Raw genomic sequence first — 43,321 nt, 5'->3', positions numbered from 1 at the left:
ACAAACGAACCCGTCCCCAATGTCTCGGTGAGTCAATTGAACCCGTCCCCAATGGCTCATTTGCGACGGCGGCGGAGGGACTTGGGCGAGACGGTGATGCCGCCGGAGGTCTGGCGGATCCCCTGCCGTCCGGAGCCGCGGCGGCGCGCCGCGGAAGCGCCCTCTGAGGCGGCACGGCCAGCCGTCCCCTCGCCTCCCGGTGCCGTCCGCTTGCGCTCGCGGCCGCCGTGCACGAGGCGGTTCCAGCGCGCATGGATGCTCGCATGGTGCGCGGAGCGCAGACCCAGGAGCGGCGCGGCGAGGATCGTCGGGCCGAAGAAGGTGATGATGCGCCACACGAGGTAGCCCGCCGTCGCGGACGGGCCGAAGAAATGCCCCAGGAAGAGCGCGAACCCGCCCTCGGCGCCGCCCGTGCCGCCCGGCAGGGGCACAGCGCTCGAAAGCAGCTGGATGAAGGCACCGGCCGCGAGGCACGAGAGGAAGTCGACGTCGTGCTTGCCGAAGGCGAGCAGCACGAAATACGGCACCATATAGAAGAACGCGAGCTGCGCCATCGTCACGAGCATCGTGAGCCCCATGGACGAGAGGTGCGCCGCGGCGTGCTTGAAGTGATCGGAGAAGGAGTAGATCTCGCTGTTCACGTAGTCGCGCCAACCGCGCGTGCGCTCGCTCTCGCCGCTCACGCGCTCCACGAACCGGATGCCCCACATCGCCACGCGCACCACGAACCGCGGGCACAGGCACACGATGAAGAGCCCCGTGAGCAGCAGCACGTGCCCGCCGAAGCTGAACAGGCACAGCAGCGTCATATCGCCGTAGAGGCTCGTGAAGAACGGCAGGCGCACAGCGAGCAGGATCGCGCCCCACACCACGAGGCCGATCTGGAACACGATGTAGCGCGTGAACTGCGTGGCGCCCGCCTCGCCTACCGGCTGGCCGGCCTTCGTGAGGCGGTAGATCTGGGCAGGCGTGCCACCCACCATCATGGGCGTGAGGTTGCCGAAGAACACACCCGACGCCTCGACGGAGACGAGGTCGCGGATGCCCACGGGCGAATCCGGGTCGAGCCACACCGCGATGGCGTACGCGGCCACGCCGAAGATGAAGTACAGCACCATGCACAGGCAGGCGACGGCGATCCACGACATCTGAACCGACGACATCGCCTGGGCGAACTCGAGGATCTGGCCGGTCAACACCAGGTAGACGATATAGGCGACGAGCACCAGGCCGATAAAGATGGCGCCGCGGCGCGCTCCCTTGCGGTCGTCCCCGCCGGCGGGGGCGGCGTCGACGCGCTGCTTGGGCGCAGTATGCGAGGACTCAGACATGGATCTCCTAGGGTCTGGGGAATCTCCCTTGTCACCATTGTAGTGCATCGCCCCCGCGCACGCCGCCGCCCGCCCGGTCTGCATACGAGCACCAGAGACGGCCGAGATGGCCGCGAGCGGACACGGCGCGCCGTCTTTGGGTACCATGAAGTGCAGCGGCAGTAGCAAGGAGCATCCCATGACCAGCACGCCATCAGCGACCATACCCACCTTCACCGGCTCGTTCCGCGAGAACCTTGAGGCGCTCGTGGGCGTGCTCGAGCGCGGCGACAAGGATCCCGCGGGCAAGAAGATCGGCTTCGAGCTCGAGCGCATCCTCATCGACCGCACGGGTGCGACCGTCCCCTTCACGGGCGAGCGCGGCGTCGGCGCCCTCCTTAAGGAGCTCGCGCGCGACCGCTCCGAGGACGAGCGCGTGCTCATCGACGGGCACCTGCTCGGCCTCTCCTACCGCGTCGAGACCGCGACCGAGCCCGTCGAGGTGTCCGTCTCGCTCGAACCGGCTGCCCAGCTCGAGATCTCCGCCGGCCCCGCCCATTCGGTGCAGGCGCTCTACGAGGCCGTCTGCGCCTTCGACGCGGAGGTCGAGCACGCCTGCGCCGCCATCGGCCTCGACGCGCGCCTCGTCCCCGTCGGGTACAACCCGGTCGTCTCGAGCCCCCTCGACCTCGAGCTCATCCCCAAGGAGCGCTACCGCGACATGGACGCATACCTCTCGCGACGCGGCCGCTACGCGCGCGATATGATGCGCTGCACCGCGTCCACGCAGGTCTCGCTCGATTACGAGGACGAGGCGGACTGCGCGCGCATCTACCGCCTGGCGACGCTCCTGGGCCCCGTCTTCGCCTTCCTCTTCGACAACGCTCCGGTGTTCCGCGGCAAGCCCTCCGCCGGCATGGCGCGCTCGCGCATCTGGCACCACGTCGACGTCGACCGCTGCGGCATCGTCCCCGGCGCGCTCGAAGGGCTCTCGTTCGAGGACTACATCCTCTGGGTTTCCAACGTGAAGCCGATCCTCTTCACCGACGCGCACCACGTCACCGTGGCGACGGGCGACCGCTACAGCCGAGACATCATGTCGGAGCGGCCGCTCGCTGCCTCCGAGCTCATGCACCTGCTCTCCATGGTCTTCCCCAACGTGCGCCTCAAGGGCTTCGTGGAACTGCGCGAGATGGACTCGCTGCCGCCGCGCCTCGCCGCCGCGTGCACGAGCTTCACGGGCGCGCTCTTCTACGATAAGTGCCTCGAGGCGAAGCTCGCCGACCGCCTGGCCGCGCGCCTCCCCCACGGCTTCGAAGGCGTTGACGAGAACGACGCCGTCGTCGCCCGCCTGCATCTCGAGGAGCAGGGTTGGGACGCCAAGGTGTACGGCATGCCCATCGCGGAGCTCGTCGACGCGCTCGTGGCCATCGCGCACGAGAACGTCGCGCTCGGGGCGGGATGCACCGGCGTCGGCAGCGATGCCACAGTGCCCGTCCTGCAGACGACCGACACCGCGGCCGCCTTCGACCTCGAGGGCATCGAGCTCCTCGCTCAGATGTGGGGCGAGCGCCGCCTCCCGCGCGATAGCGCCCTCGAGCTCTAGGGGTCGCACCGAGGGCCGCACCGCCCCGGCGCCCTCCTGGCAGGCGCACGGGGCGCGCGGACATTTCGCGATAACGTAAAACCCCGGCTGGACGTCCAACCGGGGTTCAAATGCATGGTAGCCCGTACCAGATTCGAACTGGTGATCTCCGCCTTGAGAGGGTTATCCCACAGCGTCGACTGAGGACAACAGACCTATACAAAAGAGCGTCTGAGCAGGTCTTTTGCAGCGATGAACAGCGACTGACGGAACCTGACGAAAACGGAGTTCCGGTCGCTGTTGTGTCCCGGTTGTGTCCCATCTACGACCAAGCCACAGGCAAGTTCAGATTGAAGGAGATTGCCATGAATCACAGCGCAGCAGACATCGACGCCATGTGCGCTCTCGAGGACTACTCCCATTTTCGCGCAGAGCTCGTTGAGATCTCACCGGAAAGCTTCACGATGGAGGAGCTGAGGGAAATTCTCGATGACATGATCAGGAGCAAGGTTGCCCTGGAAAACAGCATGCGGGAGCACTTCGCAACGCTCGGAGAAGCTGAGCAGACCGAACTGCTCGACATGCTGGGAAGCAGCGGTTACAAGGACCGCAGCTGGTGGTACCGGATGCTCATGGATGGCCCGGTACACAGAGAGTTCCCCACGATCTAATCCGAGAGGGATATCAGAGCGGGCTCCGCGATCAAACAAGGTCGCGGAGCCCTGCAATGATGAGCGCAGAAATACGCCACTGAGGATATCAGCAAGCAACGGGCTTGGGGCTTTTCAACCCTTCTCGCACGCCTGCGGGCTATAGTCGGGGCCCTCCGGCGCTCGGAAAGCGTTGAAAAGCCGTGCACTGAGCACGCGGCACAAGCACCTCAGTCGATGGAGTGCGTCCCTCACTCCGCCCGAAAAACAACCTCGCCCCCGCACGTCACCAGCGAGGGCATTCGCTTGCGCGAGACCATGACGTAGTCGTAACGAGGGTCTTTGTTGGGACCCTCCTTGACCACCTCGAGCACCCTGAAGTCGAGCTCGTACCATTCCTCGTACTCGGGGGAATCCAGCTCCTCATCGTTGTCGACGTACTCGCTGTTCTCCCACACGCACCGATAGACGTCTCCCTCGGGGAACGTTATCTCGTATGTGCTTCCCCAGTCGTGGTCGCATAGATATCCCTCAATGTCTTTGACACGCTCCTCGAGCCTGTTCTGTCCGACCATGTCAGTCATCCCCTTTTCGGTCGTGCGGGAACAATGTGAGCACCGTTCTTCCCATAGTGAATGAAACCCATGGTCGTGGGAGACCGCTCCTTGCCGCGGCCGCCGATCCAGGTGCCGATCACCCTGCCGAAATCGACTCGCTCTTTATTATTACCCACCCATGTTCCAGCTCCGCCGAACTCACCGATGAGCTGTTGGGCGTCGGCAAGGCTTCCCTTGAAGATGCTTCTCCCGGCCTTGGGGTCGTAGTTGTTGTGTCCAGGGATGTGCTTGCCCTGGTTTCCCTCGTGCAGTCGGGTTGTGAAACCGTGAACGGTCCTGAACCCGTCATCCCGGCTGCCCGACGTCCCTCCACGCCCGCGCCCAATGCCGTACCCACTGCTACCGCTGCCCACACTTGCCTCCGTCCAGCGCGCCGCGCCCACAGCCCGGATACACCCACACGGGGATGCTGAGCGAGCGGGGGTAGTCCATCACGCCATAGAGGTCGCTGCCGTAGTAGACGATCGCCGTCGGACGCAGCTCGTCCACGGTGGTCCTCACGTCGCGCACAAAGCGGCGGCGCTCTGCCACATCCTTAACGAGTGCGCGCCCGCAGATGGCGATGACGCTCTCGCGCGGCAGGCCCTCTACGAGCCAGTCGCATTCCGGCTGGTGCCGCGCATTCGGGATGACCGTCAGTCCCTGTTCCTGCCACCATGCCCCGAGCGTCTGGTTGCGATAGCAGTTCCACATCTTGAGCGGACGCGGGAAATCGATGCACGTAGAGAAGTCCGGCATGATCACGCCCTCGAACTTCGAGAGCTTGGGGAGGTACTTGTGCGGGTCGTTCCACACGCGCTCGAAGCGGAAGTCATCCTCGTAGAAGTGCACGAAGCAGTCGAAGTCGCGCCATCGCTCGTGCATGGCAACCGAGAAGGGCACGAGCGCAGTGGGATGCGCCTCGACGGGCGCGAGCACGGGCATATCCCATGGCCGCGAGAAGTCCAGCCCCTCGAGCATCCATGCATGGAATACGTCTCGCTTGTGAGCCAACTTAAGGCATTCCGTGCTCGATACGTCGACATCATCGGGTTTACTGTCCACCTGTATCACCTCGTTCGTACGGGCTGAAGTAGTACAGGCAAACCCTAAGTGGGCGTCACAGGCGTTCCTCGGCCTGTTCACAGGTGGATTCACGGAAACTGACTCGCCTCATCATCAAACGCCCCGCACCATAGGGGCGTGTATTCTGGCTATCAGCACGAGGCTAACAGGAAGACTGTTCATAACTGAGGGATAATTAGCCGAAGATATCGGACGAAATAAGGAGCACCACATGGCAATGACCTTCTGTCCGGAGTGCCACGCTAAAATCTCTGACAAGGCGATGACCTGTCCATACTGCGGTTTCTCGTCGGACAAGGACGGGAATCTCATCCCAATCAGCTCGCTTCCACCTGTTAGCAAGGCAATCGAGGTGCTAGCTCCGGGTTCGGAAGTCTTTGATGACGGCACAAGCCTCATACCATATGGAACACGGGAGAAGCTGAGCGCCCTCTTCAAGAGCGCAGAGGAAGTTGCCAGACTTGCACCATCCGTCTATGACGCCATCCAACAGGCTCTGGCAAAGAGAGGCACCATTTGGGCCGCAGATTTCACTGCCGCAGCCGAGAAGATGATGGACAGTGGCGAACTCGTCCTTGGTGTTGAGAAAAAGACCGGTGCGCTTCTTCCCCAACTGCGCAGCGTTGAAACAGGGCAAACCTACGAACAGGCCCGCCTTCATGTCGAACAGCTGCCAGATAATCTCGCCTCATCAATCGCTACCGTCCAGCTTCAGCTCTCTATGGCACAGCTGCTATCCGAAATCAAGGACGTCGCATACGGAGTGGAAAGGCTCCACCTCGAAGAGAGGGCCGACAGAATCGGGAGAGCGAAGGCGGTGTGGTATCAGCTCCAGCAGGCTGCACACATACGCGACGCACGACTCAGAGAGCAGCGCATCTTGAGTGTTGCCGGATCTGCAACGGAGCAGCGGAGTGCCTTGCAGGACAACTTCGAGACCGAACTATCGCTGGCAATCGGCAAGGGTAAGGCAAAGGCTTTGGGCAGTGCGGCGAGAGAGGCAATCATCGATTTGTCGATAATCTCCCTGATGGCGAGAACAGAATATGCGGCGTACTCCCTCGTCGACGAACCGGATGCCGCGATGACGGCATTGAGTCAGTTCGGCGAGTTCATGAGCTCGAACAGGCTCGATGAGAAGGAAACCCTGATAAAGCTAAACAGCATCTCAGACAATAATCTGGATAATGCGACCACAGGCTTCTATCAGATTGCAAAGAACGTCAACCGTGCGCTGAATCAGAGCGCACAGGATGAGACAAAACGGCTTTCCCAAACAGAGGAGGAAGGATGACGAAACGCTGTGCATACCCCGGTTGCGGCAAGCCGCTGCCGGATAGCTTCAAGATGCCTCTATGCGACTACCACAGAGCCGTTATCAAAGAGACCGGCGGAAAAGTGGGCGCAACGATGGCAACCACCGGGACGGGTGTTGTCTTGTTTGTCAAGAACGGTGGAGTTGACTTCGTTAAAAAGCACGGGACCAAAATCGTGAAAGTTGTTGAAGCGATTGCAAAGAAGCGGTAGCGGACCGAACTCCCAACGTTTCCGTCCGGCCCTCCCAACGCATCGCACGTGAGGGTCGTACGTGTCTACTTCGCCGTGAGGTACCCGGCACCGCCCGCGCCGTCGATCCTCATGTACTGGTAGCCCGCGCGCGAGCTCGCGTAGGTCGTGCCCGCCCCGCCCACGAGCGACGCACACTGGTAGAACGTCTGGAAGCCAGAGACGCCGGAGGCCGGTAGCGCCCAATCGGCGTCGACCCAGATCGTCACGAGCGACCCGCACCCGCCGAAGGTGTACGTCAGGTCCTCGAGCGAGGAGGGGTCGAGCCCGGAGAGGTCGATCTCGGTGAGCCCATCGCAGCTGTTGAAGGTGTGCTGCATCTCGCGCACGCCGCGGAGGTTCCCCATGCCCGTGACCTCGGTGACACCCTGATGCCCGTAGAGCCAGTAGTTCGTGTTCACGTGGCTGTAGGTTGCCATGTCCGCAGTAACGGTCACCTTCTCCACGTCGTGCCGGTGGTCGTACCAGGGCTGGTAGCCCACCGAGTTGTACCGCGCGTTCGCACACAGGTGCCCCGACGACACGAGCCCCCGCCCGGCCTCGGGCTCCATCGCAGCCGTCAGCACGAGCTCGCCGTCATCGTAGAGGAAGCAGCGGAACCACTCGCGCTCGTCCTCGGACCCGTCCGTGTGGGTCAGCACGCCGGTCGTCTCGAAGTGCAGGTTCAGGTGGTCGTCCGTCTGCTCCGGGACGTAGCCCCTCTCCCCGACGAGGCGCCTGCATCCGCTGAACATGAGCGTCCCGCTCTCGACGTGCGCGTAGAAGTTGTCCGCGCGGATCGTCTCCAGTGACCCGCAGCTCACGAACATCTGGTTCATGTTGGTCACCGTGACGAGGTGGCCGAAGCCCGTGACCTCCACGAGGTGCTCGCACCCATGGAAGAGGTAGGCGGCACTCTCGAGGCCGCTCTCCTCCATGTCCTCGTCGATGACGGCGCGCGTGACGGAGAGCTTGTCGTCGCTCCAGGGCCTCGAGCCAGCGGACGAGTAGCCGGCAGGGTCCACCTCCCACGCCTCGAGGATGACGGCTCCCGGCACGTCGGATGAGCGCCCGTCGCGGTAGTTGAACTCGAGCGTGCCGTCCGCGAGCAGGAGCGCCCGGATCTTCACGCCCGCGTCCCACGAGAGCGCGAGGATCGCCGGCGCCATCTCCGCCGGTGTGTAGGTCTCCGCGAGCCCGTTCTGCGCGCGGATCGCGTCGGCGATGGCGTCGAAGACGGAGTCCGATACCACGCCCGTTCCGGACGTCGCGGGCGCCTGGTAGGGCGTCCCGGTCTTGGTTCCGTCGAGCGCGAGCACCGCCGCCGCCATCTCGGAGGGCAGGTAGGTCGCAGTCCCTCCGTTCTGTGTGCGGATCGCGTTGGCGATGTCGGTGAGCACGCCCTTCTGGATCGTTCCCACGGCCATCAGAACTCCACCTCGCTCAGGTCGTCCAGCGCCGCGATCTGCTGCGCCACGTACTCCTTGGTCGCGTAGGCCGAGAGGTCGGGCGTCGCCCCCGGTGCCCCGTCCTCGCCGTCCTGCCCGGGCGCGCCCTGCGGCCCCTGCTTGCCGGCCTCGCCCTTGAGGCCTGAGAAGGCGAAGGCGAACGTGCGCGCCCCGGGGGTGCCGCCGAGCGTCACGGTCACGGACGGCGTCCCCGTTGAGGCATCTACCGTGGCGGTCGCGCCCGTGATTTCGGCGTCAGCCCCGTCCTGGCCGTCGGCGCCGGGAGCGCCATCCTGCCCATCAGCCCCGGGGGCTCCGTCCTGCCCGTCGGCCCCGTCCTCGCCGCGCAGCCCCTCGAGCTGCTCGGCCGTGAAGTCATCGAACGTGAACGCGTCGCCCTTGGGGCCGCGCAGGTCGGCGGAGCTCGTTCCGCTCGCGCTCGTCACGGTGAGCACCGAACCCGCCCACGAGTGCGTGCAATCCACGCCGTCTGCGCCATCCGCTCCCGGTGTGCCATCGCTGCCGTCCGCTCCCGGTGGCCCCTGCACTCCCTGCGGGCCGCGGAGCGCCTCCAGCTGCGCGGGGGTGAAGTCTGTGTAGAGGAACGGATCTCCCTTGTCGCCCTTCTCGCCACGCAGCTCCTCGATCTCCTCCTCGGTGAGGTCATCGAGCGTCATCTTGTCACCCTTCGGCCCCTTGAGCGCCGCCAGCTGCTCTGAGGTGAAGTCAGCGTACGTAAAGGCATCGCCCTTCTCGCCGCGCTCGCCGGCATCGCCCTTGTCCCCTTTCGCGCCATGGAGGAGCGTGGCCGTGGTCGTGCCGCTGGCGTCGGTCACGGTCACCACCGCGCCCGCCTCGGTCTGCGCCACCGTGGCTGTCGGGCTCACTCCGTCGACGCCGTCCTTCCCGTCAGCACCAGGGGCGCCATCGGCACCGTCCTTGCCGTCGACGCCCGGAGCCCCGTCCTTCCCGTCGGCACCCGCAGGGCCAGGCATTCCATCCACCCCATCAAAGTCACCCCGCTGGGCAGCCGCCAGCAGCTCCTCCCTTGCCTGAGTAGCAGCAGCTGCAGCGGCATTCGCCGCGGCAACTGCACCCGAAGCCCCCGCAGCCGCCTCGACCGCCCACCCTGCCGTTGCCACCGCGCCCTCGGCCGTCGTAACCGCCTCCTGCGCCTTGGTGACAGCCTCGGCAATGAGCGCATCGGCGTTCTCGTACTTCTGGATAGCGTCAAGAAAGAGCGAGAACCCGTCCTCAGACTCAGTGCCGCCCACGAGCACCTTCTCCACGCGCACCTCGAACGCACGCGTCGAGATTGAGCTCCCTCCGGGAAGCGACACCATCACCTGGCAGTCGACCGAACCCTCGGCACACGCCATGGCGGCCGGATAGAACACGGAGAATGCACCAGTCTCCGTATCAACCTCTTCGAACGGCTCGCACCCTCGCTTGCGCGTCACGCGATGACGCCACAGCAGGTACACGCTCGCACCCGAAAGGTCGACCGCCTCACCGTCCCGCCGCACCGAAAGAGCGATGCCGCGCCCCTCCGCATCGGCAGGAGACGCCACCAAGGCGCCCGCGAAAACGTCATCGCAGGACTCCCAGACCAGCTCATGCAGGCCGAAACCATCAAGACCAGCCATCAGAACTCCACCCCCGAGAGGTCATCGAGCGCGGCTATCTGCTGCGCAACGTACTCCTTTGTTGCCAGCGCGGGCACCTCGCCGCCGGCAGCCACGCCCGCCGCCTGTTCGATGGCGGCCACGCTCGCGCCCACGGCGGCAGCGGTATCGCCCGCAGCACCCGCCACGTCCTCAACCGCCGCCACCCGAGCCTCGACGGAGCTGCGCTCCGCAAACGCCGTGCGCGGGACGGCGCCGATCGAGTAGCGCGCCTCCACCGCATCCCCGAAGAGCCGCACGCGCCGCACCACCCGCGCCCGAAGGCGCCACGCGGGATCGCGCGACGAGTCCACCACCGCAACCTCGTCACCCAATCCCACATCGACAGAACCCAAGAGCGCGGCGGCGTCCACCTCATAGCTCACCCGTGGAGCGCACGTCTCCGCGAGCGCCGCCTGCGTGCGGGCGAGAAGGACCTCAGGGTCCTCGACGTCCGCAAACGTCACATCTCCAAAGCGGTGCGCACGCCCGCCCGAGCCGTCCGGCAGGCCCCACAGCAGCCTCGCCTCATCGTCGCCGACCCAGTCGACGCCGCCATTCACCTCGCCGAACGTGAGCTTGCGCCGATATCCGCCCGTGAAGGCGCCCGTCTCGTCCACCACGGGCAACCCGGCACCGTAGCCGTAGAGCGCCGTGAAGACCTCGTCCTCTGCTACCGTGCGCGTGCAGCCCGTCATGTTCCGCCCGTACTCGAGCCGAGCCCCGCGCCATGCGCCCACCTCCGCCACTGCCCGCACGGTACGCGACGAAACGTGCCCACCGGAGACCGCAATCACAGGCTCAATCTCGCAACCCCACACCTCGCATACTCGCCTGAGCGCCGCGAGCCTGTTCACGTGATAGAGGTAGCAATCGTGGTCATCAAACCAGCCCAGTGTGGACGCCTGCCAGCGCGTCCCCTCAAGCACGACGCCCAAAGCACCGTAGAGCCCCAAGTCAGACACCCGCTCCTCCTCGACATAGCTGCCGAGAAGATCGCACAGGCTCGATTCCGCGTACACTTCGCACGCAGAACCCAGCACCTCGTCCGTGCGCACCACCACGTGCTCACGCCAGCGCCCGTCACCGGGGTCGCGCCACAGGATGCGGTCGTACTTCTCGGGCGTCTCCAGGCAGGAGAACGAGAGCACATCCTCGCCGCCAAGCTCCTCGCGATGCTCCACCGCGCCAGCCGGGTGCAGAATCCCGATGCGCCCGTCGGCACGGTCGAACCAGAAGAGCGTCGGGGTCGCGCCGCTCATCAGAGCCATCTTTCTGTGAAGTTCGCTGTGAAGTCCGCGCAACCCGTGAAGGAGAGCTCGTGCGAACCAGGCTCCAGCCAGAAGAAGTCGCTATCAAGCGTCACGTCGGCGTCGGCCGCCTCGCCGTCCACCCACGCGCGGCCTGCAGCGCAGTCGACAACTACCTCCTCGCCGCCAAGAAACGCCCGTTCCACTTCAACGCACGCGCCCGTCCCAACATCCTCGACAACCACGCCGCCGCCAGCCAACGCCTCCATCACGAACGTCGGCCACGTCCGATACGTGCCGCCAACGAGCAGCGAAAGCTCCGCGCTGCCAGCCGCAGCCGAAGCTTCCTGCTCCTGCCCCCAGGCCACGGGGTCAAACGCCGTAAACACCAGCTCGCAGGAGCCATCCTCGAAGAGACCGTCCCATGCCCCAGCGTCCGCGCACACGGCGTCGCGGTAGACAAGCCCCGGCTCACCGGGAAGCTCCAGGTCACTCCCGGCATCCGGGGCGAGCCACGACGCGGCCTCGTGGCGCACGGCAGAGAGCCCCTCCGCATCCTCGTCATCCGCAAGGTCGAGGAAGAGCCGTACGCGCAACGTCTTGGGCGGAATGCGCGCAGAGAGCAGGACCGCTCCGGCGCGGCCGGGCACCTCCGCAGCATCCACGACGATGCCATGAGCCGCGGTCAGCACCACCTCGGCGGTAGAGAAGGACGAGAAGTCGTGCCCTCCAAACTTGATGGACCGGGCCTTCAGAGCCGTCCCCTCGCGCGACCGTAGGACACCGCCCGACGCTGCTCGCGCGCCGAGAGCTCCTCGTCTTGGAACCGGTCGCTTGAGCGGCTCAGACGAACGTCGGCAAGAGGGTCGCGCCGATCGCGCCAAGCTCCCCGGCCACCGTCCGCCCCGCCTTTTGCTTCCTTCCTGACAGTCATATCTCCCTCGCAACCGTCAGCCTCGCCGTGAACGCCCATACGGAGCGTCCGCTCGAGTCGCGTTCCCTGAAGGTCGGCGCGTCCGTGTCGATGCCCAGGATGCGCACCCCGGAACCCGCCACGTTCCACTCGGAGCGCCCAGACGAGCGCACGGCAGCCTCGCACGCAAACGCAGCGTCGCGTGCTTCAGCGTCCTTCTCGCGCACGACCAGCATCTCGACCGAGGCGGTGCCGCGCTCCTCGCCGTCCTGTCGGCTCTCACGCGAGAAGCCCGCCCAGCGAACCACGACGGGCTGTTCGCTCAACAGTGCGCTTGGCGCGATACAGAACACGTCACCGACTCCCGCCGCGCGCAGCATCCCCGCCACGGCGTCAGTCACGGCCATCATCGCAGCTCCACCTCCCAGTGGTGTACGCGCCCGTTGAACCCCTCGAAGCGCGCCACCCTGGAGGCTACGTACGACCTCCCATCGACCTCCACGCGAGAGCCCGCAGGGATCTCGAACGCCCCCGCGCTCGTGACGGCATCCACGAAGAGCGTGCCCGCCCCTGCGTCCGCGCTGCGGTGCGCATCGGCAACCACCGACTGTGCCCGCTCGAACCTCACGCGCGAGATGGCGCGCGGCTCTCCAAAGCCCCCGTCAGCCGCCGGCTCGCGCACCAGGCACGAGTTCGGGAGCAATCTCACGGGTATCGGGCGCAGCCATGCCATCAGCGCGCCCCGCAGAACAGGAGCCCCGTACCAGAGAGCTCCTTCTCACAGGCGTAGGTCGCCTGCTCCTCGCCAGTGGTGCCGCGGTTGTCATAGTGCGTCACCGAGAAGGACCCGAGCTGGAATCCGCCCACCTGGCCCTCGCCAAACTCCGCGAACGCCTCGGCGGCTGCGCACACCGCGCGCCGGTACGCAAGCTTGTCCGCCTCACACGAAGGCACGCGACCGCCGCAGACCCATCGCACGTGACGCTCGGCGGCGGGAAGTGCGCCCGTGAACGCCTCCACGCCCATCCCACCGCCGTACGTGTCGCGATAGAAGCCAAAGTCAACCGACGTCACGCCCGCGCAGCCCACAACGAACCCTTACTCCAACGGGGCCACGGACGCGCGCACACCGTCAAGCTTGTTGTCGAGCAGCTCCACGATGCCGTACTTGCGGTACTTCATCATGTAGGAGTCGAGCGTCTCCAGCTCGTCGGGGCTGAACACGCGGCTCGCCACGTGCTTGTCGAACTTGACCACGGCGCTCTTCTCCACCACGAGGAAGTTGATCGGCGCGCCCGCGCCCACGAGCTCGTAGTACGTGGAGAGGCCGCTCTTCTGCGGGCTCGCCACCTTGGAGTAGGTGCCGGAGCTCTCGGTGTAGTAGGTCTTGCCGCTCACGACCTCGGTGTCGGAGGTGAGCTCGTAGGAGCCCTCGGCGGGAGCGTAGCCAAACTGGTCCTCGTCACCGGAGAGCAGGTCGATGTGCGAATAGAAGCGCACCTGCGGCACCTCGACGATGCGGGAGAACCGCTCGAGCACGCGGTTCGAGCGCGTCGGGTTCGCCAGGCTGAAGTCATCCAGCACGCCCTTGAGCGTCGGCGTGATGAAGAGGTAGCGCGAGCCCGTGGTCACCTGAGCCTCGTCCATGACGTTCGTCGCGGCGCGCAGGTCGGCTAGCACGTCCTCCGCCTCTGCGTCAGAATAGTCGTTCGTGGCGGTGGAGACGCCCTCGTGTCCCGCAATCTCGGCAAAGGTGAACGCGTCAGCCTCCGGCGCCACCTGCGTGCGCTGTAGCTCAGAACCGGCCTCGACGAAGCAGTCGAGCACACCAGCCTCCTCCACGTCCATGACGTCGGCTAGAAGGCGGATACCTCGGTCGTAGTTGAACGTCTTCGTCTCGAACTCGTAGGTGATGCTGCCGGTCTTGTAGCCCACGTTGCGCGTGTAGTCGCCGAGGCCCGAGACCTGGATCTTAGGCACCATGATCTCCTTGGCGTTGCGGCCGGCGCGCACCATGCGTCGCGGGCTGTTCAGGCACGCGGAGACCGCCGCGCGCTGATAGACCTCGTCGAGGATGGTCGTGTAGTTCTTGGTGGATGCGATGCTGTTGGCCATCCGCTACTCCTCGTCCGCGATGCCCGCGATCTCGCGCCACCGCTTCATCGTCTTGCCCTCGTCTGATGCGGCCCCCGCGTTGGGAAGGCCGGTCTTGCCGCCCTGCTTGAGAGCCGGACCCTCGAACAGCCACGGCTCCGCTTCCTTGAGCTTGGAGATGTCACCGCCGTGCTCGTCGAGAAGGACGCGGGCAGCTTTCACGCTCCTCGCGCCGGCCATCGTGAGCTCGAACTCCACGCGCTGATCCGCGCCCTGGCGCCGCAGCTCGTCCATTTCCGCACGCAACGCCTCCGCCGCCTCGGCAGACTTTGCCGCCTCCGCGATCGCTCCCTCGAGCTCTTCGATCTTGGCGTCGCGCTCGGCGAGAAGCGCCCCGTAGTCCGCACCCGCGTCGTGCGCGCCCGCGTCTCCGCCTGTCAGCGGCTCCTGCGCCGCCTGCGACTCCGGCTCATGCGCCGTCGTGCATTCCGCACGCTCTTGCCCCTGCGAGCCAACCTCATCACCAGCCATGCCGGCCTGCCTTTCTGTGACATGCCGACACAATGAAGTCGGCAACAGTGAGACAGCGTCAGGGTAAGTTGTTGTCACAGACTGGTGCCTCCACAGCTCTTGCTATAGGCGAAACGAGTAACGCACAGTCCGCACAGCCCGAGCGTATTTGTTAGCCGAATTCAGCAAGCAATGTCCGCGCTCAGGTGAGAGTTGCCTTATAATTTCTCCTTACCAGAAAGGAAGGAGGCTCAAATGGAAATGGTCGATGTCATGTTGAGCATTGTGGCTTCCGTACTTTCGATTGTCGCAACCGTTATCGCCTTCAAAAACAAAAAGGATATTGATAAGCTCCGGGATCTCTATGAAGGCAACAAGATGAACGCTACTGGCAATGAAAACATTCAAGTTGTGGGTACCGGCAATCAGGTGAATACCCATGACAAGTAATCGCCAGATTGCCCGGGGCAATGATAACATCCAGATTCTTGGAGATAATAATCTTGTCAATCCAACCGTGCTATTGCAACGGCGCACGTTGACGCACAGCTTCATCCATGATTTGCTCGACATTGTCTACTCTTTGCCCTCCTCCAAGGATGACTCCTACTCGCTGCAAAATCCAGCACAGATTCATGAGAAGCTGCGCTTCAACAATGCATATCGATACATGGCCATCATTGATAACCATGTCGATGATTATGTCCGCGTGGACGAGGTGATGAAGGATTATCCGAACAGCGAAGATATTGTCAAAAAGCTTCGCGATATGTTCATTGTCGTTGCAGACTTTGATGACGAGGGCATCCCTTGCGTGGGTGATGGCGATGCTCAGCTAGATCGCATCAAGGACAATCTTTACGACACGATTGTCAACGATGCGAAATTCGATGCTGTCAACCATCCCGCCGAAAAAATCGAGCAGTTTTGCATCGCCCTCATCGCTTACGGCGTATCGAAGTGCAAGATTCTAGAAACGCCGGTGTGACATGTTGCTTCTAGACAGAAATAACGAACCAACCAGTACGGTTTACTATCTTGCTGCGTCGACATACGACTACGTTGGAAAGCATGATGGCATCGATGCATCGAATCTGTATCAAGGTGTCATGCTTGATGTCGTGGGAAAGAATGTGAGCTACGACTTTTTCCTGATGGCTCTGGATTTTCTATACCTGCTAGATTGTATCGCCGTTGATAAGAAAGGGGGCCTGCATGTTCATCAAGTCATTGCGAATCCGCAACACCGCAACGAATATAGTCATGCGTGAGGTCTCCTTCCACAAGGGGGCTAATTTCGTAGTAGATACAGAGGACTCAAAACGCCATAACAAGGTCGGCAAGACTACGTTCTTGAAGCTTATCGATGTTCTGATGGGCGCACAAAACAGGAGTCACATCTACACAGATCAAGAGACCAACACCGAAGCGATTGAGCTGCGCGACACCATCAACAAAAAACGCATCGCCGCTGAGATGACCCTTTCGGAGAATCTTGACGCTCCATACGGCAAAACGGTCGAGCTCAAAGTTGAGCTGTTTCCAAGGGGTCGCTACTTCATCGACGGAGAAAGGATGTCCCAAACAAATTACAGATCGAAGCTTAATGAACTGCTATTCGGAATCGCAAACAACGTTCCGACGTTTCGCCAGCTCATCAACTCTTTCGTTCGAGTTTCGGTTGGCGGCGATGATAATGCTTTTCTCCGTACCCTGACAAGGGCGAGCATCGCGACGTATCGGAGTGTATACAATTTCTTGTTCGATATCTCCGATCCCGAGCTTGACAGCAAATTGAGCCAACTCAATGCTCAACTCAACCGAACAAGGGAATCGTTGCGTCAATACATGCGTGTCAACGGCGTTGAAGATGTTGAGCAACAGCGTCAGATACTTGTTGCTCTGGAGGGGGAATACGCTCAAGCAAAAGCGCAAGCAGATGACATCTTCGATGCCGATGAGTACAAAAGCAACAGGGACGCAATTGCCTCAGTCCGGGCGGAGTATGCAAGCTTGGTCGATCAGCTTAGCGAGCTAGACTATAGAATCGGACGCAACCGAGAGGCCCTTAACAACGCAAGAGCAGAAAAGCAACGTCGAGCAGACCTCGAGCTCTCAAGGAGATTCTTCGATGAGGTCTGCACTATGCTGCCTAATCTCAATAAGACCTTTGAGGACATGGTCAGTTTTAACGATAAGCTATGTGATAACAAGATTTCGTACTTTGAGGATATCGAGAGAGATTTGCTTGATGAAAGGACCTCTCTTGAGAATGAGCAGAAGGCGCTCCTTGCAAGCAATAGTCAGTTTTTATCGCTTGTGGCAAAAGACCGTATTGACGAGTACGAGCGACTGTCCGCAAACCTTATGCAGCTAAGACAAGACATTGGCAGGTGCCAGGAAACGGTCGATACGCTTGATCGCTATGACCATGAGCTGGCATCTATTCAGGAGAATATTGCCAGCTATTCAACCGGCGGCTCCGCCCGCAAAGGCAAGGGTGGCGAATATCAAGAGATGATGAGTTCCTTCAATGGATACTTTACTCATCTTGCTCAACAGATAAATGGTGAGAAGCCGATTCTTGTCTACTATCCTGACACCGATAAGTTTCCGGTCTCAATCACGGCAATATCTGGGTCCAGCACGGGTACGCGAAAGTCGCTCATAGCAGCGTTTGACCTAGCTTACCAACAATTTGCCATAGCCAATCGCATCCACACCCCCCGCTTTATCGTGCACGACGTTGTCGAAAACGTTGAAGGCGAAGATCTGCGCACTATAGTGAACGCAGCGAACGGCATTGACGCACAGTACATAGTGGCCGTGCTGAAAGAGAAGTTGGATTCCTCGAATATCCCAGAGGATGAGCAGTCGGCTTTACAGATTCTCCAATTGTCGGAGGATGACAAACTGTTTGAGGGTAAGACCGTCGACGAAGCCGAATCTTCTGACCGGATGATTGAGCAGCTTGCATCAATACCCTGATTAATCCATTCCGCCGGGAATCTTACAGAAGGTGGTTTCATGCAACCCCACCGCGTAGCTATAGCCGACCTCGAAGACCGTCCCGAGTGCGTCCACGCCGCCTACCTCGACCCCGCCGAGGAGTGGAACGGATGGGCGTGCCCCTACTTCGAGCGCGCCGAGGTCGAGCGCATGGCTGCGTGGCTGCCCGAGTTCGACGATTCGCTCGTCTACGACGAGGAGTCAGACGCCTTCAGCACCACCTACGATCCCGACCTCACCGAGACCTTCCCCGGCACAGACATCGACGGACGGCACCTGTACCCCATAGGAGCCGGCTCATGGACGTGGGTCATAGTTGACGAGAGCGGCGAGGAAACCACCGCAGACGCATCGGCAGACGCGGTCACCAAAGCCGACGAGCACGCCCTCGCCTAGCCAACCACCTCAGCAAGGCGCGCGGCGTCCAACTCCCGTCCGCCCACATAGGCGTCGAACACCGCCTCTGCCGGCAGCGCGTACAGCTCCACCTCGTTCGAGAACGGCGGCTCCTCGGCAGCGATCACGCCGGGAAAGCGCACGCGCCCCAGATGCTCAACGGCGTCACCGCACGACGGCACGAGAAACGCGTTCACCACCCTGGAGAACCCGTGCGCGAGCACAAAGTCGCGGTACGCGGCCTGATACAGGAACTGCTTGGTCACCGACTCCACGCCCGGCACGCCGCCAACACGCTCGCCCAGCAGCGGCGTGTAGTACTTGGCGTCGAGGATGGCGAACGTCCCGCCCCCGGCGGCGGCGCGCCCGCCGGCACCTCGCACCGTCACGATGTCCGGGATCAGCGTCGCAACCTCGCCGCACGCCCGCTCCTCGCCGGCGCCTAATGCAGCCCACTCCGGTCTCGGGATGACATCGATAAGCCGCTTTTCCGCCATCCCCGCGAACGGCGGAGCCAGCTCAATCCCCAGCTCCCCCAGTCGAACGGCCAGCACGTCACCGAACGCGACCTTGCACGCCGTCTCCCACACGTGATGGAAGCTTGACGTCCCCAGGCACAGAGGCGCGTCCGACGTCGCAGACATGCCCTCGTCGCGCACATAGCGCACGAGGAGGTCGATTACGTCCTGCTTCCACGTGACGAACTGCACCGCCCGCTCGCGCTCCAGCCGGTACGCCACGAAGTCGGCGTCCCCAAAGTCCGCCACGGAGGAATCGCTCAGCCACACCTCGTCGAGCGCCAGCAGCTGAGCCAGCCCGCTCTCCTGCATGAAGCGCGAGCACTCCGTAAGCACCGCGCGGTGCAGTCGCGTTACGAAGTCAGAGGCGTCGGCGTCAGTCTCCACGGTCTTGTAGTCAAAGTAGATGGGACGCCCATCCCGCACGAAGGGAAGGTTCGCCGCGATGGTGCGCTCCCAGCTGATGTTGCCCGACCCGTTGTCCGCAATGGTGCGCACGTAGTTAGAGTAGACGCCATACTCGTCATACATCTCGAGCAGCGAGAGCATGAGCGCCAGGCGGTCGTTCGCCCCCATGCCCTCCTCAGTCGCGGCGGCAATGCTGGCGTAGCTTCCACCGCTCTTGCGAAGCACCCTGAACACCTGACTCATAGCTGCGCACGTGGCGTCATCGGGGCGCTTCGGGTCAATCTCGGGCAGATACTTCGGGTACACGACAATGCAGACGCTCTCCACTAGGGCAAGGCCCACGTAGACGAACTGATAGGTCCCGCGCGGCGCGCTCTCTCCAAGCGGATCGTACTCTTTCGGCTCGTCACCCGTCCTCAACCGAAGCACGCCGTGCGCGCACAGAAGGGCGATGTAGCGGTCAGCGTCATCCAGCCCGATGCCGAGCGTCCGCGCGAGACTCACTGGCGAGTGGAACGAACGCTCGCGAATGTAGACCGTACGCATGGCGCTACTCCGCACCGTCGGCAACCGGCTCCTCCGCAGCGCCCGCAACCTCGCCAGACTCAAGCAACTCAGTATCGCTCACATTGGCCGGCGAGAAGGACGGCAACTCGCGCATACCCCTGAACGCAAGCTCTCCAAAACTCTCGAAGTCCTCGCAAACATCCGAGTACGTCGCACGGCCTTCGTGAGAGAACACCTTCGAAGCCTTGGTTTTGGCGGCATCCTCGAAGAGGTAGAGCAGCACCTTGTCCTTGAAAACCTGAGTGAAGCCGTCGGGATCAGCGAGCCTCGCGGGCGAGATGAAGAACGGCCCGAGCAGCTTGTCCTCGTTCACGCCCGCATTGAGCAGCACCTGGTTGATGCCACGCCTCAAAGCGTCCCAGCTCACCATGCGCGCGGGCGTCCCGACCGGCACGGCGTAGCCGGCGATCTTGTCCGAGCCCTTGTCTATGCCCATGTAGCGGAAGTCCCAGCGACGCTTGAAAGCGGTGTCCATCGGGAAGACGCCCTGATCCGCGCTGTTCATGGTTGCCCAGATGAACATGTTGGGCGGCAGCGACAGCCGCTCCGCCTCGTCCCTGAGACGCAGCTGTTCGGAGAGTAACCGCTCCGGGTCTTGGATATACGCAGTCGTGGCGTACTCCGGTAGGAACACGCGCAGGTACTCGCGCATCTCGCGCGGCGCAGCAATCTCGTACTCGCTGCGACCGTCGGAGTCGCGGTCAAGCAGCTGGAACACGTCACCGAACGCGGCCGCCGGGTTCGCGCGATTGATCTCCTCAACGACAAGCAAGTAGTTCGTGCCGGGGTTCTGCACCGCAGCGATGTATGTCTCCAGGAACGGCCCCGGAACGAAACCGTAGCTGATCTCGCTCTGGGTGCTCTCGGTTCCATCTTCATCGGTCACCGTGCGCATCGTCGTGACCGGCTTGTAGCAGCCCACGAACTGAGCGTAGGTGTAGTCGGGGTGGAAGGTGACGCGCCTGACGTTCCTCTTGTCGAAATACTTCTCCGCCTGCCGTGCGAGCCGGTACGACTTGCCCGTGCCAGGAGCCCCGAAGAAGATGAGGTTGCGGGGCTCGGGGACGCTTGACGGGGCGGAAACGACAGAATGATCGAGAAAAGTCGGGCGTCCAACAATATCCATCACAGCAGGCAGCGGGTCGCCGATGCCCGAATAGGTCGTAGGGCACTCGTGAGCAATCAGGCTCATGAGCTCAGCGGTTCTCTTGTAGCAATCTTCGCAATCAAACGGTACGACGCCGAGAAGGACAGCGCCAAAGTGTCGCAGGACGTCGGCCGCAGCCTTCGGAAGAGCGCTGCAGTGATCTGCTGCATAGAGGATGTCATTCACCCGTCGCTCGAAATCGAGCGTGAAGAACATGGCTTCTCCGGTTGGCTTACCGTCTTCCGTCGCGTACTTACCCTGCTTAGAGAGGCCGCCACTGAACACATAGTCCTTGGGAATGAAGCAAGCCGAACCGTCATCTTCGAGCTCGCAATCGAGCCACATAGATCTCAGCCAGTAATTTCCCCTCGTAAGCGGCGAGAGTTCAAGAGAGTCCGCCATGTTGATGGTCGTTGTCTCGGGAAGCATCATGACAGCCGGCAACAGCAGGCTCGGTCTGACCTTCCCCCCAAGACTTAGCTTCATCTGCTGGCTTCCGGCTCCGCGAGGAGAAACGGGGTAGCGATACGACTCCTGCGTCCCCAAGTCAACTTTGCACACGCTGCCGTCAGCCCTATGGAAGCGAAGCGCAAAAGTGGCAGTCAGGCCACCGAGCGTCGAGGCTGAGGCTCTTCCGCCATCTTTCCCGGCAAACGCCCCGCCAAGGAATGCCTGGCCTCCGCCGCTGTTCGCGTTGTAGTCAAGATGGAAGTCGCACTCCTCGCCCTGATAGGTCCGGTAATCCTCGGTCTGCTTGAAGTACGACAAGGCACTCACCTCTTACTGCTCAACGCCGTTCTCATATTTTAAGACACGTTCGGCAACGTATTTCGCCAATGCTGGAGGAACGGCATTCCCGATGGCAAGCTCGACGCTCGTCTTTGCGCCCTCAAGCTTGAACTCCTCGGGAAAGGACTGCAGGTAACTGCGCTCCTTCGTCGTGAGAGCACGAACGCCGTCTTCAATTGCCGCTGCATCGGCATGATGTCGCTTGTAGTTCTCCGGTATCGGCCTGTTAATTCCACGTATCGTCGCGGAGGGCTCGTCAACGGAGAAGACGGCACGCCGGTTGTAGCTGCGCGGGTGCATGTAATAGTACTGCGTGCCGAGCTTGTCACCCAGATAATCCCGCACGGTCATCTGCTTTTCCGCCATGCCCTCAACGAACGACTCGTCGAAGAACCCATCCTCGGCGCCGAGCCTGCCGACCAGAATGAAGCGCTTTCTTGCCTGGGGCACCCCACAGCGGCTCGCATCGAGCACGCGAGAGCTCAATCCATATCCGGCATCCTTGAGCATCGCCTTCATTCGCGGCAGCGTGCCGAACCTCTCGATGTTGTAGACGTTCTCGAACACGACCCATTCAGGCAATACGCCCGCGACAATCTCGGCGAACCGGATGGTAAGGTTCGCCCGCGCCCCCTCAGTGCGCTTGCCCGCAATCGAGTAGTCCTGACAGGGAGGCCCTCCCATGATCAAGTCGGGCCTCAGTTCCTTGATGGTTTCAACGGAATCCTCGTCACAGAGATCCTTCTCATAGATGGGATGCGTGAAGTTCGCGCGGTAAATCTCCACTGCAGGCTTCCAGTTGTCGAACGCGGCGACAACCTTAAATCCAGCCTGCTCGAAACCAAGAGACATGCCGCCGCAACCAGAGAAGATGTCGACGGCTCTCATTCGTTACCACCATTCTTGTTGGAGATGTAGCCCATCAGAGCTCTTGCGACGTAATTGGCCAGGTTAACCGGAACGGCATTGCCAATCATCGTGTTCACGTCTGACTTACTCCCGAAGAACTCGAACTCCTCGGGGAAGGTCTGAATGTAGCTGCGCTCCTTCGGAGTCAATATGCGCGTCTCGCTCACGGGAGCGGAGTCATTGGGGTTGCCCTTATACCCCGGCGGTATAGGACGGTCGACCGCGCGGATGGTCATAGACGGTTCGTCGATGCTGAACACGCCTCTCCGGCTGTAATTCGTCGGCACGCGAAAGTAGTGATCGATCCCAAGCGAGTCGCCGAGATAGTCTCTGATCGTGAGAGGCTTTTCGCTCAGCCCCTTGTCGAGCACATCATCAAGAAAGTTATCCTCTTCACCGATGCCCCCGATAACGAACATGCGCTTACGGATTTGCGGCACCCCACAATATGCGGCATTAAGCACCTTGCAGGTAAGACCATACCCCGCCTCTCGAAAGGTATCGCAAGCACGCTTGAACGAGCGCGTGTTTCTTATGGTCGCGACATTCTCCATCACGAACCACTGCGGCCTTACTCGGGAAACGATCTTCGCGAAAGCAACCGAGAGAATGGCTCGACCGCCGTTCTCGTCCTGATGCCCAGCCGTCGAGAAATCCTGACAAGGCGGCCCGCCGAAAACGACTGTAGGGGCAAACTCTCGGACGAGAGGGACGGAAGCATCAACATCGGAGAGATCATGCTTAAAGATGGGATGATCGAAGTTCTTTCGATACACCTCGACGGCGGGCGTCCAGTTGTCGAACGCAGCCAACACGTTGAACCCAGCGTTCTCGAAGCCGAGGGACATGCCGCCGCAGCCTGAGAAGAGGTCCACAGCAGTGATACTTTTGCTCTGTACCCGATTCGCAGACAACGCGTTGACCTGCCCTTTCTTCCCGATGCTGTTGCACCGTCCGTTATGACGCCTTTCCTTGCAAGCAGAAGATTTTACCATGCACCACACCTGGTCCGCGGCTCGTCAATCCACCAACTCGCAATCTCCCGCATCAACCTGGGCCATCAAACAATGGATTAAGCATCAACTAAGCAATCGAGACGAACGAGAAGAACGTGCGCTTGAAGCGTCAACGGATGCCCAGCCAACAACAATGCGACCACAGCCAGCACACTGCCGCCATCACAACAACCCCGCATGTCTACCGCTGGATATTCCCGCCGCCAGTCCTGGCCGCCTGCCCGGCCGCGCGCTGCGTTGACGAGGATTGCCCGCAGCCCGGCCGCCCGCGCTCCGGGTGCGCTACCGGGCCGTTCGCGCCACGCGCCAGCCATGGCGCATGCAAGTCAACCGGGACGCCCTTGGGCGCATACCGCACGCGTCTTCACCGCGGCTCCGGCAGCCCGCTACGCGGTCTGCCTCCGCATGTTCGGGTTCAGCCACGCACGGTATGCGCCCAAGGCCTAATGCAGGGGGAACTGGCGCCATGTCAGCCGCGCGTCGCGCCCGTCCAGCGGCGCGCACCCTGCGCACGGGCGGCCGGGCTGCTGCCGCAAGCGGGCTGTCCGCACGCAACCGGTCAGCCGTCCAGGGCGGGCGGCATACCCGCTCGCGCATCAGCCGGTGCGCATGCGCCACGGTGCCGAGAGCTACCCGCATACCCGTCATCCGCGCGGGGCGCGGATCGGCTTCGCGACAACCTGCAAGCGTCCCTGGGAGGCCCGTAGCGGCCCCGTTTCTCCTCAGCCGAACTCCGGCCCTCAGGCGGCGACCAAGCCGCACGCAGCCTCGTGTGAGCCCGCACAGCGCCATCCCAGGCTTGCGACGCGTCCGAAAGCCCTATGCTCCCCGAACGGCACCGGCAACGCCCGCTTCGAGCGCGCTGGAGACGTTCCCGCGCGCGCCATCGGCATCAGCGTCTACCGCGAGCCGCCTCGCGGTTGGCTCGTCCTCCCCGTACCACTTGGCGCGGTACTCCCACGCGTTCATGAGGCCCGAGGCCACCTCCGCCATGTCCTGGCGCTTCTCGGCGCTCGTGTCCGTGATGATGCTGTCGTCGAACGTGACGCGCACCTCACCCTCGCCCGGGAGCTCGACCCCGAGCGAGCGCGAAGCCGCCATGACGGCCCTGCATATCCCAGCGATAGCGCCCTCCAGCGCATGCTCGTGCCTGCGGATGTTGCGCATCAGCGCCGAGTTGTCCGCCGAGACCTCCGTCGCGGTCTTCACGTACCCCGCTCCGTCGAAGTCGAAGTACCCCAGGCCGAAGCCCGTCAGGTCGCCGAGCATCTGCAGCGCGCACCTGAAAGCCCTCACCTGAGCGTCGGTCCTCAGCGCCGGCGCAAACTCCTGAATCGTGTCCTCCGTGCTCATCACCTTCCGGAACACGGTGCAGTCCTGCCGCCCAAACGGTATCGAGACCTTGCGCCCCCTGCCGTCGGTCTCCTGGTCGAACATCACGTCACTCAGGAACACCCGCATCTTGCCGTTGTCGATCTCCGAGATCATCGCGTCGAAGGCGAGGTCCACCGCCTGGATAGCGTCCACCGCGTCCGCGAACACGCTCTGCCCGTACGGGCTCATGTCCACGCGCGTATTGTCCACGGCCGGCTTCACGATGGCGAAGGTGGGATAGGGAGAGCCCGTCTCGTACACGGGGCACACGCCCGCAGGCGCGACCTCGTTGCCGTGCTCGTCAAAGCACACCGTGACGATCCGATAACCGCCCCTCCCCACGCTCTCATTAGGCGAGAAGGACAAAGAGGCCGAGAAGTCCGCCCCAGCACCCTTGAGGTGCATCTGCAGCTGGTCGACCGCGCGCCCCCGCCAGAACGCCCGCGTGACGAACGCGCACTCCGTCACGCCCTCCTCGTCCCACGTGAGCGGTATCACCATGCGTGCGTCGTAGTGCCTAATGCGCACGCTCCCCGCATCCGCGTCCACCCAGAGCGCCCACGCGCCCGTCCCCATGCCAAATGCCTTGACCACGGTTGCCTGTGCCGCCGCCATGAAGCCGCTTTGGGCGAGAAACCCCTCGAGCCAGTCCGTGCACTCCTGCGTCCCGCACACCACCTGCGTCTTGTCGTTCAGCAGCAGCGACCCCCACTCCCGGCACACCCGCATCGCCGGATGAATCGAACGCCTGTGCACCTCGTACATGCGCCCAACGCCGTCGGTGTCCTTGTAGTCGTAGAACGACCCGCACGCCTGCATCCACTCGTGCCATGCGCGAATGTGCGGCTCCATCGCCTCCAGCGGCAGCGCGAATCCGAGCGCCCGCAGGTACTCCCGCACGTGCTCCGGCACCCAGTACTCCTCCTCGTACGCCTGCCCCATCTACATCGCCCTCCATCGCTTACGCCCAACCGGCTCCCCTGGCAACTCCTCCAGCCCCCGCTCCTTTTCATTCGCTTGGCGAGAAGAACGCGCTACTTCCGTCACACGCTTCCGCACAGCCCCTTCATGCCCCTCAGGCTTTAGCTTTTGATGCCGAGGATCCCGCCCGCCCATCAACGGCACATCGCATCGTCCGTCCTCCCTACGTTTAAGCTGGCGAGAAGAACGTCCGCTACCTCGCGTTTTCAGTTGGCAGCTGAATATGCCGAGAAGCACGTCCCTCACCCTCTCAGCACGTCATCCATCATCGCGTAGCGCACCGCGTCGATGGAGTGGTCATCACCGTCAGGAATCTCGTCGATCCAGCGCCCATCACGGTCGCGTAGGAACTCCTTGCAGGTGAACTCCTCGAACGTCCTCGGGCAACGCGCGGGGTCGATGACGATCTCCCTCAGACCAGCAAGCCAGTCATAGGAGAGCCTCCGCATCCGCGCCTTCCTCGCAGGGTGTACGCGGATGCCGAGCTCGCGCCGCCAGGTTGCCATCTGCACCTTCGAGTCGGGAGTGTCGTCGCACCACACCATCTGGTCGTGGAAGTAGGGCTCCGCGCCCGGCTCGTCGGCATAGGTGAGCGCGTCCACCACGATGCGCCCCGTGTCGGCAGGCATCATTTTGTTTGCCGAGTGTTCCTCGAAGACCGTGAGTCTGCGCGCGCCCGGCTCCCAGCCGCAGCGCACGAAGCGCCACGGGTCGGGGAACCAACCCCAGTCCACGCCGTTGCGAATGCGCTCGAAACCTCGTACACGCTCGTCGGTCAGCCTCGCCTCCACGATGTTGTCGAAGACCGCTCCGCCCGTCCCGGTCACCTCGCCGAGGTATTCCCAGCGCCACGCGCGCTCGTTCTCCTCGCGCAGGTACTCCGCCTCCTCGATGAAGGGCGCGCCGAGCCACCCCGGCCGCGCCTCCACCACGTCGAGGTACGAAGAGCGCCTAACGAGCGTGTCCGCCCGCCGCCTGCGCTCAATGCACTCCACGTTCGCCCAGCTCCACATCGTCTTGGGCGGGTTGTAGCTGTAGAAGATCCAGAAGTCCTCGCCGCCACGGCGGAGCGAGTTGAGAATGGAGCGAACCGCCTCGATGCCGTCGAACTGGTCGAGCTCCTCGAACCACGTGATGGCGCAGTATCCGCGCGTGAACTTCACGCCCTTGAGCTTGAGCGGGTCGTCGGCCCCGCGGAACACGATGCGCTGCCCCGTGGGCAGGTAGACGATCTCCATCGGAGAGAGCTTCGCCTTGAAGTACGCCGAGAGCCCCAGCGCCTCAACGGCCCAGAGCACCTGCTGGTACACCGAGTCGCGCAGCGTGTTGGAGAAGCGCCGCACCACGCACGCGTTCGCATAGGGAAAAGCCACAACGAGAAGAACGATGCACAGGCTGATGAAGCTCGACTTCGTGCTCCCTCGGCCTCCGTGCAGCCAGTAGTGCGTATGCCCGTGCGCCATGACGTCACCGAGCACGTCGTGGAAGCGCGGGATGCAGAGGTCGGCGGCGCTAATCATCGACGTCACCACCCTCATCGGCCCCCGGCTTCACCGCGTCAACCGCCACGCCGAGCACAATCTGCGGAGCCGCCTCGGCGCGCTCGCCCTTGTCACGGGTAGCCTGCGCGTACTCGTCGGGATATTTGCGCTCCAGGAGCCACGCGGCCGCCGTCCACTGCCCGTTCTTCTTGGTGGCCGCCTCACGGATGGTGGTGAGAAGCGTCCGCTTGTAGTCAGCTTCTGCCTTTTTTAGTGACTCGCCTAACGCGCGATGCAGCCTCCCGCTCGGCTTGGAGAGCCAGCGGTACAGCGTTGCCTCGTGAATGCCCACCGCCCGGCAGATATCCTTATTGGAGAGACCATCGCCCTTGAGCGAGGCCATCTGCTGGATCAGCTCCTCGGTGAGCTTTGCCCTCATGCCGGGCACCTCCCTCCGTGACAAATTCACATTCGTACAGGCTCATTGTCCGGAGGTGTCACAAAGAAAAGAGGAGAGGACCCAGGCACCGGTGCGTAAGACCCCGGTAGGAATCCCTCTCCCCGTCGCGAGGCCGTTTCCCGAGGCTTAGTCGGGGCGTGTCCCGCCTTACGGGCGATTGTACCGCCTCACTCCCGCTCGCGCTTGCCCTTGAGCCCGTACTTGCGCATGAGCCGTGAGTTCTGCTGCCGTAGCCGCGCGTACTCGCGCCTCGCAGCCTCAATCTCCGGCCCCTCCTCGCACCCTTCCGCCTCGCGGTGTAGAAGCTCGTTGAACGCCCGCTCCTCGGCCACATGCGCCTCCTCGGTGCAGCGCGGGCACATCCCGCTCTGGCGGTTCAGCCGTACGCCGATGGCTCCGCATTGCGGGCACACCGAGAGCACCCTCAAGCTCGCATGAATCCGCGACGCCTGCATCTCAATCGCTCGAACGGTTCTCTCCACACCATAGCGCCTACGAATCTCCTCGCGCACAGCAGCGGCGCCCCGGTGCCCCAGCTCGCGGATTACGTCGTTCTGTCCGGTCGTCCACGCGCTCATTGGGCCGACCCCGCAAAGCCCATCAGAACCTGTGAAAGCGAGGCGCAGGAATCAACGCCATAGAAAAGGTTGTCAAGCAACCTTTCTATAGGTGTTGATTGCCTAGCTTTCCCGCACCGACTGCCTGTCAATTGACGAGCTTGACAATCTCTGAGCTTTCCCTGACAGGCTTTCGAGTCACTCATCGGCTCCACCCAACTCCAGCAAATTGGTGCCAAGCGGCGGCTGCCAAGCCGTCCACGCTATGTGGTTGCGCTTCTGACCCTTGCCGTCCATCTGCATCTTCACAAGCTGATACTCATCAAAGTCGATGAGGTAATCCTTGATGGTGTTTGGTGAGAGCGCCGTAACATTCTGCACCGTCGAGAAGGGCACGGGTTCACCGCCGTTCTTGTCGAGAAGATCTTTGATTCTCTTGCGCGCCTTCTCCTTGCGCTTCTCCTTCTGCGCGGTCTTCTTGCTCGCCTCGGCGCGCCGAGCGGCCTCGCGCGTGGGTGCCTTGTCGAACTTGCCGTTGTCATCCCGAAGGAACATGCCGTCGATGCGCACAGCGTTGAAGTCGAGGTTCTTATTGGCCTTCGACTTTTTGAAGCTGCGCAGGTCGGTCGACACACGCACCACAACGGCGCCATCGGGCAGGTCTGCCACGTCCTCCTCGCTCGGGGCGAGCTCGGTGAGCGACCACATCGCGCTGTAGTTGCGCCCCAGGGTGCCCGCCCCACTCACGCGGTCGCGAGCCTCCTTGAGGTCCTGCGGCCCCTTGCTGAAGTGATGCATGTAGATGACGCCCGCGCCGGTCTTGCTTGCAATCATCTTGAGGTATCCGAGCGTTGTCCTCGCGTCAGCGTTGCTGTTCTCGTCACCCGCGAACAACGGGTAGATTGGGTCAATGATGACAACGTCAGGACGATAACCGCTTCCGCAGACTACCTCAGCGATGTCCTTGACCGTCATCTCCGGCCTATCGTCCGTGTGGGCAATTCGCACATGCGAAGCAACATCAGCAGCAATCCCAGAGGCGAGAGATGCCTCGACGATGCGGTTCACATACTCCGCCTGGTTCATCTCAGAGTTCACCACGAGAATCCTCTCGCACTGCGTGAACTCGAACCCGAGAAGACCCGTGCCCGTCGCAAAGGCAACGACCATTTGCGCGGCAAGGAATGTCTTACCGACCTTGGGCGCCGCGCCGACAAGCATGATGCCCTGCTTCCGAAAGGTGTTCTCGATCAGCACGGGAGGAAGCTCCTGCAACTCGGACGGAATGGGAATAAACAAGTTCTCGAAGCGCGCGGCGACGTCCTTCGACTCTTCGGCGTCCTGGTCACCAGCATGAGGACGATGCGCCTCCGCCCAGCTGTGGAAGTCCCGCGCACCCATGTCCGTGCCGAGAAGCGACTGTCGTTCCGTCCCTCGGCTCGCCCCCGCCAGCCTCGTGAGGCGGCTCGCGTCTTTGTTGGCGGCGTCAACCTTGAGCCCAGCGGCGTCGCAGAGCTCGTGCAGCAGCCGCACGCGATCCTCATAGTGGTTGGGCCCGTCCGCCTCCACGCGCACCAAGGCGTGAACGGACTTCCCGCCGCTTTTGGTCAGCGCCGTGATGGGCAGGTCGAGCTCGCTCATGATGCGAATCTGCTCGTCGACGGGAATCTCGTCGCTCTCTATGAGGGCGTGTCGCCACGCCGTTGTCCTTCCCTTGCCGCGCCCCTCCCCGTTGGTGGGGTTCTGGCAGACCCATATCCCCGCCTCAGGCTCGTATCCGTCGAGCACGCCTCCAAAGCCTTCGCTCTGCAGGCGCGCAATGAGGTCGTCCCGCTCATAGCACGTGCCGCCATCCGCGGGCTCCCACTTGCAACGCTTCTCCGACCAATTCGCCCGCACGGAGAGATTCACGTACTCGCCCGGCTCGAAGAGCGCCACGAGCTGCGCCACGGCCTGCTGCACCGGAGAGAGGTCCATGGCGGAGGGTTGGGCGGCCGAAGGAGCCTGGATAACAGAGCTGTCGGAGGCATCCTCCACCCAGCCTGCACGCTTTGCGTGCCAGAAGAGCGTCCCCGCGGTGATGCGCCCGTTCTCGCTCACATGCTCGAAGAGCCGGCGCGCCTGTGCCTCATCGTAGTTGTCTGGGTCGGAGGATGACCATCGAAGAAAGGTGTCGACGTCCCCGCCAGCCGCCTTATAGCTGATGCCAATGTTCTTCCATGTCTCGTAGTCTCGCGGTGGCACCATGGAGAGAAGCGCGCTGTCGGCACGCTCTTTGGAGACAACGCGTCCGCTCATGCCCCATCGCCGCCCGGGAGCCTGTGACGTGCCCTCACAATGGAGACGCAGCAAATGGTAAGCTGTGCCCGCAGCCCCTTAGGGGTTGCACTCCAAGCGTCCGCCGTGCGCTGTCCTCGCCAAAAGACCAGCACGGCGGGCGCATTATTCCGGAGACTCATGCGTCACCGCCCATCACATACTCAACGAATCGCGGCTTCGGCACGAACCACTGCCTGCCGCCCACCTGCACGGCGGGGATCTTGTGCTCTCGACAGAGCTTTCGCACGTACTCAACCGTGAACCCGGTCAGTTCCGAAATATGCGCGGGTGTCAGCAGGTCGGGGTATGCCGAGAAGATCTCAACAGATGCCCCTGGAGCCGCTCCATCCGAACCGGACTGGCAAACTGGATGGTTACGCCCCATGGCTACGACGCCACCTTCTGGAGATGCTCCTTCGCCTCGAGTCGCTCGAACGCAGCGAGCATCTTCTTGACCTGCCCGGGATACGGGACGAGATGCCCGTTCTCAATCTGCGAGATCGTGGAGACGTGTAGCCCCGACTCCCGCCCAAAGGCAGACTTCGACAGGCCGAGCCTCTCCCTCCGCTGGGTGATTTCGAATCGCGAGAGTTCCATGAGGTACCTCCATTCTTTGGCGTTGACGCGCCCTGTTGGTGTTGGTACCATCGTAGCCACAAGAGTTTACTGTTCTTTTTGGTTTACGGTAGATTTACGATATTTTGAGAGTGACGGTTACTATGAGATTGGTTGCCCTGAACGAGGAGCGCGCTGTCTATCTCCCGGAAGGAGAAGATCGTGAGGTCGAACCTCGAGCCGCCCTGAACAAGCTGCTCACCGTTCACTCTTGGAAGACGATGCTCGACTTCTTGAAGAACGAGGCGTGCTGCCCGCTCTTCGCCAAGCGCGAGAGCGACCCTCTAAAAAACGGACTCTGGACGCCAGAAGAGCTTCAGATCGACTTGACCGGCTCCCTCAAGTCGCGGATTGATTCGGACAATGAGATCGACTATCTCGACGAGCTAACCGAGAAGGACTTGCTTTCGGTGAGCAAAGACGAGCTTCATGAAGTTTGGATTCCCGAACTGTTGTTTTTTCGCGACAGCTATGTCCGCTACCTCACTATCGCTGCTTACGCTTTAGGAGCTACGCCTCCTGACGGATTGTTCAAGTTCCCCGAGATCACAGAGGCGCTCGACCAGGAATACGTCAGAGACTTTCTCAGCGATGTTTCGAAGTATGCCGCTGTTGCCCTTGACGATGAGTCAACTCACAAGATAGCGGGCACTTATTTTGACAGCATCGCGGAAGACACTATTTTTGAGAATTGTGGCAACTATCCCGACGGCATCAACAAAGACGGCTATTTGCTCACAACATACGAGGAGTGGCCCGAGAATCCGGTTGATTCGCTTGATAGCACCTACTACTTCCTCATCGTTTATGAACGAGAGAGGTACTCGAAAGAAGAGGCAATCCGACTGCTGTGCGGAGAGCTAATTACTGTTGATTTGGGCACGCCGATGTATCTAAACCCGATGGACTTCTACCACTACTACACCGACGAACCGGATTTCGAAATCAACTCCCTATTCTCGCTGAATCAGGGCTTTTTCCGTCCTAAAGATGACGGCGGCTTCACTCGCTGGCAAACCGCTCTCTATGACACCGTCGAGGACGCCATATACGATGGCCGAGTGTCTCTCTGCCCCGTTTGCGGCACTCCAATCATTACTCGCTCGACATCGAGCCGCGCTGAGTTCTGCTGCGAATCCCACAAGACGGCGGCTAGCAAACGCCGACGTCAGACCGCACATATCCTGTACGCCTCCGGCACCCCTCTCGAAGACGCAGTCGCACAAATCGGAGAGGACTACCGCACCTCCATCGAGCGCTGGTACGCGGAGGCCCAAAGAATTGCCCACCCCGCCCCATAGGGGCGTGATGGAATAGCAAAAGACCTGCTCACGACGCTCGCCAACCAAGGAGGTGAATGTAATGGCAAAAGGAGACGGAAGCATTACGGAGGTAAAGAAGCCCGACGGAACCAGCTACGCCCCCAAGCACTGGAAGGTCCGCATCGACCTCGGTACGAACCCTATCACCGGCAAGCGCGACGTGGTCTCAAGAAACATCAAGGGAACCAAGTCCGACGCCTGCAAGCTGCGCGACCAACTCAAGGCAGACCTCGAGAACGGTCTCTCGGCCAACGCCGACAAGATGACCTTCGCCGAGTTCGCGGAGCAGTGGCAGCAAGCTCGCGAGACGGCGGCGGAGATCAGCAAGACGCGCTTGCGCCGGGAGCGCACCATCATCGAGGACATGTGCTCCTACATCGGAGCCATCAGGCTTCGCGACATCACTGCCCAGACCATCGAGGGGCTCTACATGAAGATGCGCTGGGACAAGACGGAGGAGAAGGGCAAGTGCAGCGGCACCACCATGAACATGATCCACAAGCTGCTCAAGCAGATCCTCTCGCGTGCCGTGGACTACGACCTCATCCTGCGCAACCCCGCCGAGAAGGTCAAGGCGCCGCGATGCGACACACCGGACCGCCGCTCCCTCACCACCGCTGAGGCACGTCAGCTGCTCGCGACCATCGACGAGGCAGAGTACGAGGCGTATGCGTCCCGCGACGCCATCGAGGAACGGCAGGAGAAGCGCGGCGACACCTCGGAGCGGAGCTACCTGCGAGGCCTGTCCAGCATCGGCAACGTCATGGCGGCACGCATCGGCCTCGCAACCGGTATGCGACGCGGAGAGGTCCTGGGCCTCACGTGGGGCCATATCAGCTTCGCACGGGGAACCATCCGCGTCACCCAGTCGGTCACGACCTACGGTGAGGTGAAGGAGCCCAAGACCGAGGCGGGGAAGCGCGTCATCGCCGTGGACGAGAAGACCATCGAGCACCTGAGGCGGTGGAAGCAGTTCCAGCGAGAAGAGCTCGCCATTCTGTCGCTCGAACAGACGAGGGACACACCCGTCTGCTGCAACGACAAAGGCGGCCTCATCGCCCCGACGAACTTCTCGCGCTGGTGGCGGTCCTTCACGAAGGCCCACGGTTTCGAGGGCCTGAAGTTCCATGAGCTCAGGCACACCCAGGCAACGCAGCTCGTCGCCGGCGGCATGGACATGAAGACCGTCCAGCACCGGCTCGGCCACGCCTCGGCAACCCTGACGATGAACCTCTACGCCCACGCGCTGCCCGAGAACGACGCCCAGGCGGCTCAGCTCATCGGCAGCCTGTTCTCCGAAACGCCGAACGAGCAGGCAAGGCAGGAAGGAGCTCTCAGGGTCGCGGTCTAAGGCGATTGCGCCCCGGATTGTGTCCCAGTCCCCGTTGTGTCCAGATTGTGTCCCACGAAGGAGGAGCGATGAGGCTTCAAAAGAAAACAGGCCAGAGGACGCATCCCCTGACCTGCGGTCTTGTTGGTAGCCCGTACCAGATTCGAACTGGTGATCTCCGCCTTGAGAGGGCGGCGTCCTAAACCGCTAGACGAACGGGCCATATGTTCCGAGGCGCTCGGCCTCGTGCGGACATTGATAATACGGGAACATGCTCCGCCGTGCAAGCCCCTACCCAAGATTCTGCGAAGTTGTGGCCATCTCGTGAAGCCACCCTCGCACCAATGTAAAAATACCCCTGGGGTAATTTTACATCAGCGGTGGTAGAAGGTGTGGCGCTCGAACTTGGGCTCGCAGCACACGTTGATGCCGAGCCGCTTGAGCAGCGCCTCGTCCGTGGCGGAGATGATCACCGAGAAGAACGCGTCGCAGCCCCGCAGAAGCGGCAGCCCCTCGAGCACGCGCGCGGCCACCTCGCTCGAGGCCGACGTGATCGAGAGCGCGATGAGCGTCTCGTCCGGATGCAGGCGCGGGTTATGGCTCCCGAGCTGCGAGGTCTTGAGACGGCTAATGGGCTCGATGGCCTCGTTGCTGATGACCTCGAGCTCTATGTCCACGCCCGTCACGCACTTGAGCGCGTTCATGAGCAGCGAGCTCGCCGCGCCGAGGCGCTCGGAGGTCTTGCCCGTTACCACGGAGCCGTCCGGCAGCACCATCGCGCCCACGGGCGCACCCGTCATCTCCTCCTTGAGGAGCGCCGCCGAGCGCGCCGGCGAGAAGTCCTTCGTCACGCCCGCGCGCTTCATGATGAGCTTGAGCTTGTCGACCTGCTCCTGCCCCATGCCGGTGCGCTTCACCTGCAGCGCGGCGGTGAAGTAGCGGCGCACGATCTCCATCTTCGCCGCGTCGCGGCACGCCTCATCGTCGGTGATGGCGAAGCCGACCATGTTGACGCCCATGTCCGTGGGGCTCTGGTAGGGGCTCTCACCCAGGATCTTCTCCATGAGCGCGCGCACCACGGGGAATGCCTCGACGTCGCGGTTGTAGTTCACCGTGGTCTCGCCATAGGCGTCAAGGTGGAACGAGTCGATGATGTTCGAGTCGTCGAGGTCGACGGTAGCCGCCTCGTAGGCGATGTTCACGGGATGGTTGAGCGGCAGGTTCCACACGGGAAACGTCTCGAACTTGGCATAGCCCGCGGCGACACCGCGCCGGTGCTCGTGGTAGACCTGCGAGAGGCAGGTGGCGAGCTTGCCCGAACCGGGGCCGGGCGCCGTCACGACCACGAGCGGGCGCTTGGTCTCGACGAACTCGTTGCGGCCATAGCCCTCCTCGGACACGATGAGGTCGATGTCGTGCGGATAGCCCTCGATGGGGTAATGCAGCTTGCAGGTGATGCCGAGCATGGAGAGGCGGCGACGGAAGACGTCGGCGGCGGGCTGGCCAGCGTACTGCGTGAGCACGACGGCGGCGACGGGCAGCCCGTTGCTGCTGAAGATGTCGGCCAGGCGCAGCACGTCCTCGTCATAGGTGATGCCGAGGTCGCCGCGCGCCTTGTTCTTCTCGATGTCGTTGGCGTTGATGGCGATGATGACCTCGACGTCCTCCGACAGGCTCTTGAGCATGCGGAACTTCACCGAGGGCTCGAAGCCGGGGAGCACGCGGCTCGCGTGGTAGTCGTCGAAGAGCTTGCCGCCGAACTCCAGGTAGAGCTTTCCGCCGAACTGCTCGATGCGCTCCTTGATGCGCGCTGCCTGCAGCTCGATGTACGTCTCGTTGTCAAACCCCTGTCGCATGGGACGGCTCCTCTCTGATGTCCGAACCCGTTAAGTATACAGGAGCCCCGAGGATGAGGGGGCGGGCTCCACACTTCTCGCTTGTCCTCGGCGCGGGCGCCTGCGGAATCGCTCGAAGTATGGAGCCCGCCCCCTCATCCTCGGGCGACCGTTACCCTATCGGTCGGACATCAGAGAGGGAGACCGGAAACTAATAGTTGAAGTGCACGGGTGACCGGGTTTCAAGCCCGACTCTTCCTGCGCTGCGTGTTTGTAGCGCCGGCCCCGCCCCGATCCCCGGCGCCGCCCTTGCTTTCGAGCGATTCCGCAGGCGCTATGCGCCGAGGACAAGCGAGAAAGCAAGGGCGGGGCCGGGGCTCGGGGCGGGGCCGACAGGAGCATAAAACTTCGCCCCCTCCCGTGCACGGTGCGGGAGGGGGCAGAAAGGTAGGGTCTCACCGGTCGCTCGCGCAGGGCGCGCACCGGCTCGACGTCAATTGGATCCAACGCGGGCGGCGGAGACAATACCGCCCGCGGGATCGGCGGCTAGCGGGAAGAGGAGAGAACAGACCCGCTAGAACATCATGAGCGCAGCGGTCACGATGACGATCGAGACGATGGAGAGCACCACCACGATCTTGACCGCGAACTTGAGCCACGTCGTCCACTCGATGCGAGCGAGGGCGAGGCCGCCCATGATGGCGCCGGACGTCGGGGTGAAGAGGTTCACCACGCCGATGGCGCTCGAGAAGATCATGACCATGACCTCAGGCGAGAAGCCGAGCTGGGCGGCAAGCGGTCCCATGATGGGCATGGAGACGGTCGCCATACCGGAGGTCGAGGGGATGAGGAACGAGAGGCCGAAGTAGATGATCCACGCAAACGGCGCGAAGAGCAGGCCGGACACACCGGACAGCGCGGAGGCCGCAGCGTTGAGCACGTACTGATCGAGGCCCGTGGAAGCCATGAGCACCGAGATGGCGCGCGAGAGCGCGATGACGAGCACGACGCTCATCATGTCCGCGGCGCCGGAGATGAAGGTGTTCACGATGTCCTTCTCGGACAGGCCGCCCACGATGCCGATGACGATGGCCATGACGAGGAACCAGGTGGAAGCCTCATCGAAGTACCACTGGCCGATGGGCAGGCCCGTGATGACGGCGGACCAAGCCTGCGAGGTCTCGACCTCGGTCTCGGCGATGCCCTCGACGGAGCCCTCGACCTCGGTCACGGCGCCGTTGAGCTCGTCGTAGGCACCGACGAGGTCATCGGTGGTGACAGGGGTCTCGACGATCTCGAAGGACTGGCCGGCGTCGAAGAAGTCCGCGACGCTCTGGCTCAGGTCGGCGATCGGGATGAAGCCGGCGATCATGACGACGAACGTGAAGGCGAAGATCACGAGCACGCCCTTCTGGCGGCCGGTGAGGGTGACCTTCTTGGAGGCCTCGGCGGCGGCGGCGCCGTGCGCCTCCTCGGCGTTCTTCTGCTCTTGGAGCGACATGAACGTGGAGCCCTTGTCGGCCTTGACCTTCTTGGCGTAGTTCATCACGAAGACGATGGCGACCGCGGTGGTCGCGATCCACAGCACCGCGCCGAGACCGATGATGATGGTCTGGTTGGCCTCGATGCCCACGCCGCGGAGCGCGTCGACGGCGGCGCCGACGGCGAACGGGTTCACCGTGGAGCCCAGGCAGCCGCAGCCAGCGCCCAGAAGGACGACGGCGGCGCCGGTGAGCGCGTCGAAGCCGGCGGCCATCATCGTGGCGGCGAGCAGCGCGTAGAACGGGACCGTCTCCTCGCACATGCCGTAGGTGGTGCCACCGAGCGAGAAGATGAACATGAGCACGGGGATGATCCACAGCTCACGGCCCTTGAGCTTCTGCACGAGGACGGCGATGCCGTTATCGAGGGCGCCGGTCTTGGTCATCATGCCCAAGAAGCCGCCCAGGATCATCACGAACAGGCAGACCGGCAGCGCGTCCGCGAAGCCCTTGACGGGGGCGGTGAAGAAGTCGCTGAACCGGGCAGGGGTCACCTCGCCGGGCGCGAAGCCGGCGACGATGACGGTGATGATCGCAACGAGAGCAAGCAGGATAAGAAGAATGGTGAAGGAAGATAGCATGCCGCGCTTCTTCTTGGCAGCTTCAGCCATACCTTCTACCCCCTTTCTGGAACGTGGTCTTATTCCCTAAGCCACGCCACCGACCGTGCGACAGGGGCGCAGCAAACCCCAGGAACCGCCCGGGGAAAGGAGACACCCGGGCGATTCCCAACAGGCAAGTGTTACTTCAGGGTCGCGTACATGACGGCCTTGATGGTGTGCATGCGGTTCTCGGCCTCGTCGAAGACCTTGGACTGCGGGCCCTCGAACACCTCGTCGGTGACCTCCATCTCGGTGACGCCGAACTTCTTGGCGATGTCGGCGCCGATGGTGGTGTTGGTGTCGTGGAAGCTGGGCAGGCAGTGCAGGAAGATGGCCGACGGATCGGCGAGGTTCATGAGCTCCTGGGTGACGCGGTAGGGCTCGAGCTGCTGGATGCGCTCGGTCCAGACCTCATCGGGCTCGCCCATGGAGACCCACACGTCGGTGTAGATGACGTGGGCGCCGGTGCACGCCTCCTTGGGATCCTCGGTGAGGGTGATGGTGCAGCCGTTCGCCTTGGCGATGGGCTCGCAGGCATCGATGACGTCGCTCGCGGGCATGCACTCCTTCGGGCCGCAGGCCACGAAGTTCATGCCGAGCTTGGCGCACACGACCATGAGGGAGCGCGCGACGTTGTTCTTGGCATCGCCCATGAAGACGAGGGTCTTGCCCTTGATGTCGTAGTTGAAGTTCTCCTGGACGGTCAGGATGTCGGCGAGCATCTGGGTGGGATGCCAGAGGTCGGTGAGGCCGTTCCACACCGGCACGCCGGACTTGGCGGCGAGCTCCTCGACGTCCTCCTGGGCGAAGCCGCGGAACTCGATGCCGTCATACATGCGGCCGAGCACGCGGGCGGTGTCCTCGATGGACTCCTTCTTGCCCATCTGCGAGCTGCCGGGATCGAGGTAGGTCACGCCCATGCCCAGGTCCATGGCGCCGACCTCGAAGGCGCAGCGGGTGCGCGTGGAGGTCTTCTGGAAGAGCAGGACGATGTTCTTGCCCTCGAGGTAGCGGTGCGGGGTGCCCGTGCGCTTGAGGTCCTTGAAGTTCTTGGCGAGCGCGAGCATGTACTCGATCTCCTCGGTCGAGAAGTCGAGGAGGCGCAGGAAGCTGCGGCCGGAGAGGTTGACACCCATCTTTGGTTCCTTTCGTTAGATTCCGTGCAATTCAGGGGAACGCTTCGTTCCCCTGAGCGTCGATGACGCCCTACCTAGGGCGGCGCCCCGCGATCGAGGCGCCGCCGAAGTCACAAAAGATATTAGAGATCCTCGCGCCAGAACGGCATGCTCATGCAGCGCGGGCCGCCACGGCCACGGGAGAGCTCGGCCGAAGGCACGACGAGCAGCTCCATGCCCTCCTTGTAGAGGACGTCGTTGGTGACGTTGTTGCGCTGGTACACGCAGATCTTGCCCGGGGCGACGGCGAGGGTGTTCGAGCCGTCGTTCCACTGCTCGCGCGCGGCCGCGATGGGATCGCCGCCACCGCAGGGGATGAGCTTCACAGCGTCGATGCCGAGCGCGGAAGCGAGCACGTGCTCGAGCGTGTCGGTCGTCTCGGTGATCTCGACCTCACCGGGGTTCTTGCCCGGGGTGAGCTTGTAGACCTTGAGCGTGCCCATGATCGCGGGATGGATCGTGAACTTATCGACATCGATCTGCGTGAAGACCGTATCGAGGTGCATGAAGGCACGGGACACGGGGATGTCGAACGCGAGGATGGTGTCGATCTTGGAATCGGAGTTCCAGAACATGTTCTGGGCCATGACGTCGATGGCGGCAGCCTGCGTGCGCTGCGAGATGCCCACGGCGATGGTGTGCTCGTTGATGTTGAGCACGTCGCCGCCCTCGGTGTGGAAGGAGGAGTCGCGACGGTAGTACAGCGACACGTCCTTGTAATCCGGGTGGTACTTGAAGATGTACTTGCCGTACAGGGTCTCGCGGTTACGGGTGACCGAGAACATGCGGTTCAGGTTCACGCCGGTGCCCACCACCGCGAACGGGTCGCGGGTGAAGTAGAGGTTGGGCATGGGGTCGACGATGAGGTCGGACTCGGACTCCGTGTTCACGAGGGAGTCGAGCGTCACCGAGCTCGTGTGCGGCATCTCGACCTCGGCCTTGGTGATGCCGGCCATGGTCTTCTTGACGTACTCGAGGTTGTCGGTGATGGAGTCGAGGAGCTCCTTCACGGCAGCAGGAGCCATCTTGCCCTTGATGCCGGCCTCCTCGAGCCACTGCTCCTGGAACTCGGCACGGGCCTCGGGCACCGCGTCGAAGGCCTCGGCGACCAGCTTCTCGAGGTAGAGCACCTCGACACCCTGCTCGCGCAGGATCTCGGCGAAGCGATCGTGCTCCTCCTGAGCCACCTGGAGGAACGGAACGTCGTCGAAGAGAAGACGCTCGAGCTCATCCGGCGGAAGGTTGAGGAGCTCATCGCCCGGGCGATGCAGGCAGACCTTCTTCAGCTGCCCGATCTCGCTCGTTACGTGCAAGCCTTTCGTCATGTCCTCCTACCTTTCTTCAATCTTGGCCTCCGCCGCGCGGGCGGGCGGCCGCTTACCACGTGCATGGGGGCGCGGGCTGCGCCTCGTCTATAGTTATATCCAATTTTCCCTTTTGTGCAATCTTGTTCCGCCAACGGTATAAAAGTCGAGGGGAACGGTATATCTTGAAATAAATCATAGGATGCACTGTCGCACGATAAAGTGATTTACGTGCGAAAACGTATTGACACCCTCGGGCACACCGCAAAATACGGTGGATATTATCGTGAGTAATTTGAATATTATTACCAATCATATGAGCCTATGAAGTTGTTCTATGTCGTCCTATCCATGCGTTGTTTTATGCGATTTAGGCGATAATTTATCCAATTATGCAACCATTCACGGAAACAACCGCGCCGTTCATCCGCGCGCGGGACCGAAACGCGGGGCGGCGCGCCCGGCTGCGCGGGCGGATAGGAAGCCCGATTCATGCACGGAACCGCATCCCGGCACCTCGCCTCCCCACACGCCCCGCTCGGGCACGAGCGGCGGCCGCGCCCGGTCGAGACGCCCGCCCCTACCGCGCTGCCCGCGCCCTGCCGCGGCACCCGAACGTAAGCGCTCGATAAAGCTTTCGAAATGATATGGTCGCGCCTACCGCGCACGTATACTCTTAAGGTATACGGAATCTAGTGGCGCGCGCTCCCGCGCGCCTGCGCATGTAAGGGGTACCCATGGCGAGCAAGGCGGAGAAGAAGGACAAGGGCGCGCGCAAGCATCGCAAGTCCGTCGAGGTCATCGACAAGACCGAGCGCTACGATTTCTCGTACACGCAGAACCGTGAGCTCAGCTGGCTGCGCTTCGACGCGCGCGTGCTCGACGAGGCCTACGAGGAGTCCGTCCCCCTCTTCGAGCGGCTGAACTTCGCCGCCATCTTCCAGTCGAACCTCGACGAGTTCTTCATGATCCGCGTCGGCGGCCTCTCCGACCTCGCGACGCTGAAGCGCCAGCCCGTGGACAACAAGAGCAACCTCACCCCCGCCCAGCAGCTCGAGCTCATCTTCTCCACCCTGCCGCCGCTCATCCGGCGCCAGAACGACATCGTGGAGCGCATCGAGGCGAGCCTCGCCGAGGCAGGGGTTGAGCGCGTCGACCCGGCCGACCTCGCGGGCGACGACCGCACCTTCGTGGAGCGTTACTTCCAGTCCTATGTCTCGCCCGTCATCTCGCCGCTCGTGATCGACCCGCGCCACCCCTTCCCCAACCTGCGCAACGGGGCGCTCTACCTCGTGTGCGCGCTCGAGAGCGCCGACGAGGGCAACCTGCTCGGCCTCATCGAGGTGCCGCAGTCCATGAACCGCGTCGTCGCGATGCCCGCAGCGGGCGGCACCTGGCGCTACATCCTGCTCGAGGATGTCATCCTGAGCTGTTTGGGGAGCTGCTTCGGCTCGTACGCGCCGCTCGACCGCGCGGTGGTGCGCGTCACGCGCAACGCCGACATCGACCCCGACGGCGAGGGCGTCGAGGAGGACGAGGACTACCGCCAGCACATGAAGAAGATCCTGAAGAAGCGCCTGCGCCTGCAGCCGGTCGCCCTCCAGGTGCAGGGCGAGCTCGCGCCCGCCACGCTCAAGAGCATCCGCAAGGCGCTCGGCCTGCCGGCGCACGCGGTGCTCTCCTACACCACGCCGCTCGACCTCTCCTACATCCACGGCATCGAGGCGCACCTGCCCGAGCGCAGCCGCTCCGAGCTGCTCTTCCCGCCGTTCAAGCCGCAGGCGAGCCCCATGTTCGACGCGACCCGCCCCATCCGCGAGCAGGTCATCGAGGGCGACAAGCTCCTGTTCTACCCGTACGAGTCCATGAGCCCGCTGCTCGACCTCATGCACCAGGCGGCCTTCGACGACTCGTGCATCTCCATGAAGATCACGCTCTACCGCGTGGCGAAGCAGAGCCGCCTGTGCGAGTCGCTCATCGACGCCGCGGAGATCGGCAAGGAGGTCACGGTGCTCATGGAGCTCCGCGCCCGCTTCGACGAGCAGAACAACATCGAGTGGGCGGAGCGGCTCGAGGAGGCCGGCTGCACCGTCATCTACGGCTCCGAGGGCTTCAAGTGCCATTCGAAGATCTGCCAGATCACCTACCGCGACGGCATGGCGCTCACGCGCATCACGCTGCTCGGCACCGGCAACTTCAACGAGAAGACGGCCAAGCTCTACTCCGATTTCATGCTCATGACGGCGCACCCGGGCATCGGCGAGGATGCGAACGCCTTCTTCCGCAACCTCGCGCTCGGCAACCTCGCCGGCGACTACCGCTTCCTGGGCGTGGCGCCCGCGGGGCTCAAGCCGCTCATCATGAACGGCCTCAACCGCGAGATCGACCGCGCCCGTGCGGGCGAGCCGGCACGCGTCTTCTTCAAGATGAACTCGCTCACCGACCGCGAGGTCATCGACAAGATCGCCGAGGCGTCGCAGGCGGGCGTGGACGTGGAGATGATCATCCGCGGCATCTCGTGCCTCTTGCCGCAGGTCCCCGGCAAGACCGACAACGTGCACATCCGCTCCATCGTGGGACGCTTCCTCGAGCACGCGCGCGTCTACGCGTTCGGCGTGGACGCCGATATCGTGTACCTCTCCTCTGCGGACATGATGACGCGCAACACCGAGCACCGCGTGGAGATCGCCTACCCCGTGCTCGACGCGACCTGCCGCTCCATGGTGCAGGAGTACATGCGCGCGCAGCTCTCGGACAACGCGAAGGCGCGCGTGCTCTCGAGCGAGGGCACCTGGCAGCGCGTCGAGCGCGGCGCGGACGAGATGCCCTTCGACTCGCAGGCCTACCTGCTGAAGCACGCCTACGCGCAGGCCGAGGCCGCGGCGGAGCGGGCGGCGCAGGCGCGCCGAGACGCAGCGGCGGCACAGGAGCACGACGGCTACGAGGCGGCGCAGGCCATGCTCGAGGCGGTGCGGAAGGCGGCGGAAGCGGCGCGGGCCACGGCGGCGACCGACG

General features: G+C 62.9%; 40 protein-coding genes and 1 tRNA gene. 12 read left to right on the top strand and 29 right to left on the bottom strand.

What is annotated here, in order from left to right; all coding sequences use genetic code 11:
• Positions 1-56: 56 nt before the first annotated feature.
• Entirely contained in the window at positions 57-1,331 is a 1,275-nt protein-coding gene (locus tag BN423_RS00910; RefSeq protein ID WP_019238399.1) for a lysylphosphatidylglycerol synthase transmembrane domain-containing protein, read from the bottom strand.
• Between the two features lie 178 nt (positions 1,332-1,509).
• On the opposite strand from BN423_RS00910, the gene BN423_RS00905 reads away from it, so the two are divergent.
• Both BN423_RS00905 and BN423_RS00900 read left to right on the top strand, forming a co-directional pair.
• Positions 1,510-2,916: a glutamate-cysteine ligase family protein gene (locus BN423_RS00905; protein WP_019238398.1), complete on the top strand. Its 1,407-nt coding sequence runs from the start codon at positions 1,510-1,512 to the stop codon at positions 2,914-2,916.
• A gap of 344 nt (positions 2,917-3,260) precedes the next feature.
• Entirely contained in the window at positions 3,261-3,566 is a 306-nt protein-coding gene (locus BN423_RS00900; protein WP_019238397.1) for a hypothetical protein, read from the top strand.
• A gap of 230 nt (positions 3,567-3,796) precedes the next feature.
• On the opposite strand, the gene BN423_RS00895 is transcribed toward BN423_RS00900, so the two are convergent.
• Genes BN423_RS00895 through BN423_RS00890 form a run of 3 tightly spaced genes read right to left on the bottom strand, consistent with a single transcriptional unit; the run spans position 3,797 to position 5,155 of the window.
• Positions 3,797-4,120 (bottom strand): hypothetical protein, encoded by a 324-nt coding sequence (locus BN423_RS00895; RefSeq protein WP_019238396.1) that lies wholly within the window; start codon positions 4,118-4,120, stop codon positions 3,797-3,799.
• 5 nt (positions 4,121-4,125) lie between these two features.
• Entirely contained in the window at positions 4,126-4,515 is a 390-nt protein-coding gene (locus BN423_RS11895; protein WP_019247083.1) for a polymorphic toxin type 50 domain-containing protein, read from the bottom strand.
• Complete coding sequence (locus tag BN423_RS00890) at positions 4,502-5,155, bottom strand: DUF4417 domain-containing protein (RefSeq protein ID WP_232385455.1); 654 nt, start codon at positions 5,153-5,155, stop codon at positions 4,502-4,504. Before BN423_RS00890 ends, BN423_RS11895 begins: the two co-directional genes overlap by 14 nt.
• Before the next feature lie 283 nt (positions 5,156-5,438).
• Here BN423_RS00890 and BN423_RS00885 point away from each other — a divergent pair, with 283 nt between their 5' ends.
• Together BN423_RS00885 and BN423_RS00880 are read left to right on the top strand one after the other, a co-directional pair.
• Positions 5,439-6,521: a zinc ribbon domain-containing protein gene (locus tag BN423_RS00885; protein WP_019238394.1), complete on the top strand. Its 1,083-nt coding sequence runs from the start codon at positions 5,439-5,441 to the stop codon at positions 6,519-6,521.
• Positions 6,518-6,754 (top strand): hypothetical protein, encoded by a 237-nt coding sequence (locus BN423_RS00880; RefSeq protein WP_019238393.1) that lies wholly within the window; start codon positions 6,518-6,520, stop codon positions 6,752-6,754. Before BN423_RS00885 ends, BN423_RS00880 begins: the two co-directional genes overlap by 4 nt.
• Positions 6,755-6,819: 65 nt before the next feature.
• Here BN423_RS00880 and BN423_RS00875 read toward each other — a convergent pair whose 3' ends face one another.
• The 9 genes from BN423_RS00875 to BN423_RS00835 all read right to left on the bottom strand — a co-directional run bounded on the left by BN423_RS00875 (position 6,820) and on the right by BN423_RS00835 (position 14,672).
• Positions 6,820-8,199 carry a hypothetical protein gene (locus tag BN423_RS00875; RefSeq protein ID WP_019238392.1) on the bottom strand — a complete coding sequence of 460 codons (1,380 nt, stop codon included), beginning with the start codon at positions 8,197-8,199 and terminating at the stop codon, positions 6,820-6,822.
• The gene (locus BN423_RS00870) at positions 8,199-9,866 is read right to left on the bottom strand and encodes a BppU family phage baseplate upper protein (RefSeq protein WP_019238391.1); all 1,668 of its coding nucleotides are present in this window, start codon (positions 9,864-9,866) and stop codon (positions 8,199-8,201) included. Before BN423_RS00870 ends, BN423_RS00875 begins: the two co-directional genes overlap by 1 nt.
• Positions 9,866-11,146, bottom strand: a complete 1,281-nt coding sequence (locus BN423_RS00865; RefSeq protein WP_019238390.1) for a phage tail spike protein — start codon at positions 11,144-11,146, stop codon at positions 9,866-9,868. The genes BN423_RS00870 and BN423_RS00865 overlap by 1 nt, the downstream gene beginning before the upstream one ends.
• Entirely contained in the window at positions 11,146-11,799 is a 654-nt protein-coding gene (locus BN423_RS00860; RefSeq protein ID WP_232385454.1) for a phage distal tail protein, read from the bottom strand. The genes BN423_RS00865 and BN423_RS00860 overlap by 1 nt, the downstream gene beginning before the upstream one ends.
• A gap of 265 nt (positions 11,800-12,064) precedes the next feature.
• Positions 12,065-12,457: a hypothetical protein gene (locus BN423_RS00855; protein ID WP_019238388.1), complete on the bottom strand. Its 393-nt coding sequence runs from the start codon at positions 12,455-12,457 to the stop codon at positions 12,065-12,067.
• On the bottom strand, positions 12,454-12,780 hold the full coding sequence (locus BN423_RS00850; protein WP_019238387.1) for a putative minor capsid protein: 327 nt from the start codon (positions 12,778-12,780) through the stop codon (positions 12,454-12,456). The genes BN423_RS00855 and BN423_RS00850 overlap by 4 nt, the downstream gene beginning before the upstream one ends.
• Positions 12,780-13,136, bottom strand: coding sequence for a hypothetical protein (locus tag BN423_RS00845; RefSeq protein WP_019238386.1), 357 nt, complete (start codon positions 13,134-13,136; stop codon positions 12,780-12,782). The genes BN423_RS00850 and BN423_RS00845 overlap by 1 nt, the downstream gene beginning before the upstream one ends.
• A gap of 9 nt (positions 13,137-13,145) precedes the next feature.
• Positions 13,146-14,162, bottom strand: a complete 1,017-nt coding sequence (locus BN423_RS00840) for a hypothetical protein (protein ID WP_019238385.1) — start codon at positions 14,160-14,162, stop codon at positions 13,146-13,148.
• Between the two features lie 3 nt (positions 14,163-14,165).
• Entirely contained in the window at positions 14,166-14,672 is a 507-nt protein-coding gene (locus BN423_RS00835) for a hypothetical protein (protein ID WP_019238384.1), read from the bottom strand.
• A 234-nt stretch (positions 14,673-14,906) separates the two neighbouring features.
• On the opposite strand from BN423_RS00835, the gene BN423_RS00830 reads away from it, so the two are divergent.
• Genes BN423_RS00830 through BN423_RS00810 form a run of 5 tightly spaced genes read left to right on the top strand, consistent with a single transcriptional unit; the run spans position 14,907 to position 18,056 of the window.
• Positions 14,907-15,101, top strand: coding sequence for a hypothetical protein (locus BN423_RS00830; protein ID WP_019238383.1), 195 nt, complete (start codon positions 14,907-14,909; stop codon positions 15,099-15,101).
• Complete coding sequence (locus tag BN423_RS00825; protein ID WP_143758291.1) at positions 15,091-15,639, top strand: hypothetical protein; 549 nt, start codon at positions 15,091-15,093, stop codon at positions 15,637-15,639. The genes BN423_RS00830 and BN423_RS00825 overlap by 11 nt, the downstream gene beginning before the upstream one ends.
• A 1-nt stretch (position 15,640) precedes the next feature.
• Positions 15,641-15,922 (top strand): ABC-three component system middle component 6, encoded by a 282-nt coding sequence (locus BN423_RS11865; protein ID WP_071784310.1) that lies wholly within the window; start codon positions 15,641-15,643, stop codon positions 15,920-15,922.
• Positions 15,867-17,639, top strand: coding sequence for a DUF2326 domain-containing protein (locus tag BN423_RS00815; protein WP_232385453.1), 1,773 nt, complete (start codon positions 15,867-15,869; stop codon positions 17,637-17,639). The genes BN423_RS11865 and BN423_RS00815 overlap by 56 nt, the downstream gene beginning before the upstream one ends.
• A 39-nt stretch (positions 17,640-17,678) precedes the next feature.
• Entirely contained in the window at positions 17,679-18,056 is a 378-nt protein-coding gene (locus BN423_RS00810; protein WP_019238380.1) for a hypothetical protein, read from the top strand.
• Here the strand turns inward: BN423_RS00810 and BN423_RS00805 are convergent.
• The 11 genes from BN423_RS00805 to BN423_RS00755 form a co-directional block, all read right to left on the bottom strand.
• Positions 18,053-19,528 (bottom strand): LlaJI family restriction endonuclease, encoded by a 1,476-nt coding sequence (locus BN423_RS00805; protein ID WP_232385452.1) that lies wholly within the window; start codon positions 19,526-19,528, stop codon positions 18,053-18,055. The genes BN423_RS00810 and BN423_RS00805 overlap by 4 nt on opposite strands.
• A 4-nt stretch (positions 19,529-19,532) precedes the next feature.
• Positions 19,533-21,473, bottom strand: a complete 1,941-nt coding sequence (locus BN423_RS00800) for an McrB family protein (protein WP_232385451.1) — start codon at positions 21,471-21,473, stop codon at positions 19,533-19,535.
• 3 nt (positions 21,474-21,476) lie between these two features.
• Entirely contained in the window at positions 21,477-22,373 is an 897-nt protein-coding gene (locus tag BN423_RS00795; protein ID WP_019238377.1) for a DNA cytosine methyltransferase, read from the bottom strand.
• On the bottom strand, positions 22,370-23,389 hold the full coding sequence (locus BN423_RS00790) for a DNA cytosine methyltransferase (protein WP_232385450.1): 1,020 nt from the start codon (positions 23,387-23,389) through the stop codon (positions 22,370-22,372). The genes BN423_RS00795 and BN423_RS00790 overlap by 4 nt, the downstream gene beginning before the upstream one ends.
• Positions 23,390-24,229: 840 nt before the next feature.
• Positions 24,230-25,726, bottom strand: a complete 1,497-nt coding sequence (locus BN423_RS00785) for a hypothetical protein (RefSeq protein WP_019238375.1) — start codon at positions 25,724-25,726, stop codon at positions 24,230-24,232.
• A gap of 281 nt (positions 25,727-26,007) precedes the next feature.
• The gene (locus BN423_RS00780) at positions 26,008-27,285 is read right to left on the bottom strand and encodes a PBSX family phage terminase large subunit (RefSeq protein ID WP_019238374.1); all 1,278 of its coding nucleotides are present in this window, start codon (positions 27,283-27,285) and stop codon (positions 26,008-26,010) included.
• Positions 27,278-27,685, bottom strand: a complete 408-nt coding sequence (locus BN423_RS00775; RefSeq protein WP_019238373.1) for a transposase — start codon at positions 27,683-27,685, stop codon at positions 27,278-27,280. The genes BN423_RS00780 and BN423_RS00775 overlap by 8 nt, the downstream gene beginning before the upstream one ends.
• A gap of 188 nt (positions 27,686-27,873) precedes the next feature.
• On the bottom strand, positions 27,874-28,188 hold the full coding sequence (locus BN423_RS00770; RefSeq protein ID WP_232385449.1) for a hypothetical protein: 315 nt from the start codon (positions 28,186-28,188) through the stop codon (positions 27,874-27,876).
• Between the two features lie 273 nt (positions 28,189-28,461).
• Positions 28,462-30,561, bottom strand: a complete 2,100-nt coding sequence (locus BN423_RS00765; RefSeq protein WP_019238371.1) for an AAA family ATPase — start codon at positions 30,559-30,561, stop codon at positions 28,462-28,464.
• Between the two features lie 157 nt (positions 30,562-30,718).
• Positions 30,719-30,967: a helix-turn-helix domain-containing protein gene (locus tag BN423_RS00760; RefSeq protein WP_019238370.1), complete on the bottom strand. Its 249-nt coding sequence runs from the start codon at positions 30,965-30,967 to the stop codon at positions 30,719-30,721.
• Positions 30,968-30,969: 2 nt separating this feature from the next.
• Positions 30,970-31,179, bottom strand: a complete 210-nt coding sequence (locus BN423_RS00755) for a helix-turn-helix domain-containing protein (RefSeq protein WP_019238369.1) — start codon at positions 31,177-31,179, stop codon at positions 30,970-30,972.
• 122 nt (positions 31,180-31,301) lie between these two features.
• Here BN423_RS00755 and BN423_RS00750 point away from each other — a divergent pair, with 122 nt between their 5' ends.
• Together BN423_RS00750 and BN423_RS00745 are read left to right on the top strand one after the other, a co-directional pair.
• Positions 31,302-32,498: a hypothetical protein gene (locus BN423_RS00750; RefSeq protein ID WP_019238368.1), complete on the top strand. Its 1,197-nt coding sequence runs from the start codon at positions 31,302-31,304 to the stop codon at positions 32,496-32,498.
• 61 nt (positions 32,499-32,559) lie between these two features.
• Positions 32,560-33,870, top strand: coding sequence for a tyrosine-type recombinase/integrase (locus tag BN423_RS00745; RefSeq protein ID WP_019238367.1), 1,311 nt, complete (start codon positions 32,560-32,562; stop codon positions 33,868-33,870).
• 124 nt (positions 33,871-33,994) lie between these two features.
• Here the strand turns inward: BN423_RS00745 and BN423_RS00740 are convergent.
• From BN423_RS00740 to arcA, 5 genes are all read right to left on the bottom strand, one after another.
• Positions 33,995-34,071 (bottom strand) — tRNA-Glu (locus BN423_RS00740).
• Between the two features lie 152 nt (positions 34,072-34,223).
• Complete coding sequence (locus BN423_RS00735; RefSeq protein WP_019238366.1) at positions 34,224-35,705, bottom strand: DUF1846 domain-containing protein; 1,482 nt, start codon at positions 35,703-35,705, stop codon at positions 34,224-34,226.
• 553 nt (positions 35,706-36,258) lie between these two features.
• A complete protein-coding gene (locus BN423_RS00730) occupies positions 36,259-37,836 on the bottom strand; it encodes a YfcC family protein (protein WP_019238365.1) in 1,578 nt (525 codons plus the stop codon).
• 131 nt (positions 37,837-37,967) lie between these two features.
• A complete protein-coding gene (gene argF / locus BN423_RS00725; RefSeq protein ID WP_019238364.1) occupies positions 37,968-38,963 on the bottom strand; it encodes an ornithine carbamoyltransferase in 996 nt (331 codons plus the stop codon).
• Between the two features lie 122 nt (positions 38,964-39,085).
• Positions 39,086-40,327 carry an arginine deiminase gene (gene arcA, locus BN423_RS00720; protein WP_019238363.1) on the bottom strand — a complete coding sequence of 414 codons (1,242 nt, stop codon included), beginning with the start codon at positions 40,325-40,327 and terminating at the stop codon, positions 39,086-39,088.
• A gap of 716 nt (positions 40,328-41,043) precedes the next feature.
• Here arcA and ppk1 point away from each other — a divergent pair.
• Positions 41,044-43,321: polyphosphate kinase 1 (ppk1, locus tag BN423_RS00715; protein WP_019238362.1), on the top strand; the 2,278-nt coding region annotated here is incomplete at its 3' end.

The sequence above is a fragment of the Enorma timonensis genome, assembly GCF_000321165.1.
Classification (GTDB): domain Bacteria; phylum Actinomycetota; class Coriobacteriia; order Coriobacteriales; family Coriobacteriaceae; genus Enorma.
Note: the sequence above shows the minus strand (reverse complement) of the source record. Positions and strands in the feature narration are given on the sequence as shown.

What these genes read in the sequence shown, in the direction of transcription:
- BN423_RS00825 (WP_143758291.1), top strand. Translation starts at nt 15,091, where the DNA reads ATGACAAGTAATCGCCAGATTGCCCGGGGCAATGATAACATCCAGATT.
- BN423_RS00780 (WP_019238374.1), bottom strand. Translation starts at nt 27,285, where the DNA reads ATGATTAGCGCCGCCGACCTCTGCATCCCGCGCTTCCACGACGTGCTC.
- BN423_RS00850 (WP_019238387.1), bottom strand. Translation starts at nt 12,780, where the DNA reads ATGGCATGGCTGCGCCCGATACCCGTGAGATTGCTCCCGAACTCGTGC.
- BN423_RS00755 (WP_019238369.1), bottom strand. Translation starts at nt 31,179, where the DNA reads ATGGAACTCTCGCGATTCGAAATCACCCAGCGGAGGGAGAGGCTCGGC.
- BN423_RS00815 (WP_232385453.1), top strand. Translation starts at nt 15,867, where the DNA reads ATGTTCATCAAGTCATTGCGAATCCGCAACACCGCAACGAATATAGTC.
- BN423_RS00805 (WP_232385452.1), bottom strand. Translation starts at nt 19,528, where the DNA reads ATGCGTACGGTCTACATTCGCGAGCGTTCGTTCCACTCGCCAGTGAGT.
- BN423_RS00840 (WP_019238385.1), bottom strand. Translation starts at nt 14,162, where the DNA reads ATGGCCAACAGCATCGCATCCACCAAGAACTACACGACCATCCTCGAC.
- BN423_RS00880 (WP_019238393.1), top strand. Translation starts at nt 6,518, where the DNA reads ATGACGAAACGCTGTGCATACCCCGGTTGCGGCAAGCCGCTGCCGGAT.
- BN423_RS00895 (WP_019238396.1), bottom strand. Translation starts at nt 4,120, where the DNA reads ATGGTCGGACAGAACAGGCTCGAGGAGCGTGTCAAAGACATTGAGGGA.
- BN423_RS00855 (WP_019238388.1), bottom strand. Translation starts at nt 12,457, where the DNA reads ATGATGGCCGTGACTGACGCCGTGGCGGGGATGCTGCGCGCGGCGGGA.
- BN423_RS00735 (WP_019238366.1), bottom strand. Translation starts at nt 35,705, where the DNA reads ATGCGACAGGGGTTTGACAACGAGACGTACATCGAGCTGCAGGCAGCG.
- BN423_RS00905 (WP_019238398.1), top strand. Translation starts at nt 1,510, where the DNA reads ATGACCAGCACGCCATCAGCGACCATACCCACCTTCACCGGCTCGTTC.
- BN423_RS00885 (WP_019238394.1), top strand. Translation starts at nt 5,439, where the DNA reads ATGGCAATGACCTTCTGTCCGGAGTGCCACGCTAAAATCTCTGACAAG.
- BN423_RS00745 (WP_019238367.1), top strand. Translation starts at nt 32,560, where the DNA reads ATGGCAAAAGGAGACGGAAGCATTACGGAGGTAAAGAAGCCCGACGGA.
- BN423_RS00785 (WP_019238375.1), bottom strand. Translation starts at nt 25,726, where the DNA reads ATGGGGCAGGCGTACGAGGAGGAGTACTGGGTGCCGGAGCACGTGCGG.
- BN423_RS00830 (WP_019238383.1), top strand. Translation starts at nt 14,907, where the DNA reads ATGGAAATGGTCGATGTCATGTTGAGCATTGTGGCTTCCGTACTTTCG.
- BN423_RS00900 (WP_019238397.1), top strand. Translation starts at nt 3,261, where the DNA reads ATGAATCACAGCGCAGCAGACATCGACGCCATGTGCGCTCTCGAGGAC.
- BN423_RS00870 (WP_019238391.1), bottom strand. Translation starts at nt 9,866, where the DNA reads ATGGCTGGTCTTGATGGTTTCGGCCTGCATGAGCTGGTCTGGGAGTCC.
- BN423_RS00875 (WP_019238392.1), bottom strand. Translation starts at nt 8,199, where the DNA reads ATGGCCGTGGGAACGATCCAGAAGGGCGTGCTCACCGACATCGCCAAC.
- BN423_RS00775 (WP_019238373.1), bottom strand. Translation starts at nt 27,685, where the DNA reads ATGAGGGCAAAGCTCACCGAGGAGCTGATCCAGCAGATGGCCTCGCTC.
- arcA (WP_019238363.1), bottom strand. Translation starts at nt 40,327, where the DNA reads ATGACGAAAGGCTTGCACGTAACGAGCGAGATCGGGCAGCTGAAGAAG.
- BN423_RS11865 (WP_071784310.1), top strand. Translation starts at nt 15,641, where the DNA reads ATGTTGCTTCTAGACAGAAATAACGAACCAACCAGTACGGTTTACTAT.
- BN423_RS00910 (WP_019238399.1), bottom strand. Translation starts at nt 1,331, where the DNA reads ATGTCTGAGTCCTCGCATACTGCGCCCAAGCAGCGCGTCGACGCCGCC.
- BN423_RS00760 (WP_019238370.1), bottom strand. Translation starts at nt 30,967, where the DNA reads ATGGGGCGTAACCATCCAGTTTGCCAGTCCGGTTCGGATGGAGCGGCT.
- BN423_RS00795 (WP_019238377.1), bottom strand. Translation starts at nt 22,373, where the DNA reads ATGAGAGCCGTCGACATCTTCTCTGGTTGCGGCGGCATGTCTCTTGGT.
- BN423_RS00810 (WP_019238380.1), top strand. Translation starts at nt 17,679, where the DNA reads ATGCAACCCCACCGCGTAGCTATAGCCGACCTCGAAGACCGTCCCGAG.
- BN423_RS00865 (WP_019238390.1), bottom strand. Translation starts at nt 11,146, where the DNA reads ATGAGCGGCGCGACCCCGACGCTCTTCTGGTTCGACCGTGCCGACGGG.
- argF (WP_019238364.1), bottom strand. Translation starts at nt 38,963, where the DNA reads ATGGGTGTCAACCTCTCCGGCCGCAGCTTCCTGCGCCTCCTCGACTTC.
- BN423_RS00790 (WP_232385450.1), bottom strand. Translation starts at nt 23,389, where the DNA reads ATGGTAAAATCTTCTGCTTGCAAGGAAAGGCGTCATAACGGACGGTGC.
- BN423_RS00835 (WP_019238384.1), bottom strand. Translation starts at nt 14,672, where the DNA reads ATGGCTGGTGATGAGGTTGGCTCGCAGGGGCAAGAGCGTGCGGAATGC.
- BN423_RS00730 (WP_019238365.1), bottom strand. Translation starts at nt 37,836, where the DNA reads ATGGCTGAAGCTGCCAAGAAGAAGCGCGGCATGCTATCTTCCTTCACC.
- BN423_RS00765 (WP_019238371.1), bottom strand. Translation starts at nt 30,561, where the DNA reads ATGAGCGGACGCGTTGTCTCCAAAGAGCGTGCCGACAGCGCGCTTCTC.
- BN423_RS00750 (WP_019238368.1), top strand. Translation starts at nt 31,302, where the DNA reads ATGAGATTGGTTGCCCTGAACGAGGAGCGCGCTGTCTATCTCCCGGAA.